The sequence below is a fragment of the Methylobacterium sp. Leaf465 genome, assembly GCF_001424705.1.
GTDB lineage: Bacteria > Pseudomonadota > Alphaproteobacteria > Rhizobiales > Beijerinckiaceae > Methylobacterium.
Genome location: NZ_LMRA01000023.1, coordinates 388568 through 443538 on the forward strand (window position 1 = coordinate 388568; position 54971 = coordinate 443538).

At 68.8% G+C, this 54971-nt stretch carries 53 protein-coding genes, 2 tRNA genes, 1 other RNA gene and 7 pseudogenes (2 of these 63 running past the window's edge); 35 read left to right on the forward strand and 28 right to left on the reverse strand.

Going from position 1 to position 54971, the window contains the following annotated elements:
- The 4 genes from ASG51_RS14045 to ASG51_RS14060 all read left to right on the forward strand — a co-directional run.
- Positions 1 to 673, forward strand: the 3' portion of a protein-coding gene (locus ASG51_RS14045; protein WP_056215174.1) for a hypothetical protein. It extends 329 nt beyond the left edge of the window; 673 of the gene's 1002 nt are visible here — the last part of the coding sequence; its start codon lies beyond the left edge, outside the window; its stop codon occupies positions 671 to 673.
- A gap of 5 nt (positions 674 to 678) precedes the next feature.
- The gene (locus ASG51_RS14050) at positions 679 to 966 is read left to right on the forward strand and encodes a hypothetical protein (RefSeq protein ID WP_056381406.1); all 288 of its coding nucleotides are present in this window, start codon (positions 679 to 681) and stop codon (positions 964 to 966) included.
- Positions 967 to 1033: 67 nt separating this feature from the next.
- The gene (locus tag ASG51_RS14055; protein ID WP_056381409.1) at positions 1034 to 1561 is read left to right on the forward strand and encodes a DUF2937 family protein; all 528 of its coding nucleotides are present in this window, start codon (positions 1034 to 1036) and stop codon (positions 1559 to 1561) included.
- Positions 1562 to 1672: 111 nt separating this feature from the next.
- A complete protein-coding gene (locus ASG51_RS14060) occupies positions 1673 to 2911 on the forward strand; it encodes a hypothetical protein (protein ID WP_056381412.1) in 1239 nt (412 codons plus the stop codon).
- A gap of 4 nt (positions 2912 to 2915) precedes the next feature.
- Here ASG51_RS14060 and ASG51_RS14065 read toward each other — a convergent pair whose 3' ends face one another.
- Positions 2916 to 3335 (reverse strand): metallopeptidase family protein, encoded by a 420-nt coding sequence (locus ASG51_RS14065; RefSeq protein WP_056381413.1) that lies wholly within the window; start codon positions 3333 to 3335, stop codon positions 2916 to 2918.
- Positions 3332 to 4060, reverse strand: a complete 729-nt coding sequence (locus tag ASG51_RS14070) for a pyrimidine 5'-nucleotidase (protein WP_056215191.1) — start codon at positions 4058 to 4060, stop codon at positions 3332 to 3334. The genes ASG51_RS14065 and ASG51_RS14070 overlap by 4 nt, the downstream gene beginning before the upstream one ends.
- 406 nt (positions 4061 to 4466) lie before the next feature.
- On the opposite strand from ASG51_RS14070, the gene ASG51_RS14075 reads away from it, so the two are divergent.
- From ASG51_RS14075 to ASG51_RS14090, 4 genes are read left to right on the forward strand one after another with little or no spacing between them, the layout of a single operon-like run.
- The gene (locus tag ASG51_RS14075) at positions 4467 to 5021 is read left to right on the forward strand and encodes a SiaB family protein kinase (RefSeq protein ID WP_056381416.1); all 555 of its coding nucleotides are present in this window, start codon (positions 4467 to 4469) and stop codon (positions 5019 to 5021) included.
- Between the two features lie 14 nt (positions 5022 to 5035).
- Entirely contained in the window at positions 5036 to 5422 is a 387-nt protein-coding gene (locus tag ASG51_RS14080) for a DUF1987 domain-containing protein (RefSeq protein ID WP_056215197.1), read from the forward strand.
- Positions 5419 to 6279 carry a diguanylate cyclase gene (locus ASG51_RS14085; protein WP_056381418.1) on the forward strand — a complete coding sequence of 287 codons (861 nt, stop codon included), beginning with the start codon at positions 5419 to 5421 and terminating at the stop codon, positions 6277 to 6279. The genes ASG51_RS14080 and ASG51_RS14085 overlap by 4 nt, the downstream gene beginning before the upstream one ends.
- Entirely contained in the window at positions 6276 to 7997 is a 1722-nt protein-coding gene (locus ASG51_RS14090) for a SpoIIE family protein phosphatase (protein WP_056275600.1), read from the forward strand. Before ASG51_RS14085 ends, ASG51_RS14090 begins: the two co-directional genes overlap by 4 nt.
- 21 nt (positions 7998 to 8018) lie before the next feature.
- On the opposite strand, the gene argB is transcribed toward ASG51_RS14090, so the two are convergent.
- Complete coding sequence (gene argB / locus ASG51_RS14095; RefSeq protein ID WP_055947887.1) at positions 8019 to 8915, reverse strand: acetylglutamate kinase; 897 nt, start codon at positions 8913 to 8915, stop codon at positions 8019 to 8021.
- A gap of 262 nt (positions 8916 to 9177) precedes the next feature.
- On the opposite strand from argB, the gene ASG51_RS14100 reads away from it, so the two are divergent.
- Both ASG51_RS14100 and ASG51_RS14105 read left to right on the forward strand, forming a co-directional pair.
- Positions 9178 to 9387, forward strand: coding sequence for a hypothetical protein (locus ASG51_RS14100; RefSeq protein ID WP_056215206.1), 210 nt, complete (start codon positions 9178 to 9180; stop codon positions 9385 to 9387).
- Positions 9388 to 9587: 200 nt separating this feature from the next.
- Entirely contained in the window at positions 9588 to 9863 is a 276-nt protein-coding gene (locus tag ASG51_RS14105; RefSeq protein WP_056215210.1) for a hypothetical protein, read from the forward strand.
- Here the strand turns inward: ASG51_RS14105 and ASG51_RS14110 are convergent.
- On the reverse strand, positions 9860 to 10636 hold the full coding sequence (locus ASG51_RS14110; RefSeq protein ID WP_056381420.1) for an MOSC domain-containing protein: 777 nt from the start codon (positions 10634 to 10636) through the stop codon (positions 9860 to 9862). The two genes, ASG51_RS14105 and ASG51_RS14110, sit on opposite strands and share 4 nt — an antisense overlap.
- Positions 10637 to 10865: 229 nt before the next feature.
- Here ASG51_RS14110 and clpB point away from each other — a divergent pair, with 229 nt between their 5' ends.
- Entirely contained in the window at positions 10866 to 13496 is a 2631-nt protein-coding gene (gene clpB / locus ASG51_RS14115; protein WP_056381422.1) for an ATP-dependent chaperone ClpB, read from the forward strand.
- A gap of 72 nt (positions 13497 to 13568) precedes the next feature.
- Here the strand turns inward: clpB and ASG51_RS14120 are convergent, their stop codons facing one another.
- Entirely contained in the window at positions 13569 to 13952 is a 384-nt protein-coding gene (locus ASG51_RS14120; protein ID WP_056381424.1) for a hypothetical protein, read from the reverse strand.
- Positions 13953 to 14114: 162 nt separating this feature from the next.
- Here ASG51_RS14120 and ASG51_RS14125 point away from each other — a divergent pair, with 162 nt between their 5' ends.
- Positions 14115 to 15560, forward strand: coding sequence for a TIGR00366 family protein (locus tag ASG51_RS14125; RefSeq protein ID WP_056381427.1), 1446 nt, complete (start codon positions 14115 to 14117; stop codon positions 15558 to 15560).
- A gap of 35 nt (positions 15561 to 15595) precedes the next feature.
- Entirely contained in the window at positions 15596 to 16219 is a 624-nt protein-coding gene (locus tag ASG51_RS14130; RefSeq protein WP_056381428.1) for a hypothetical protein, read from the forward strand.
- A gap of 129 nt (positions 16220 to 16348) precedes the next feature.
- Here ASG51_RS14130 and ASG51_RS14135 read toward each other — a convergent pair whose 3' ends face one another.
- The 5 genes from ASG51_RS14135 to rpmH form a co-directional block, all read right to left on the reverse strand.
- A complete protein-coding gene (locus tag ASG51_RS14135; protein WP_056381430.1) occupies positions 16349 to 16723 on the reverse strand; it encodes a DUF423 domain-containing protein in 375 nt (124 codons plus the stop codon).
- Entirely contained in the window at positions 16720 to 17370 is a 651-nt protein-coding gene (gene yihA, locus ASG51_RS14140) for a ribosome biogenesis GTP-binding protein YihA/YsxC (RefSeq protein ID WP_056215233.1), read from the reverse strand. The genes ASG51_RS14135 and yihA overlap by 4 nt, the downstream gene beginning before the upstream one ends.
- Positions 17371 to 17506: 136 nt before the next feature.
- Entirely contained in the window at positions 17507 to 19360 is a 1854-nt protein-coding gene (gene yidC / locus ASG51_RS14145) for a membrane protein insertase YidC (protein WP_056215236.1), read from the reverse strand.
- Positions 19353 to 19907 (reverse strand): ribonuclease P protein component, encoded by a 555-nt coding sequence (gene rnpA / locus ASG51_RS14150; protein ID WP_244480151.1) that lies wholly within the window; start codon positions 19905 to 19907, stop codon positions 19353 to 19355. The genes yidC and rnpA overlap by 8 nt, the downstream gene beginning before the upstream one ends.
- A 115-nt stretch (positions 19908 to 20022) precedes the next feature.
- Positions 20023 to 20157: a 50S ribosomal protein L34 gene (rpmH, locus tag ASG51_RS14155; protein WP_055947927.1), complete on the reverse strand. Its 135-nt coding sequence runs from the start codon at positions 20155 to 20157 to the stop codon at positions 20023 to 20025.
- 595 nt (positions 20158 to 20752) lie between these two features.
- Here rpmH and ASG51_RS14160 point away from each other — a divergent pair.
- Positions 20753 to 21283 (forward strand): DUF1465 family protein, encoded by a 531-nt coding sequence (locus tag ASG51_RS14160; protein WP_056381434.1) that lies wholly within the window; start codon positions 20753 to 20755, stop codon positions 21281 to 21283.
- A 132-nt stretch (positions 21284 to 21415) separates the two neighbouring features.
- On the opposite strand, the gene rpmE is transcribed toward ASG51_RS14160, so the two are convergent.
- Positions 21416 to 21670 carry a 50S ribosomal protein L31 gene (gene rpmE, locus ASG51_RS14165; protein WP_055948879.1) on the reverse strand — a complete coding sequence of 85 codons (255 nt, stop codon included), beginning with the start codon at positions 21668 to 21670 and terminating at the stop codon, positions 21416 to 21418.
- Positions 21671 to 21848: 178 nt separating this feature from the next.
- Here rpmE and ASG51_RS14170 point away from each other — a divergent pair, with 178 nt between their 5' ends.
- Positions 21849 to 23696, forward strand: a complete 1848-nt coding sequence (locus ASG51_RS14170) for an ABC transporter transmembrane domain-containing protein (RefSeq protein ID WP_056381436.1) — start codon at positions 21849 to 21851, stop codon at positions 23694 to 23696.
- Between the two features lie 35 nt (positions 23697 to 23731).
- Here ASG51_RS14170 and moeB read toward each other — a convergent pair whose 3' ends face one another.
- Positions 23732 to 24514 (reverse strand): molybdopterin-synthase adenylyltransferase MoeB, encoded by a 783-nt coding sequence (gene moeB, locus ASG51_RS14175; RefSeq protein ID WP_056275725.1) that lies wholly within the window; start codon positions 24512 to 24514, stop codon positions 23732 to 23734.
- Between the two features lie 112 nt (positions 24515 to 24626).
- Here moeB and dapE point away from each other — a divergent pair, with 112 nt between their 5' ends.
- Positions 24627 to 25838: a succinyl-diaminopimelate desuccinylase gene (gene dapE / locus ASG51_RS14180; RefSeq protein ID WP_056381438.1), complete on the forward strand. Its 1212-nt coding sequence runs from the start codon at positions 24627 to 24629 to the stop codon at positions 25836 to 25838.
- On the opposite strand, the gene truA is transcribed toward dapE, so the two are convergent.
- The 4 genes from truA to recR all read right to left on the reverse strand — a co-directional run bounded on the left by truA (position 25766) and on the right by recR (position 28816).
- Entirely contained in the window at positions 25766 to 26617 is an 852-nt protein-coding gene (gene truA, locus ASG51_RS14185; protein ID WP_082514006.1) for a tRNA pseudouridine(38-40) synthase TruA, read from the reverse strand. The two genes, dapE and truA, sit on opposite strands and share 73 nt — an antisense overlap.
- A 19-nt stretch (positions 26618 to 26636) precedes the next feature.
- Positions 26637 to 27566: a methionyl-tRNA formyltransferase gene (fmt, locus tag ASG51_RS14190; protein WP_056381440.1), complete on the reverse strand. Its 930-nt coding sequence runs from the start codon at positions 27564 to 27566 to the stop codon at positions 26637 to 26639.
- A gap of 22 nt (positions 27567 to 27588) precedes the next feature.
- Positions 27589 to 28104: a peptide deformylase gene (locus ASG51_RS14195; protein WP_056352718.1), complete on the reverse strand. Its 516-nt coding sequence runs from the start codon at positions 28102 to 28104 to the stop codon at positions 27589 to 27591.
- A 106-nt stretch (positions 28105 to 28210) separates the two neighbouring features.
- A complete protein-coding gene (recR, locus tag ASG51_RS14200; protein WP_056215269.1) occupies positions 28211 to 28816 on the reverse strand; it encodes a recombination mediator RecR in 606 nt (201 codons plus the stop codon).
- Between the two features lie 426 nt (positions 28817 to 29242).
- On the opposite strand from recR, the gene ASG51_RS14205 reads away from it, so the two are divergent.
- On the forward strand, positions 29243 to 30859 hold the full coding sequence (locus tag ASG51_RS14205) for a phosphoenolpyruvate carboxykinase (protein WP_056215433.1): 1617 nt from the start codon (positions 29243 to 29245) through the stop codon (positions 30857 to 30859).
- Between the two features lie 58 nt (positions 30860 to 30917).
- Here the strand turns inward: ASG51_RS14205 and ASG51_RS14210 are convergent, their stop codons facing one another.
- From ASG51_RS14210 to ffs, 5 genes are all read right to left on the reverse strand, one after another.
- A complete protein-coding gene (locus tag ASG51_RS14210; protein WP_056215272.1) occupies positions 30918 to 31250 on the reverse strand; it encodes a hypothetical protein in 333 nt (110 codons plus the stop codon).
- A 155-nt stretch (positions 31251 to 31405) separates the two neighbouring features.
- Entirely contained in the window at positions 31406 to 33313 is a 1908-nt protein-coding gene (locus ASG51_RS14215) for a CHASE3 domain-containing protein (protein ID WP_082514007.1), read from the reverse strand.
- A gap of 113 nt (positions 33314 to 33426) precedes the next feature.
- Positions 33427 to 33747 (reverse strand): YbaB/EbfC family nucleoid-associated protein, encoded by a 321-nt coding sequence (locus tag ASG51_RS14220; protein WP_056215279.1) that lies wholly within the window; start codon positions 33745 to 33747, stop codon positions 33427 to 33429.
- A gap of 67 nt (positions 33748 to 33814) precedes the next feature.
- The gene (locus tag ASG51_RS14225; protein ID WP_056381441.1) at positions 33815 to 35695 is read right to left on the reverse strand and encodes a DNA polymerase III subunit gamma/tau; all 1881 of its coding nucleotides are present in this window, start codon (positions 35693 to 35695) and stop codon (positions 33815 to 33817) included.
- A gap of 68 nt (positions 35696 to 35763) precedes the next feature.
- An RNA gene (gene ffs, locus ASG51_RS23490) (signal recognition particle sRNA small type) lies at positions 35764 to 35860 on the reverse strand.
- A 236-nt stretch (positions 35861 to 36096) separates the two neighbouring features.
- Here ffs and ASG51_RS14230 point away from each other — a divergent pair.
- The gene (locus ASG51_RS14230) at positions 36097 to 36564 is read left to right on the forward strand and encodes a DUF5991 domain-containing protein (protein ID WP_156389712.1); all 468 of its coding nucleotides are present in this window, start codon (positions 36097 to 36099) and stop codon (positions 36562 to 36564) included.
- Positions 36565 to 36611: 47 nt separating this feature from the next.
- Here the strand turns inward: ASG51_RS14230 and ASG51_RS14235 are convergent, their stop codons facing one another.
- Positions 36612 to 36875, reverse strand: coding sequence for a PepSY domain-containing protein (locus ASG51_RS14235; protein WP_156389713.1), 264 nt, complete (start codon positions 36873 to 36875; stop codon positions 36612 to 36614).
- Positions 36876 to 37038: 163 nt separating this feature from the next.
- On the opposite strand from ASG51_RS14235, the gene ASG51_RS14240 reads away from it, so the two are divergent.
- The gene (locus ASG51_RS14240) at positions 37039 to 38574 is read left to right on the forward strand and encodes a YifB family Mg chelatase-like AAA ATPase (protein WP_056275636.1); all 1536 of its coding nucleotides are present in this window, start codon (positions 37039 to 37041) and stop codon (positions 38572 to 38574) included.
- A gap of 94 nt (positions 38575 to 38668) precedes the next feature.
- On the opposite strand, the gene scpA is transcribed toward ASG51_RS14240, so the two are convergent.
- A complete protein-coding gene (gene scpA / locus ASG51_RS14245) occupies positions 38669 to 40834 on the reverse strand; it encodes a methylmalonyl-CoA mutase (RefSeq protein ID WP_056381443.1) in 2166 nt (721 codons plus the stop codon).
- Between the two features lie 167 nt (positions 40835 to 41001).
- Positions 41002 to 41910: an N-formylglutamate amidohydrolase gene (locus ASG51_RS14250; protein ID WP_056215295.1), complete on the reverse strand. Its 909-nt coding sequence runs from the start codon at positions 41908 to 41910 to the stop codon at positions 41002 to 41004.
- 208 nt (positions 41911 to 42118) lie between these two features.
- Between ASG51_RS14250 and ASG51_RS14255 the strand changes: the two genes are divergently transcribed.
- The 4 genes and pseudogenes from ASG51_RS14255 (at position 42119) to ASG51_RS14270 (ending at position 44200) form a co-directional block, all read left to right on the forward strand.
- Positions 42119 to 42475, forward strand: a complete 357-nt coding sequence (locus ASG51_RS14255; RefSeq protein ID WP_003603128.1) for a response regulator — start codon at positions 42119 to 42121, stop codon at positions 42473 to 42475.
- Between the two features lie 94 nt (positions 42476 to 42569).
- On the forward strand, positions 42570 to 42827 hold the full coding sequence (grxC, locus tag ASG51_RS14260) for a glutaredoxin 3 (protein ID WP_056215299.1): 258 nt from the start codon (positions 42570 to 42572) through the stop codon (positions 42825 to 42827).
- A complete protein-coding gene (locus tag ASG51_RS14265; protein ID WP_056381445.1) occupies positions 42824 to 43672 on the forward strand; it encodes a carbon-nitrogen hydrolase family protein in 849 nt (282 codons plus the stop codon). The genes grxC and ASG51_RS14265 overlap by 4 nt, the downstream gene beginning before the upstream one ends.
- Positions 43673 to 43708: 36 nt before the next feature.
- A pseudogene (locus tag ASG51_RS14270) lies at positions 43709 to 44200 on the forward strand (DUF1178 family protein).
- A 3-nt stretch (positions 44201 to 44203) separates the two neighbouring features.
- Here ASG51_RS14270 and ASG51_RS14275 read toward each other — a convergent pair.
- Entirely contained in the window at positions 44204 to 44692 is a 489-nt protein-coding gene (locus ASG51_RS14275; RefSeq protein ID WP_056352735.1) for a disulfide bond formation protein B, read from the reverse strand.
- A gap of 20 nt (positions 44693 to 44712) precedes the next feature.
- Positions 44713 to 45294: a YqaA family protein gene (locus ASG51_RS14280; RefSeq protein ID WP_056381447.1), complete on the reverse strand. Its 582-nt coding sequence runs from the start codon at positions 45292 to 45294 to the stop codon at positions 44713 to 44715.
- 334 nt (positions 45295 to 45628) lie between these two features.
- Between ASG51_RS14280 and ASG51_RS14285 the strand changes: the two genes are divergently transcribed.
- The 3 genes and pseudogenes from ASG51_RS14285 to ASG51_RS14295 all read left to right on the forward strand — a co-directional run bounded on the left by ASG51_RS14285 (position 45629) and on the right by ASG51_RS14295 (position 47699).
- Positions 45629 to 45713, forward strand: a tRNA-Leu gene (locus ASG51_RS14285).
- A 284-nt stretch (positions 45714 to 45997) separates the two neighbouring features.
- Positions 45998 to 46423, forward strand: a pseudogene (locus ASG51_RS14290) (LysE family translocator); the annotation flags it as partial.
- A gap of 86 nt (positions 46424 to 46509) precedes the next feature.
- Positions 46510 to 47699, forward strand: a pseudogene (locus ASG51_RS14295) (DUF932 domain-containing protein).
- Between the two features lie 64 nt (positions 47700 to 47763).
- On the opposite strand, the gene ASG51_RS14300 reads toward ASG51_RS14295, so the two are convergent.
- Complete coding sequence (locus tag ASG51_RS14300; protein WP_244480152.1) at positions 47764 to 48303, reverse strand: MucR family transcriptional regulator; 540 nt, start codon at positions 48301 to 48303, stop codon at positions 47764 to 47766.
- A gap of 254 nt (positions 48304 to 48557) precedes the next feature.
- Between ASG51_RS14300 and ASG51_RS14305 the strand changes: the two genes are divergently transcribed.
- From ASG51_RS14305 to ASG51_RS14335, 8 genes and pseudogenes are all read left to right on the forward strand, one after another.
- Positions 48558 to 49073: a hypothetical protein gene (locus ASG51_RS14305; protein WP_056381449.1), complete on the forward strand. Its 516-nt coding sequence runs from the start codon at positions 48558 to 48560 to the stop codon at positions 49071 to 49073.
- Positions 49074 to 49277: 204 nt separating this feature from the next.
- A pseudogene (locus ASG51_RS14310) lies at positions 49278 to 50067 on the forward strand (ParB N-terminal domain-containing protein); the annotation flags it as partial.
- Positions 50068 to 50337: 270 nt separating this feature from the next.
- Positions 50338 to 50463, forward strand: a pseudogene (locus tag ASG51_RS25085) (antitoxin of toxin-antitoxin stability system); the annotation flags it as partial.
- A 798-nt stretch (positions 50464 to 51261) separates the two neighbouring features.
- Positions 51262 to 51338, forward strand: a tRNA-Arg gene (locus tag ASG51_RS14315).
- A gap of 147 nt (positions 51339 to 51485) precedes the next feature.
- Positions 51486 to 51806 (forward strand): PsiF family protein, encoded by a 321-nt coding sequence (locus ASG51_RS14320; RefSeq protein ID WP_056381602.1) that lies wholly within the window; start codon positions 51486 to 51488, stop codon positions 51804 to 51806.
- Positions 51807 to 51918: 112 nt separating this feature from the next.
- A complete protein-coding gene (locus ASG51_RS14325; RefSeq protein WP_244480153.1) occupies positions 51919 to 53055 on the forward strand; it encodes an FAD-binding domain-containing protein in 1137 nt (378 codons plus the stop codon).
- Positions 53056 to 53242: 187 nt separating this feature from the next.
- Positions 53243 to 53458: a hypothetical protein gene (locus ASG51_RS14330; protein ID WP_056381453.1), complete on the forward strand. Its 216-nt coding sequence runs from the start codon at positions 53243 to 53245 to the stop codon at positions 53456 to 53458.
- A gap of 29 nt (positions 53459 to 53487) precedes the next feature.
- Complete coding sequence (locus tag ASG51_RS14335) at positions 53488 to 53880, forward strand: hypothetical protein (protein WP_056381455.1); 393 nt, start codon at positions 53488 to 53490, stop codon at positions 53878 to 53880.
- Between the two features lie 199 nt (positions 53881 to 54079).
- Here ASG51_RS14335 and ASG51_RS14340 read toward each other — a convergent pair.
- Positions 54080 to 54277 (reverse strand): annotated as a pseudogene (locus ASG51_RS14340) (DUF4113 domain-containing protein); the annotation flags it as partial.
- Positions 54278 to 54475: 198 nt separating this feature from the next.
- Here ASG51_RS14340 and ASG51_RS14350 point away from each other — a divergent pair.
- A pseudogene (locus ASG51_RS14350) lies at positions 54476 to 54971 on the forward strand (IS3 family transposase) (it continues 632 nt past the right edge of the window).

Here is a 54971-nt window from a genome sequence, read left to right on the forward strand (position 1 = left end):
TGCGGCCGGCCGCAATGTCGTCGCCCGCGACGCGAAGGGGCGGGAGAAAACCTTCGCGGCGCCCTCCACCGCCCGCGGCCTCGCCTTCGCGCCCAAGGGCTACCGTCTCGCGGTGGCGCACTACAACGGCGCCACCCTCTGGTACCCCAACCTCGACACCGCGCCCGACTTCATCGAGTGGAAGGGCTCGCATATCGACGTGACCTGGTCGCCGGACGGCCGGTTCGTCGTGACGACGATGCAGGAGAACTCCCTGCACGGCTGGCGTCTGCAACCCGACCGGGGCCACATGCGGATGTCGGGATACCCTGCGAAGGTGCGCTCGGTCTCCTGGTCGGGCGACGGACACTGGCTCGCGACCAGCGGCGCCGAGGCCGCCATCGTCTGGCCCTTTGATTCCAAGGAAGGCCCCACCGGCAAGGCACCCCGCGAGTGCGGCGTGCGGCCCGCCCGGGTCTCGCGGGTGGCGTTCCACCCCAAGGCCCTGGTCCTGGCCATCGGCTACGAGGACGGCTGCATCCTGCTCGTGCGCTTCGCCGACGCCTCGGAACTGCTGGTCCGGCCCGCGGTGAAGGGCAGCGCCATCTCGGCCCTGGCCTGGGATGGGCGCGGCAGCCGCCTCGCCTTCGGCTGCGCCGACGGGCAGGCCGGCCTCCTGACTCTCCCGGCCTGACCCCGATGGCTCTGTTCGGCTTCGGCAACCGCCGCCCGCCGGCGGATCAGGAGGCCCGCGCGGCGATCGTCGATTGGGTCCGCCGCTGCGGCGGTCTCGAAGAGGCCATCACCGTCAAGGCGAGCGAGATCGTCTGTGCCGACCCGGCCTGCCCGGGTATCGAGACCGTCATCCTGATCCTCGCCCCCGGGCTCCCGACCCGCGCCCTGAAGGTAGGCCGCCCCCTGCCCGACGTGACCGAAGCGGACATCGCCGCGGCGTTCGCCGGGGAGGGGACGGCGTCGCGGGGCTGAGCGGGGCGCCGGAACCCGCCGCGCCGTCGGGCCCTTGTCCCCCATTGCCACCCGCGCGGAGAGGCCCGTGTTTCGCGTCCTACGCACCCTGGGGCTTGCCCTCGGACTCCTCGGCGGCGCGCTGGCGGCGCAGGCGCCGGAATTCGCCCAGCAATATGCCCAACGGCTCGGCGGCACCCTGGACGAACTGCGCCGCGTGGTCTCCGGTTTCGAGGCTGATGCCGTTGCCACCGGCCGCAGTCGCGACGATGCGGTGGCACGCCTGCGCGGCGACGGCGACCCTCTCGTCGCCCGGCGCGGCGAGGCGGCGTGCCAGGATATCGTGCGCCTCGCCGCCCTTGAGCGGCAGCGCCGGGAGCTCGCGGAGGCCGGCGGCCCCCTCGGCCGCGTCGTGGCCCTGATGCGCGATCCCGACCTCGCCCTCGCGCGGGCCACCTACCAGGACTACACTCCGGCGATCCCCACCACCGTCGACGGCCTGACCGCCGGCCTGCTCGGCTTCCTGGCCACCTGGGCCGGCTGGCGCATCCTCGCCGATCTCGGTCGGTGGCTCCTGGCGGGTCGTGGCCGGCAGTCCATGACCCGACCGGCGTGAGGACGCGACTGTTGCCCGGCGTCTACAGCGCGGCTCCCGCGGCTGCACTAGGGTCTGACGGTTAGCGCGCGGGCCTCATCCTGGCGCCGTTTCACGGCCTCCTTCGAACCCATGGCGCGCGTTCCTTCCACCTCGGTCGACCCAGCCATCGATGCCGCCGCCCTGTTGCGTCGCATCGGCTTCATCGGCCTGTTCGTGATCATGCCGGTGGCGGCGCAGGTCGCCCGCCGCGCGGTGGTCATCCTCGCGCCGATCTCCATCGCACTCCTGCTCCTGGCGAGCGCCATCGACGGCCGCGCGCGACCGGTCCGCCCGGCCTCCTCGCGCCTGCTGCGCTCGCCCGCCTTCCTGGCCGGCTGCCTGGTGATCCTCTGGTCGGCCCTGTCGCTGGTCTGGACGCCGTTTCTGAGCCTCGCCACCGAACGGCTTCTCAACGTCATCGCCACGCTTCTCATGACGATGGCGGCCTACCTCGCTCTGCCGGACCGCATGCGCTCGGCAAACCTCTATCTCCTGCCGGTGGGCGTGGCGGCGGCGGCCATCTTCGCCATCGGGCTTGGGCTCACGGGGCAGGGGCCGTTCGGACAGGGGCTCCTCGGACCCGACGAGGACGCGATCCTCGACCGGGGCCTGATCCTGCTCATCCTGTTCGTCTGGCCGGCCGTCTCGTGGCTCCGCTCGCGCGGGCGCAACAGCGAGGCCCTCGGGCTCGCCCTGCTCGTCTCGGTCGCACTCCTGGTCTCGCCCGGTCCGACAACCCTGGTCGCCTTGGCGGTGGGGGCGGTCGCCTTCGCGCTCGCGGCCTTCCGGCCCATGCGCGCGCCGCGCCTCCTCGGCGTCACGGCGGCCACCCTGCTGGTGTTGGGACCGGTCCTGCCCTTCATCGCCCGGCCGATCGGTGCGACGGTGTTCGGCGGGCGTGCGCCCGGCGTCCTGAGCCTCAAGGCTTGGCAGACCATCGTGACCAGCGAACCGCTGCGGCTCGTCACCGGGCACGGCCTCGAGACGGCCCTGCGAGGTCGTTACGTCAACTTGTTGCCGATGAACGCGCCGCGGACCCTGCTGTTCGAGCTCTGGTACGAACTCGGCCTCGTCGGGGCCTTCGCGGCTGCCTTCGCCCTGCACGCCGCGATCCGCCGCGCGGGTCGAGAGGCATCGGTGCTGGTGCCCGGCGCCATGGCGGCCTTCGCCTCGGCCTTCCTCATCGCCTGCATCGGCGTCGGGATGACGGTGATGTGGTGGCTCACCACCCTGGCGCTCGCGGTCCTGGTTTTCGTCGCGGTGGAGCGCGGGCAGTTCCGCACCCGCCGGCCCAAGGCCAGCCTGTTGCCGTCCGCCCAGAAGGCCTGACGCCTCAGGCGTCCGCAGCCGCCTCGATCGCCTCCATATCGGCGTCGGAGAGGCCGAAATGGTGCCCGATCTCGTGGACGAGGACGTGCGTGACGAGGTGGCCGAGGGTCTCGTCATGCTCGGCCCAGTCGTCGAGCAGGGGGCGACGGTAGAGCCAGACCTGATTCGGCATCTGTCCGGTCGCCGCCTCGCCGCTTTGGGCGAGACCGATCCCACGGAACAGGCCGAGGAGATCGAAGGGGCTCTCGCAATCCATCTCCCGCAGGGTCTCCTCGTCGGGGAAGTCCTCCACGTGAATCACGAGGCCGGCGCAGAGATTCCGGAATGCCAGGGGCAGATTGGCGAAGGCCGCATACGCCAGATCCTCGATCGCACCGAGGTCCGGTGCCCGAGCCGACGTCCAGGCCGGTTCGCCGCCGCTCACGGGAGTTCCGGCAACACGCGCTCCGCCAGGAAGCCGGCGAGATCGCTGGTGATGTGGTCGATATGCGGTTCGCGCACGGCTTCCTGCTCGAAGGCTTCCCGGAAGGGGTCGATCGTCGGAGGCACCACCAGCACCGTGGACATGCCGATGTCGTGCGGCACGATCAGGTTGCGGGCGATGTCCTCGAACAGGGCCGCCCGGCGCGGCTCCACGCCGTGGCGCTTCAGGAACCGCTCGTAGGTGGAGCGCTCGGGCTTCGGAATGAAATCGGCATCGGCGATGTCGAACACGTCCTCGAAGTGGTCGAGGATGCCGAGCTTGGCCGCCACGTTCTCGGCGTGCCGGCGCGATCCGTTGGTGAGGATGAGCTTGCGGCCGGGCAGGCGCTCGATGGCAGCGCCCAGCGCCGGGTCGAGGCGGATCGACGAATGGTCGATATCGTGGGCGAAGTCGAGGAAGTCGTGCGGATCGATGGCCGACTCCACCATCAGCGCCTTCAGGGTCGTCCCGTAGCGATGGTAGAAATACTTCTGTAGCGCCCGAGCCGAGAGACCGTCGAGTCCGTAGAGGCGCATGACGTAGAGGGTGATGCGCTCGTCCACCTGCGGCCAGACGCGGGCGTCGCTCGGATAGAGCGTGTTGTCGAGATCGAACACCCAGGTGTCGACCTGACGAAAGCCGCGGGATTGGGCGGTGGTGAAGTGGGGTTCGCCGGGCAGAAACAAGGTCGGTCGATGTGGTTCTGGGTGGGCCGCGAAGCCCGGCCGTTCGAGATGGGGACCGGACACCGCGAAGGGAAGCGGGGCGCGTGCTTTTCAGAGCATGGCCGTCGGCATCCCGCAAGCATTCCCCCAACCGTACCCTGGGTCCACCTCGTCCGACCGGTTCGTTGACGACCGCCTCTCCACACGCACCCGAGATGGAGTGATCAGTGGTTAGGCAGAATTAGTCCTGTGTGGATTCGAAATAGGCAGCTTAGTCCTAGTCCTGGCGCTATTCTGCTTGCTGGCGGAAAGACGTGATGAAAAGGCCAGATTAACTCCACATATACGAATGACGAGCTATTCGATCAGAGCGGTATTGCGCGACGTCCAAGTCTGCTGCCGGCCCCGTGAGGCGGGAGAAATTGCATTGCTCGCACGCGATTTCATGAACTTCTTCGATGCGTCCCGGCGCCAGGGCGTGATCCTCTCCTTCGGCGGCGACATCTCGGAGAATGTCCTGTTCTCTCTCGGCGAAGTGCTCAAGTTGCGCATGAGCCAGGGCGAGACCGATGCGTCGGTGGCCAAGCGGGTCTTCGCGATCTTCGTCGAGCAGGCCCAGAACGTCATCCGCTACTCCGCCGACAAGGTCGTGAAGCCGTCCGGTCCGCAGGCGAGCCTGATCAGCAACGGAGTGATCGTCGTCGGCATGGAGGCGGGACGCTTCTACGTCGTCTGCGGAAACGAGTTGCCCGATCCCGACGTCCCGCCCCTGCGCGCCCGCCTCGACCACATCGCGAGCCTGAACAGCGACGAATTGAAGGCGTATTACCGCGAGAAGCTCCGCCAGCCACCGGACGAGGGAAGCCTCGGCGGCAGCATCGGCTTGATCGAGATCGCACGGCGTTCCAGCGCCCCAGTCGAGTACGACTTCCAGGCGCTCGGCTCCGGGCGCAGCTTCTTCTGCCTCAAAGCCTATATCTGACGGGCCGACCACCGATGGACCGAATCCAGCTTGCCGCCACGGACCGCTCGCCGCGGGTCGATTTCGACTTCGCGACCGGGCACCTGTCCCTGCACGGCGAATCCTACCCCGAGGATGCGGCCGCCTTCTTCGGCCCCCTGCTCCAGGCCCTGCGCGCCTACCTGGCGGACACCTCCGCGACCCCGATCGTGTTCGAGGTCGGGCTGGCCTACTTCAACTCGTCGAGCGCCAAAGCGCTGATGAACCTGTTCATGCCCCTCGAGGACGCCGCCGAGGAAGGGCGCGCGGTCACGGTGCGCTGGCGGTTCGCCGATGGTGACGAGACCATCGAGGAGGCGGGCGAGGACTTCGCCGCCGATTTCTCCTACGCGCGGTTCGAGATGGTGAGGGAGGCCGCATGACCCGCGCGATCAGGGCCGTCGGAGGCGCGGCCTCCGAACCAGCTGATTCCTTCAGCCTCTACGACGCCGAGGAAGCGGTGCTGACCCGCACCGAGGCGATGCTGTCGGGGCTCTCGGACGTCGCCGGCGGCGTCCAGGCGCTGGCCGACGCCTATCGCCGGGGCTTTCGCGAGCAGCAGAGGCTGGTCCGGATGAGCGACCGGATGCAGCTCGACCTGCAGAAGGCGAACCAGCGCCTCGCCGATCAGCGCCGGGATCTCCAGGCCCTGAATGCCGCCCTGTCCGGTGAGATCGAGCACCGCACCCGGCTCGAGGCCGAGCTGCGGCGTCTGGCCGATACCGACGACCTGACGGGTGCCCTGGCGCGTCGCCGCTTCATGGAGGTCGCGGCGCGCGAATGGCTGCGCCACGCCCGCAGCGGCGCCCCGGTCTCCATCCTCATCCTCGATCTCGACCGGTTCAAGCTCCTCAACGACAGCTTCGGCCACGCGGCCGGCGACGCCGCGCTGGTCTCCTTCGTCGCGATCTGTCGAGCGCACCTGCGCACCCTCGACTTCATCGGCCGCACGGGCGGCGAAGAGTTCGCCATCGTCCTGTCCGATACCGGCCTGGAGGGCGCCGCGGCCTTCGCGGAACGCCTGCGCGAGGCCGTTGCCGCCACGCCGGTGCCCATGATGGATGCCGCCATGCGGATCACCGTGAGCATCGGCGTCGCCCAGTCCGAGCCGGGCGAAACCCTGGAGAGCGCCATGCAGCGGGCCGACGCGGCCCTCTACGCGGCCAAGGATTGCGGTCGCAATCGTATCGCGCTGAGGCCCGGCGCGCCGGACGCCTCCAGCGCCGCGATTCGGCCATGACCGCCGAGACCCCGGCCCTCGGAGCCGCCCCCGGCGCGTCCGCCGGCAGCAGGCCTGCCTCCGGTGAGGGACGCGGCGGGTCCCTGCGCGGCGCCGGCCCGCGGCGCAGCAGCGATTTCCTCAGCGCGGCTGGCTTCGTCGATGTCCCGACCGGCGAGCCGGGCGCGATGCGTCCGGGCGCCCTGCGCGGCGCGGCCCAGGGGCGTGACCTCGACAGCCTCGCCCACACCCTCTTCCTGCGGATCTATCCCGTGATCGCGGTGGTCGTCCTGGTGACGCAGATCGGCATCGCCTGGGTCAATTATCGCGACCAGCTCCACCTCTACACCGAGCGCGCAGGCCTGATGGCGTCCCTGACCGCCAAGGCCATCGCCGGCCCCGGCTGGAGCGGCAGCCCGGAGGTCTATCGCCGCCCGATGGAGGCCCTGACCCTCGACCCGGCCTTCCGCGCGGCGACCCTGCGCGACGCCGCCGGCACCGTGGTGATGACGCTGGGCGAGCCGAAGCGCGGGCGGTCCTTCGAGCAGATCACCACGCAGGCGGATCTCTTTGCCGGCCCGGTCGCCCCCCCGGTGGGGCACCTGACCCTGTCGATCTCGGCCGAGGCCCTCCGCGGCAACGCCGAGAAGCAGGCGATCCTCGCCGTCGTCACCAGCCTGATCCTGATGCTCGCCTTCGTGCTGACCCTGCACGCCAACGTGCGGCGGCACGTGCTGGCCCCCCTGAAGCGCCTGCTGCTGGCCATGCGAGAGGTCGAGCACAAGCGCTGGGTGCCAGTGGAGCTCGATGGCGCCTTCCGCGCCAGCAACGAGATCGACGTCATCTCCCAAGCCTTCAACCGCATGGTCGACGGACTCCGCGCCGGCGACGAGGCCAAGCAGCTCCTGCAGCAGCTGGAGCAGGCGCACCACAAGCTGGCCCAGGCCAACCACCTGGTGATGGAGAGCATCGGCTACGCCCGCCGCATCCAAAGTTCGGTGCTGCCCGACCGGTCGGCCCTCGACGGCACGGGCCTCGAGGTGGCGGTGCTCTGGGAGCCGCTGCACCTGGTCGGGGGCGATTACTTCTGGCTCGAGGAGATCGACGGCCTCGGCATCCTGCTGGTGGCCGACTGCACCGGGCACGGTGTTCCGGGCGCCTTCCTGACCCTCATCGTCGCCACCGCCCTCGACCGTCTGATTCACGAGCGCGGCCTGCGCGATCCGGCCGCCATCCTGGAGGCCCTCGACGGCATGGTGCGGACCCAGCTGCGCCAGGACGGACGGGGATCGGAATCCGACGACGGCCTCGATTGCGGCCTCTGCGTCTGGGACCCGGCCGCGGCCGAGATCCGCTTCGCCGGCGCCGGCTCGGCCCTGACCACCCTCGAAGGCGCGGCGGTGACCCGCATCCGCGGCGCCAAGCGCGGCCTCGGCTATCCGCAGCGGCCGGGCGAACGCTTCGCCGTCGAGGAGACGCGCCTGCGCGTTGCCCCCGGGACGACCTTCTACCTGATGACGGACGGCATCACCGACCAGATGGGCGGTGCCGGATCGGCCCGACGCCTCCTCGGCCATCGCGGCGTGACCGAGATCCTGGGCAACCATCAGGCGGCGCCCCTGGCGGAGCAGGTGACGATCCTCGATGCGGCGCTCACCGCCTATCGCGGCGAGGAGACGCGTCGGGACGACATGACCCTGGTGGCCTTCCGGCCGCGGACGCTGCCCCGCGCGACCTGAGCGCGAGGCAGGGGAGGGAGTTCAGCCCCGACGGATCAGGGTGCCGGCACCGTAATCGGTGAACAGCTCCAGCAGCACCGCGTGGCTGACCTTGCCGTCGAGGATGACCACCGCCTCGACGCCCTGCTCCAGGGCGTAGATGCAGGTCTCCACCTTCGGGATCATGCCGCCCGTGATGGTGCCGTCGGCGATGAGCCGGCGGCAATCGTCGATCGACAGCTCGGGGATGAGCTTCTTGTCCTTGTCGAGCACCCCAGGAACATCGGTGAGCAGCAGCAGGCGCTTGGCCCGCAGCGCCCCCGCGATCGCGCCCGCGAAGGTGTCGGCATTGACGTTGTAGGTCTGGCCGTCCGCCCCGAAGGCCACGGGAGCCAGGACCGGGATCAGCTCGGCCTTCAGCACCGCGTCGAGAACGCCGCGCTCGACGTGCTCGGGCTCGCCCACGAGGCCGAGATCGACCTCCTGCTCGGTCTGGCTCTCGGGATCGATGATGGTCCGGGTGGCCTTGCGGGCCCGCACCATGTTGCCGTCCTTGCCGCAGAGGCCGATGGCGCGACCGCCCTCGGCCGAGATCCAGCCGACGATCTGCTTGTTGATCGAGCCGGCCAGGACCATCTCGACCACCTCGACGGTGGCCTCGTCGGTGACGCGCAGCCCGCCGCGGAATTCCGATTCGATGCCGAGCCGGCCGAGCATCCGCCCGATCTGCGGGCCGCCGCCATGGACCACGATCGGCTTCAGGCCGGACTGCTCCAGGAGCACGATATCCTCGGCGAAATCCTCCGCCGCCGCCCGGTCTCCCATGGCGTGGCCGCCATACTTGATGACCACGATCTCCTGGTCGTAGCGCTGCATGTGCGGCAGGGCCTGGACCAGGACCTCGGCGCGCACATGGACGTTGGGCAGCGGTTCTTTCATCGTGGGGCTCGTCCTCGATGGCGCGTCGGGCACCGCGCGCGACGCCGGGCTTCTAGCGCAGCATCGCGACGGTGCGAAGCAGCGGGGAAATGAATTTCACGCGGCGATGCCGGGTATTGTCGGCCCCCATCGCGTGACGGCGCTGCCGGAGCGCGTGGAACCATTTCGCGGAGGCATCGAGAACGGGGTTGCAACCGCTCACCGGTAAGGGTTCCTTAAGGTTGACGAACCATGATCGGAAAGTCGCCGGGGATCCTGCACCATGCTGAATGCCGATCCGTACCATCCGCGTCCCACCCTGTTGAGCCCGCACCACATCGCCAGCGCGGTCGACCAGCTCAACCCGCAGGCGGCCTCCCCATCCGAGGTCTGGCGCCTCCTGACCGAACAATTCACCGTCGATCTCGACGCCGTCGCGGCCGTCCTGCCGCGATCCGAGCCCGAGCCGCATTGGTTGCAGATTCGCCGCTGACCGAGGTCGCGCCAATGGCGGCCCCATCCTCGTAGGACGGTGATCCGCGCCTCCTGGGACACGACGCTGGCACACGCCGTGCTTCGCCCTCTCCAACGACAACAACGATACGGGGAACACCAAGGCAACGATCACGCGGCCGCTCACACGCCGGAGCCACACCGCGGACCTTATTCGCCATCTCGAACAAGGGGTCCGTCATGTCTGAACTGCTCTCCGTCGCCCTCGTCTGTGCCGCGACGCTCCTCGCCAAGGATTGCTCCCGCGACACCGCCCTCGACGTCATGGTCGCCCCTGCCCGCACCCCCATGGAGTGCCTGATGCACGGGCAGACCGCCGCGGCCGCCACGGGCCTGACCGCAGGCGAGAGCCGCTACCTCAAGGTCACCTGCGAGCGCCGTCACGCGGACCTGCGCCATCTGCGCCGGGCCGGGTACGCCGCCGCCATCGTCCTCGTGCACCGCGACGCGATCTAGGCCAGGGTGAGAGCCTCGCCCACCGTCAGCACGCCGCCCTCCAGCACCTCCGCGTAGACACCGCAATCCGTGTGGCCGAGATGCTGCGCGAGCGTGCGGGGGATTGCGAGATCGCGCTGACCCGTGACCGGGTCGACATTGGTCGCCGCGCAGCGCTGAGTGCGCTTGTGGATGCGCAGGCGCACGCCGCCCTCCGTCGTCAGCGTGCGGTCGACGAGATCGAGCTCGGCCCAGGGGGTGAGGCCCGTGACGTGGAGGTTCGCCCGGAAGCGAAGGGGGTCCACCGCCGCGCCGGTCATGGTCTCGAGTGCCGCGACGCTGGCGAGGTTGAGAAGCGAGACGAACCCGCGCGGGGAATCCGTGAAGCGATAACCGGCCGGTGCCGACAATATGCGGGCTGGGCCTCGCAGGGATCCGGGCATGGTGCGGGTGAGGAAGTCTTCGATGGCGGCCCGTCCCTCCGGCTGGGCGAGGTCGCCACGGGCCGCGATCGCGCCACCCTGGCGGATCGTCAGCGTCCCGTCCTCGGGATCGTAGCGCGTGTCGAGCTGCGCCAGCGCCTCGTCGCGCATCAGCATCAGGAACTTGATCTTGGGCTGGTGCACCGGGGCAGCCGGGTCGAAGCCCGATGGGCCGTTCTCCACCGCGAACAGGCGGTCGCCCGGAAAGTAGTCACCCGCCGTCAAGGTCGCATGGTCCATCGGCTCGGGCGAGAGCCCCTTGACGGGGTAGCGATGCAGGGCGTCGAGGCGCAGGCTGGGCGTGTCCGTCATGCGCCGAGCGTGCCCCTGAAAGGCATCCGGGCGCAAGCCCGCGGCCGGCCGCCTGCCATCGCGCTCCACACCCTTGTGGTGCCGATTTGCAACACTACATCTCGAAGACCGGCGGCCAGGTGGCGCCGGGGTCTCCAGCGGCATCGGCCGTGGGGGCGACGTCTCGGCGATCGGTCGTGCCGCGAGGAGCGGGCGGCGGGTCGTGCCGACACGGGGAGGTGGGACACAGATGAATTTCGAGATCTATACCGAGCGCGCCCGCGGTTTCGTCCAGGCCGCGCAGAACCTCGCGATGCGCGAGGGCCATCCGCAATTCCAGCCGGGCCACATCCTTAAGGTCCTGCTCGACGATCCCGAGGGCCTCTGCGCCGGTCTGATCGATCGGGCGGGTGGTCAGTCGCGGGTCGCCCTCGCGCAGACCGAGGCCTGGCTCGCCAAGCAGCCGAAGGTGTCCGGCAACGCGTCCCAGCCGCAGGCGACGCGCGAGCTCGTGCGCCTGTTCGACACCGCCGAGAAGGCGGCCGAGAAGGCGGGCGACAGCTACGTCACGGTCGAGCGCCTGCTGCTCGCCCTCGCGGTCGAGAAGGACACCGAGGCCGGTCGCGCGCTGGCGGCGGCCGGCGTCACGCCGGCCTCGCTCAACGGCGCGATCAACGCCCTGCGCAAGGGCCGGACCGCCGACAACGCCACGGCCGAGAACGCCTACGATGCGCTGAAGAAATACGCCCGCGACCTCACGGAAGCGGCGCGCGAGGGCAAGCTCGACCCGGTGATCGGCCGTGACGAGGAGATCCGTCGCACGATCCAGGTCCTGTCGCGGCGCACCAAGAACAACCCCGTCCTCATCGGCGAGCCCGGCGTCGGCAAGACCGCCATCGTCGAGGGTCTCGCCCTGCGCATCGTCGACGGCGACGTGCCGGAATCCCTGCGCGACAAGAGCCTGCTCGCCCTCGACATGGGATCGCTGATCGCCGGTGCCAAATACCGCGGAGAATTCGAGGAGCGGCTGAAGGGCGTGCTCTCCGAGGTCACGGCGGCCGAAGGCGGGATCATCCTGTTCATCGACGAGATGCATACCCTCGTCGGGGCCGGCAAGGCGGATGGGGCGATGGACGCCTCCAACCTGCTGAAACCCGCGCTGGCCCGCGGCGAGCTGCACTGCGTCGGGGCCACCACCCTCGACGAGTACCGCAAGCACGTGGAGAAGGACGCGGCCCTGGCACGGCGCTTCCAGCCCGTCTTCGTGTCCGAGCCCACCGTCGAGGACACGGTCTCGATCCTGCGCGGGATCAAGGAGAAGTACGAGCAGCACCACGGCGTGCGCATCCAGGATGCGGCGCTGGTGGCGGCCGCGACCCTGTCGAACCGGTACATCACCGATCGCTTCCTGCCGGACAAGGCCATCGACCTGATGGACGAGGCCGGGTCGCGCCTGCGCATGCAGGTCGATTCGAAGCCCGAGGAGCTCGACAACCTCGACCGCGAGATCGTGCGCCTGAAGATCGAGGGCGAGGCCCTCAAGAAGGAGACCGATTCCGCCTCCCGCGACCGCCTCGTGCGGTTGGAGAAGGAGTTGGCCGACCTCGAGGAGCAGTCCGCCGCGATCACCTCGCGCTGGAAGGCCGAGAAGGACAAGCTCGGTGCTGCCGCCGAACTCAAGCGCAAGCTCGACGAGGCGCGCAACGAATTGGCCTCGGCCCAGCGCCAGGGGCAGTACCAGCGCGCGGGCGAGCTCGCCTACGGCGTGATCCCGGGGCTGGAGCGCCAGCTCGCCGAGATCGAGGCCCAGGCCGAGAGCGCCGTGGTCCGCGACGGCATGGTCGAGGAGGCGGTGACGCCGGTCCACATCGCGGGTGTCGTCTCGCGCTGGACCGGGGTTCCCGTCGACAAGATGCTGGAGGGCGAGCGCGACAAGCTCTTGGCCATGGAGACGGTGCTGGGCGAGCGCGTCGTCGGGCAGCGCGAGGCGGTGGAGGCGGTGGCGACCGCCGTCCGCCGGGCCCGCGCCGGTCTCCAGGATCCGAACCGGCCGATCGGCTCGTTCATCTTCCTCGGGCCCACCGGCGTCGGCAAGACCGAGCTAACCAAGGCCCTGGCCGGCTTCCTCTTCGACGACGACACGGCACTCGTGCGTCTCGACATGTCGGAATACATGGAGAAGCACTCCGTGGCCCGGCTGATCGGCGCGCCTCCGGGCTATGTCGGCTACGAGGAGGGTGGAGCACTCACGGAGGCGGTTCGGCGCCGGCCCTACCAGGTCGTGCTGTTCGATGAGGTCGAGAAGGCGCATCCGGACGTGTTCAACGTCCTGCTCCAGGTGCTCGACGACGGCCGGCTGACCGATGGACAGGGTCGGACGGTGGACTTCCGCAACACGCTCCTGATCATGACCTCGAACCTCGGTTCGGAATACCTCGTCAACCAGAGTGAGGGCGACGACACCGATGTCGTGCGCGAGGAGGTGATGGGTGTGGTGCGCAGCCACTTCCGGCCGGAATTCCTCAACCGGATCGACGAGATCATCCTGTTCCACCGTCTCAAGCGGTCGGAGATGGGTGCGATCGTCGGGATCCAGCTGAAGCGCCTGCAGAAGCTCCTCGACGAGCGCAAGATCACCCTCGACGTCGATCCGAAGGCCCGCGACTGGCTCGCGGACAAGGGCTACGACCCGGCCTACGGGGCGCGTCCCCTGAAGCGGGTGATCCAGAAGGCAGTGCAGGATCGGCTGGCGGAGCAACTCCTGTCCGGGCTGATCCACGATGGGGAAGTGGTGCCGGTGGAGGTCGGTCCCCTCGGGCTGAAGGTCGGCAAATCCGGCCTCAGCACCGAGCGCCGGCCGGAGAGCGTCACCCTCAACTGAGACCGGGCGTCATCCCGACATCCCGGGGCCCGCGACGGCAGCCGCCGTTGCGGGCCTCGTCAGGCCGGCCGTTCACTGTCCCGAACGCAGGACGAGGCGGCGGATGCGACGGTCGAAGTCCTGGAAGCTGGCCGAGATGCCCCGGCCGGCGCAGGCCTGGAAGGAGTCGCCGGCGAAGAAACCGCGCGCACTCTGCTCGCGGCAGGCCATCAGGGGCGGGACCAGCACGGTGCCGAGGCCCACGACCAGCACCAGGGCGAAGTTCAGGATGACCGCGATCATCCACCCAAGGGGCGACAGGAAGGGCTTCTCGAAGTCCGTCCTGTCCCGCTCCTGACGGGCCAGATCCCGCACCATGGTGCTGGCCTGACGCCGTTCGGCCATTCTCGCATCGAGGTCTCGGAGCTTCGAGATTTCGGCCACGAACAGGATCTCCCACGCGAGAACAGGGCGCATCGTAGAGGCGAACCCTCAAGGAAGCCTGAAGCGGCGACCCTGACAGTCTCACCCGATCATCACAGCCAAGCCTGTGTACCGGCGGGATTCCGTCTTGAGCCGGATCGGCAATTGCGGACAATGCGCCTCCCAAGGCCATTCCCTCGTTCCCAGGACTTTCCGATGTCGACACCCACGCCGGAGCGTCGCGCCGACTCCGCCGCGCTGGACAGCGCCCTGTCGCGGGCCGGCATCCGCTTCACCGCCTGGGCCGAGAAGTGGTTTCCCGATGCCTTCATCTTCGTCGCCATCGCGGTGGTCATCGTTGCCCTCGGCGCGCTGGCCAACGGTGCCCCGACGCCCGCCATCGCCAAGAGCTTCGGCGACGGCTTCTGGAGCCTGATCCCCTTCACCATGCAGATGGCCTTCGTGACGATCGGTGGCTACGTGGTGGCGACGGCACCCCCGGTCCAGGCGCTGATCGATCGCCTCGCCGCAATCCCGAAAACCGGCCGCGGCGCCGTCGGGTTCGTGGCCGCGGCGACCATGCTGTCCTCGTTCCTGAGCTGGGGCCTGAGCCTGATCTTCGGTGGCCTTCTCGCCCGCGCGCTCGCCCGTCGCACGGAACTCCGCATGGATTACCGCGCCGCCGGGGCCGCCGCCTATCTCGGGCTCGGCGCCACCTGGGCCATGGGCCTCAGCTCCTCTGCGGCCCAACTCCAGGCGAACCCGGCGAGCCTGCCGAAGGCGCTCCTGCCGATCACCGGCGTGATTCCCTTCAGCGAAACCATCTTCCTCTGGCAGTCGATGCTGATCGCCGTGATCCTGTTCGTGATGTCGGTGATCATCGCCTATGCCTCCGCGCCGCGCCCGAGCACTGCGGTGACGGCCGAGGATCTCGGCGTGAGCGTCGCGCGCGAAGAAGCCGATCTCGGCCGGCCCGAGCAACCCGGTGAATGGCTGGAGCACTCCCCGATCCTCACGATCCTCCTCGTGGTGATCGCCGGCGCCTGGATCTACCAGGAGTTCGCGCGGCAATCCTGGATCACCGCGATCTCGAACCTGAACACCTACAACCTCCTGTTCATCACCCTCGGGCTGCTGCTGCATTGGCGCCCGAAGCGTTTCCTCGTGGCGGTGGCCAAGGCCGTCCCGGCGACTGCCGGCATCCTCATCCAGTTCCCGCTCTACGCCGCCATCAGCGCGATGCTGACCGGGCCGAAGAACGCCGCCGGGATCTCGGTCTCCGAGGTGATCACCCACGCCTTCGTCAGCCTGAACACCACGGGCAGCTTCCCGATCTCGATGGGGGTCTATTCGGCGGTGCTCGGCTTCTTCGTGCCGTCGGGCGGCGGCAAATGGCTGCTCGAGGCGCCCTACGTGATGCAGGCGGCCAACGAGCTGCAGGTCCATCTCGGCTGGGCGGTGATGGTCTACAATGCGGCCGAGGCGCTGCCGAACTTGATCAACCCGTTCTGGATGCTGCCACTCCTCGGCATCCTCGGCCTGAAGGCGCGCGACATCGTCGGGTTCAGTTTCCTACAGCTCCTCATCCACCTGCCGGTGGTGCTGTTCCTGCTCTGGGCCCTGGCCTTCACGTTGACCTACCACCCACCGGTGATGCCGTAGGTTGCGGCCGGAATCCGGACCGGAGGAGTAAACCCATGCGTGTCGCCGTCCTGCCGGTCCTGTCGATCCTTCTCTTCGGGAGCCTGTCCGCCTTGGCCCAAGACCGCCTGCCGCCGATTCCGGCCGACGCCCTCAGCCCGGAGCAGAAAGCGGCCTCCGAGGCTTTTCTCGCGGCGCGCAAGACCCCGGTCTTCGGTCCGTTCGTGCCGCTCCTGCGCAGTCCCGAGCTGATGACCAACGCGAGCAATATGGGGCTGCACCTGCGCTACCGCAGCGTACTGCCCCTGCGGCTGAGCGAGTTCATCATCCTGATCACCGCCCGGGAATGGACGCAGCAGCTGGAGTGGCACATCCATGCGCCGATCGCCCTGAAGGCCGGCCTCGATCCGGCGATCGTCGCCGCGATCCGGGAAGGCCGGCGGCCGGACGCGATGGGGCCGGAGGAGACGCTGGTCTACGCGTTCTCGACGGAGCTGCATCACAACAAGGCGGTGAGCGACACCACCTACGCCCGGGCGGTCCAAACCTTCGGCGAGCAGGGCGCCATCGAGATGGCGGGCATCAACGGCTATTACACGCTGCTCGCCATGAGCATGAATATGGCCCAGACCGCGTTGCCGGACGACGCCGCGCCGCAACTGCCGCCGCTGATCCGTTAAGCGACGGGCTTCAGCAGCTCTGCGGGGCCGTCGAGGGCGTACGAGGGCGCACGGCTTCAGGGCCGAGGACGCGGCGTCGCCCGCGCGGTGACGCGATGCTCATCCGACGCCCAGCCGCCGGCTCATACCTCAGGACCGACGTGCCGGAACGAAGGCTGCCGCGGCCACGAGTAGCCAGCCGGCCATCAGGACAAAGCCACCGGTCGGGGCCGCCATGGGAAAGAGCGGTGTGCCATGGAGCGCCCGAAGCGCAAGGTCGCCCGAGAACAGTGCGAGGCCGACCACCAGGGCGGCTGCTGCGAGGCGGGTGACCAGCCGGTGCGTCGTGCCAGTGGCGGCCAACGCCACGAGCCCGAGGATCGCTGGGGCGTGGAACAGCAGGAACTGGGCGGCAGTCCTCAGGCTGTCAGCCCCGCTGAGATGGGCCGCCGCGGCGCTTGCGGCGACGCCGAGGAGACCCGCGAGGGCGCCAAGCGCCAGGAGAACGCGATCGAGGCCGTTCACGCGCCGCGCTCCTGCAGCAGGCGGGCGACGCTGGCCCGAAGTTCGGGTACGCCCCGGTCGTCGCGGCTCGAGGTAAGCAGGATCTCCGGGTAGGCGGCCGGCCGCCGGGCGATGGCGGCCTGCACCCCGGCGATGCGGGCGTCCATCTCGGACTTCTTCAGGGCATCGCCCTTGGTCAGCACGATCTGGTAGCTCACGGCGGCCTTGTCGAGGCCGTCGAGGACGTCGGTGTCGATGCTCTTCAGGCCGTGACGCGAGTCGATCAGCATGAACACCCGGGCCAGGTTCGAGCGGCCCTTCAGGTAGTCGTGGATCAGGTCGGTCCAGGCCTCGACCTTGGTCTTCTCCACCGCCGCGTAGCCGTAGCCCGGCATGTCGACCAGGGTCAGGCGGCCGCCGATATCAAAGAAGTTCAGCTGCTGCGTGCGCCCCGGGGTGTGCGAGGTCCGCGCCAGGGTGTTGCGCCCGGTAAGTGCGTTGACGAGGCTCGATTTGCCCACGTTGGAACGGCCCGCGAAGGCGATCTCCACGCCCTTCATCGGCGGAAGGGCGGGCACGTTGGGGGCCGAGGCGATGAAGTCGGCCGCGCCCGCGAACAGCAGGCGGCCGGCCTCCAGCAGGGCGGCATCGTCTTCGGCTTGGGACATCGAGCGGCTCCGGGCGGAGGAGAGGGCGTGCCCATCACTCTCGCGAGCCGACACGCCGGAAACAGGAAGTCCTCCCCGTCGTGAAACGGAGAGGACCGGGTTGGGACAAGCGTCGCGAGCCTTGTGGACGGAGCGATCAGCTCTTGGCGACGGCGTTCTTGTCGGCAGTCTTGCGTCGGAACATCCCCCGCAGGTTGTCCCAAAGCTCCACCTTCACCCCGTTGCGGCGCATGATGACGTATTGCTGGATCACCGACAGGGTGTTGTTCCAGGCCCAGTAGATCACCAGGCCGGCCGGGAACGAGCCGAGCATGAAGGTGAACACGATCGGCATGAAGGTGAAGATCTGCGCCTGGACCGGGTCCGGCGGCGCGGGGTTCATCTTCATCTGGATGAACATCGTGATGCCCATGATGATGGGCCAGATGCCGAGGTGGATGAAGTCGGGCGCCGCGAAGGGCAGCAGGCCGAACAGGTTGAGGATGTTCGTCGGATCCGGCGCGGCCAGATCCTGAATCCAGCCGAAGAACGGCGCATGCCGCATCTCGATGGTGATGAACAGGACCTTGTACAGCGCGAAGAAGACCGGAATCTGGATCAGCACCGGCCAGCAGCCGGCGACCGGATTGATCTTCTCCTTTTTGTACAGCTCCATCATCGCCTGCTGCTGCTTCATCTTGTCGTCAGCATAGCGCTCGCGGATCGACGTCATCTCCGGCTGCACGGCCTTCATCTTGGCCATGGACTGGTAGGACTTGTTGGCGATCGGCAGGAAGAGCAGTTTCAGGCAGAAAGTCACCACGAGGATCGACACGCCAAAGTTGCCGAACAGGTGGAAGAAGAAGTCCAGCGCCCGAAACATCGGCTTGGTGATGAAGTGGAACCAACCCCAGTCGATCAGCAGGTCGAACTGCTTGATGTTCTGGTTCGCCTGGTAGGCGTTGACGGTGTTCACTTCCTTGGCGCCGGCGAAGAGCTGCTGGGTCGCGGCGGCCGAGGCACCGGGCTGGATCACCTGCACGTTGCCGAGCACGTTGGCCTGATAGACCTTGGTGGCGCCGTCGGTCCGCTCGGTGAAGCTGCCCGTGTAGGGGGTCGCCTGATCCGGGATGGCGGCGGCGGCCCAGTACTTGTCGGTGATCCCGACGAAGCCGCCGGTCACGCCCGGCCAGGTCTTGCCCTTGGTGCTGGCATTGCCGAGCGCCGGCTCCTTGGCGAGGTGGTCATAGGTGTATTCCTGCAGCCCGTCGGCGCCGAGGACGCCGATCAGGCCCTCGTGCAACACGTAGTAACCCTGGGTGTGTGGCTTACCCCAGCGCGAGACGAGGCTGTAGGGATAGAGGGAAACCGCGTTGCCGCCCTTGTTCTCGACCTCGTCGCGAACGGTGAACAGGAACTTGTCGTCCACCGCAATGGTCCGCTTGAACAGCAGGCCCGCGCCGTTGTCGTAGCTCAGCGTCACGGGCTTGCCCGGCGCCAGGGAGGTGGCATCGGCGGTCCAGACGGTGTCGCCGTTGGGCAGGGGACCAGCGTTCTGGCCGACCCAGCCGAACTCGGCGTAGTAGGGGTTCTCGGTGCCGGTGGGCGAGAGCAGGACGATGTTCGGGCTCTTGTCGTCGACGGTCTCGTGGTAATTCTTGAGAGAGACGTCATCGATGCGGCCGCCCTTCAGGGCGATGGAGCCGGCGAGCGCCGGGGTGTCGATGGTGACGCGCGGGGAGCGCGCGATCGCCGTCTCGCGGGGCACCACACCGCCGCCGGCACCCGAGGCGCCCGGCAGGGTTCCGGGGACGGGATTGGCCGGACCGCCTTCCTTCGGGCTGGCGCTGGGCACTCCGTCGGGACCGGCTGGCTGGGTGGCCGCCTTGTTCTGAAGGGCGGCCTGACGCTGCTGCTCCACGCGGGGAGCGGCGATGAAATAGTTCCAGCCGAGCAGGACCGCCAGCGACAAGGCGATCGCGACGATCATGTTCGTCTTGTCATTACCCATCGGTCGGTCCGTCGCATGCTTTGGGAGGAGGGGAGGGCGCGTTCGCGCGCGCCGGACCGGGACCGGCCGGCACGGCGGAGCCCGTCGCGCCCGAGGCCAATAGCGGAGCCGCCGCCGATGCGCCAGACGCGGGCGCGCCTTTGCCGCGTCCGCGCCGAGCGGGCCGCGGATCGGACGTCGCAGATTTCTGATCCTGCGGCTTCGTCACCACGGCGACGGCACGGCGCAGGTCGTCGATGAGAGTCTCGAAAGGAGCGTGCAGGGCTGGGCGCCGGGCCACCAGCACCACGTCGGCCGGACGCACCGGCAGATCGCCGGCCGCCTGGGCCACGGCCGCGCGCAACCGTCGCCGGATGCGATTGCGCTCCGTGGCGTGGCCGACCCGCTTGGTGATGGTAAATCCGATTCGGAGTCCGCCACCCACCGGATCGCCGGGGACGCCGTCCGTGGACGCTTCAACGGCGCGGACGAGGCCCTGCGCCGACAAGCGTTCGTTGTGGAAGCGACGTCCGCCGGCCGCGGCCAGGAACTCGGAGCGTCGCGTCATCCGCCCAATCGCGGATGGGGCCGATGACATGCCCGGTCCGATCTCGCAGCGGGTCCTGTGGCCCCTGGCCAGGCTCATGATGAGGCGCGCCGCCCGTGACGGCGCCGCGGATCTCTCAGGCGGAGAGCTTCTTGCGGCCGTGCGCGCGACGGGCCGCGATGACCTTGCGGCCGCCGGCAGTGGCCATGCGGGCGCGGAAGCCGTGACGACGCTTACGCACGAGCTTGCTGGGCTGATAGGTTCTCTTCATGGCGCGATCTCCGAATGGCCGAGGATCGATCCGGGCCGCACCGAAGGCCGCACCGGATATTCACTCGCCCTGAAATGTGTCTGCAAGCGCGAACAGCGCCCCTCAAGGGCGCCGCGTCGCGATGGCGCGGCTTATGGGGCAAGGTCCCGCGCGAGTCAATTCCGGAGCGTGCCGAAACGGCGAAATCCGGGGTTCGCGATCGGGCGGCCCGACGCCATCCCGTGAACCGTCCGTTAACCGATCCGCGCCATCCTGTGATCCTGTTCGGTTCCTCCGGACATCGCGCGGATCTTCCGATTCGCTCGCTTGGACTGCTCCCGAAACTCGCTAGTCAGGCCGCCCGCGACGGGCGGCCTTTTTTTCGTCCCGGGTCCTTCCCGCCTGGGGTCCTTCCCACGTCCGGATGTTCTGCCCGGTGTCTTCGCAGCGGCAGCGGCAGCGGGAAGCCCGGCACCGATCGCCTCCGTTAACGTTAACATCGGGTAAAGGCCGCGGGCCGGGACGTTCGGCGCTAGAGTTGCGCAGACAGGTGCAAACGCGCCGCCTTCGTCCCATCTCGGGACGCAATCGGTCCGGCCGCGGCACAGGAGGCACCATGAGCGGGTTCGACGTCATGTTCCGGGACGAGCGCGACTGGGTGAATTTCGGTGACACCTACGTCACCTCGGAGGCATTCAAGGTGCTCTTCCGCGAGGGCATGACCCTGGTCGAGGAAGCGGCGGCCTATCTCGACGGGACCGGCCGAGAGGAATCTCGGTTGATGTCCCGCGACGGGACGCTGAGCTATGCCAGCGAGAGCATGCGCCTCACCACGCGGTTGATGCAGATCGCCTCCTGGCTCCTGGTGCAGCGCGCCGTATCCGAGGGCGAGCTGACGCCGGTCGAGGCGATGCAGGAGAAGACCCGGGTGCGCTTGACCACACCCGAGACCTTCCGCAGCGAGGTGTTCGGCGTTCTGCCTCCGACCCTGCAGGACCTCATCGTGCGGTCGCGCCGCCTGCACAGCCGGATCCTGCACCTCGATGGCCTGATCGCCGACGAGCGTCCCAGCCCGCTGCCCCAGGAGAGCCCCGTCGTTGCCCAACTGAGCCTGCTGCGCTCGGCCTTCGGAGCCGCCTCCGCCTGACGCGGACGTCGCCCCGGATTCGGGCCGGGGAGGGGATTGGAAACGCAGAACGGGCGGCTCCGGGGGGAGCCGCCCGTTCTGCGTTGTCACGGGTCCGCCGCCGCGTCGGCGCGGCGGCGGACCAAGATGGCCTTACTTCTTGCCGAAGGAGAGGGCGCCGAAGCGCGAGTTGAAGCGCGAGACGCGGCCACCGCGATCGAGCATCTTCTGCTCGCCGCCGGTCCAGGCCGGATGGGTGTTCGGGTCGATGTCGAGGTTGAGGGTGTCGCCCTCCTTGCCGTAGGTCGACCGGGTCATGTACTCGGACCCGTCGGTCATCACGACCTTGATGAAGTGGTAGTCGGGATGCTCGGTACCCTTGGCCTTGTCGGCCGCGCTCTTTGCCATGACGAAATCCTTGAATAGCCAAGCCGACCGGCCCGTCTGGCGGCCCGCGGCCATAGATCACGCGCAATCGGATGAAGGCGCGCCTATACCTCACGCACCTTCGCCCGACAAGCGTGCGCCGCTCGAAGAGACCGCCGGACGGTCGCTTTTCCTGGAAGACCAACGATGACGAGGCACCATGGCTCGCGGCCGTGACAAGAAAATTACCGGGGAGGCCCGGCCGAAGGCACCGCTCGGTTCGCTCCGCCCGCTAATTCCGTTCGCGATGGTCTATCGCGGCCGGATGCTCGCGGCGTTCCTGGCCCTCCTGGCCGCTTCGGGCGCGACCCTCGTGGTCCCGATCGCCCTGCGCCGGGTCATCGACCACGGCTTCTCGCCCGAGGGCCAGGGGGTGATCGACACCTACTTCGCCGCTCTGATCGGCGTCGTGGCGGTGCTCGCCCTCTCCAGCGGGGCGCGCTACTACACGGTCGCGACGCTGGGCGAGCGCGTGGTGGCGGATCTGCGCACCGCCGTGTTCCGGCGCCTGACCCAGCTCGATCCCGCCTTCTTCGACCGCTCGCTCTCGGGCGAGATCATCTCGCGCCTCACCGCGGATGCCACGCAGGTGAAGGCCGTCTTCGGCGTCTCGATCTCGATCCTGCTGCGCAACGCCTTTCTCTTCACGGGCGCGGTGGTGATGATGGTCATCACGAGCCCGAAGCTGTCGGTCCTCGTCCTGGCGGCGATTCCCCTCATCGTCTTCCCGCTGATCCTCTCCGGGCGCGGCGTGCGGCGCCGGTCCCGGGCGGCGCAGGACCGCCTCGCCGACGCCTCGGCCTATGCCGCCGAGGCCGTGAACGCGATCCGCACCATGCAGGCCTTCGGCATGGGCCGGACCACCGCGAGCCGCTTCGCCGCGGCCGCCGAGAACGCCTATGCGGCCGCGCGGGATTCGATCCAGGCGCGGGCGCTCCTCACCGGCGTCGCCATCTTCCTCATCTCCGCCAGCGTCGTCGGCGTCATGTGGTACGGCGCGCAAGGGGTCCTGGCCGGGACCATGACGGCGGGTCAGCTCTCGCAGTTCGTTCTCTACGCGGTGTTCGGCGCGAGCGCCCTCGGGCAGCTCTCGGAAGTCTACGGCGAACTCGCCCAGGCGGCCGGCGCCGCCGAGCGCCTCGGCGAGATCCTGGCGGCCGAATCGACGATCCGCACACCGGCCGAGCCGCTGGCCCTGCCGGTGCCCGCCAAGGGCGCCGTGGCCTTCGAAGCCGTGCGCTTCCTGTACCCGGCCCGGCCCGACCATCCCGCGCTCGACGGCATCCGCTTCACGATCGCGCCGGGCGAGCGGGTGGCCCTCGTCGGTCCGTCGGGCGCCGGCAAGACCACGGTGCTGCAATTGCTGCTGCGCTTCTACGACCCGCAATCCGGCCTCATCCGGGTCGATGGCGTCGACATTGCCCAGGTCGACCCGGAGCAGCTGCGCGAGCGCCTCGCCCTGGTACCGCAGGACCCGACGGTGTTTTCCGGCTCGGTGCTCGAGAACATCCGGTACGGCCGGCCCGAGGCCACCGAGGCCCAGGTCCAGCGCGCGGCCGAACTCGCCCATGCGGACGGCTTCATCCAGGCCCTGCCGCAGGGCTACGCCACGACGGTGGGCGAGCGCGGCGTCACCCTTTCCGGCGGCCAGCGCCAGCGGGTGGCGATCGCCCGCGCCATCCTCAAGGACGCACCGATCCTCCTTCTCGACGAGGCGACCTCGGCCCTCGACGCCGAGAGCGAGCGCGCGGTGCAGACCGCCCTCGATACCCTGATGCGCGGTCGCACCACCCTGGTCATCGCGCACCGCCTGGCGACGATCCGCAAGGCGGACCGCATCCTGGTCCTCGACGGCGGCCGGATCGTCGAGAGCGGCACCCATGAGAGCCTGCTGGCGCAGGGCGCGCTGTACGCGCAGCTCGCGGCGCTGCAGTTCACCGATGCCCATGACGACGGCCTGCGTGCCCGGGAAGCCCGACCCCTCCTCGACGCGCTGCCGGCGGAGTAGGGCCGGACGAGCGACCGCGCCCGGTCGCGGGGGGATCAGCCCTCCGTGCCGGTTCCGTTGAGCGGGTTGGCCTCGTCCCAGGCGTAGCCGAGGGTCTCGAAGCGCATCGCGCGGGTGTCGACCATGAGGAGGCGGCCCACGAGGGGCTCGCCGAAATCCGTCACCGTGCGGATCACCTCCAGGGCCATCAGCGAGCCCATGATGCCGGCAAGCGCGCCGAGCACGCCGGCCTCGGCACAGGGGGCGACGCTGCCGGGCGGCGGCGGGTTCGGGAACAGGCAGCGATAGGTCGGGTTCGGGCGCCCGCGTGCATCGGTCTCGTAGGGTCGCAGCGTGGTCAGCGAACCGTCGAAGCGCCCGAGCGCCGCCGTCACCAGCGGGCGCCGCGCGTGGAAGCAGGCATCCGAGACCGCGTAGCGCGTGGCGAAGTTGTCGGACCCATCGGCCACCACGTCGTAGGCGCCGATGAGGTCCGGGGCGTTCTCCGGGGTCAGCCGCAGCGCGTGCGCCTCCACGGCGACGTGCGGGTTCAGACGCGACACCGCCTGGGCCGCACTCTCGACCTTGCGCCGGCCGATGTCGGGAGTCGCGTGGATGACCTGCCGCTGCAGGTTCGACAGGGAAACGGTGTCGTCGTCGACGATGCCGATGGCCCCGATCCCGGCGGCGGCGAGGTACTGGATCAGCGGGGCGCCGAGACCGCCGGCCCCGACGACGAGGACGCGGGCGGCCTTCAGCCGGGCCTGGCCCGGGCCGCCGACCTCCGGCAGGACGAGGTGGCGGGCATAGCGTTCGACTTCGTCGGGGGAGAGGGCCATGCCCCGCAGATAAGCCCCCCCGCCGCGCGGCGAAAGGCCGGCCGCGAATTGCACCCCCGCGCGCTCGCGCTTATGGCCCTCCGCACCCGGACATCACGCGAGAGTCCCGCCCGTGCCGAACGCGTCCCTCGATCGCTCCCCCCTCGCCCTCGCCCAGAGCCTGATCCGCTGTCCCTCGGTGACCCCGGAGGAGGGGGGGGCGCTCGCCTGGCTCGCCGGCATTCTCGAAGGGGCGGGGTTCAGCGTGGAGCGCCCGCGCTTCTCGGAACCCGGAACGCCCGACATCGACAATCTCTACGCCCGCATCGGCACGCGCGCGCCCTTCCTGCTGTTCGCCGGCCACACCGACGTGGTGCCCCCCGGCGACGTCGCCCGCTGGCGCCACGGCCCCTTCGCCGGGACCGTGGAGAACGGGGTGCTGTACGGGCGCGGGGCCGTCGACATGAAGGGCGGCATCGCCTGCATGCTGGCCGCCGCTCTCGACTACCTCGACGTGGCCGGGCCGGACGTTCCGGGCTCGATCGGCTTCCTCATCACCGGCGACGAGGAGGGGCCGGCGATCAACGGCACGGTGAAGCTCCTCGAATGGGCCCGGGCCCGGGGGGAGCGCTTCGACCACTGCCTCCTGGGCGAGCCGACCAACCCGGACGTTCTCGGCGACATGATCAAGATCGGCCGACGCGGCTCGCTCACCGGGCGGCTGACGGTGCACGGGCGCCAGGGCCACGTCGCCTATCCGGACCTCGCCGAGAATCCGATTCCCGGCCTGCTGCGCCTCGCCTCCGCGCTGCTGGCCGCGCCGCTCGACGCCGGAACCCAGCATTTCGGCGCCTCGAATCTCGAATTCACCACCCTCGACGTCGGCAACACGGCCGCCAACGTCATCCCGGGCGAGGCGCACGGCACCTTCAACGTCCGGTTCAACGACCGCTGGACCGCCGAGACCCTGGGTGCCGAGATCCGGAGCCGCCTCGACGCCGCCGCGGGCCGGAGCGTGCGCTACAGTCTCGACCTCCTGCCTTCGAACTCACCGGCCTTCCTCACCGAGCCCGACGCCTTCACCGAACTGGTCGCCGGCGCCATCGCCACCGAGACCGGCCGCCGCCCGGTGCTCTCGACCACGGGCGGCACTTCCGATGCGCGCTTCATCAAGGACGCCTGCCCGGTCCTCGAGTTCGGCCTCGTCGGCCAGACCATGCACCAGACCGACGAGTGCGTGCCGGTCGCCGACCTGAACCGGCTGACGGCGATCTACACCCGGGTGCTGGCGGCGTATTTCGCTGGGCAGCAGGCCGACCGCTCGACGTCACCCTCCAGCCCATAGCTCTCGCGCGAACCCGGGTGTGCGCGATCGCCGTAGTCGACGCCGACCAGGGTCAGCCCGCAGGCCGGCGCCAACGGTCCGCAACGGCTGCGGTCCCGGCTCGACAGGATGTCGCTCACGTCGTCGGCGCTGATGCGACCGCTGCCGGCCAGCATCAGGGTGCCGACCATCGAGCGGACCTGATGATGCAGGAACGCGCGGGCGGAGGTCGCCACCACGATCTCGTCGTGCAGGCCCATCGGCAGGACGGCGACATCGAGTTGATCGAGAGTTCGGATCGGGCTTTTCGCCTGGCACTCGGCGGCCCGGAAGGCGGTGAAGTCGTGCAGCCCGAGCAGGCGCGGGGCTGCGGCCTGCATCAGTCCGACATCGAGGGCCCAGGGCACCTGCCAGACATGGGCGCGGTTGAGCACGGGAGGGCTGCGCCGGTTGAGGATGCGGTAGCGGTAGTGCCGGCGGGTGGCGGAGTGGCGCGCGTTGAAGTCGGCGCCGACGATCTCGGCGCTGAGGATCGCCACCGGGTTCGGGCGTAGGTGCGCGTTGAGCGCGTCGCGTACCACGTCGGTGCGCCAGTCCCGCTCGAGGTCGAGATGGGCCACCTGGTGCGTGGCGTGGACGCCGGTATCGGTGCGGCCGGCGCAGGTCAGGCCCGCGACCTCGCCGGAGAAGCGCTTGACCGCCGACTCGATCGCCCCCTGGACGGAGGGCTGCGCGGTCTGGCGCTGCCAGCCGCAGAACGGGCTGCCGTCGTACTCGATCACGAGCTTGTAGCGCGGCATCAGGTGCGGTCCGGTTCCGTCATGCCAGCCGCGTGCCCGGCGTCCGGTGGGTGCCGCGCACGAACTCGGCTCCGCTGCTGACGCCCCCCTTTCCGGCGCGGCGCAGCGCGCACAGGTGCACGGCGCCCTCGCCGCAGGCAACCGTGCCGTCCGTGTCGAGGAGCGTGCCCGGAGCGCCGGAGCCCGGCACGGCCTCGGCCGAGAGCACCTTCACCCGCTCCGGGCCCTTGCCGAAATCCGCCTCGAAGAAGGCGCCGGGAAAGGGCGACAGGCCGTTGACGTGGTCGGCGACCGCGTGGGCCGGGCGGGTCCAGTCGATGCGGGCCTCCTCGTTGGTGATCTTGTGGGCGTAGACCACGCCGTCCTGGGCCTGGGGCGTGAAGGCGAGCGTGCCCTGCTCCAGATCCCGGAGCGCGCGGGCCATGAGGTCGGCGCCGAGCGGCATCAGCGCGTCGTGGAGTTGCCCCGCCGTCATGCCGGGGGTGATGGGAATCCGCGCCTCCAGCGCCACGGGGCCGGTATCGAGGCCGGCCTCCATCCGCATGATGCCGACGCCGCTCTCCGCATCGCCGGCCATCACGGCACGCTGGATCGGGGCGGCGCCGCGCCAGCGGGGCAGGAGCGAGCCGTGCAGGTTGAGGCAGCCGTGGCGTGGCAGGTCGAGGATCGCCTGGGGGAGAAGCAGGCCGTAGGCGACCACCACGGCGACATCGGCCCCGTGGCCGGCGAAGGTCGCGGCAGCCTCAGGTCCCTTCAGGCTCGCGGGCGTCGACACCGGCGCGCCGAGGCTCTCGGCCATCGCCTTCACTGGGGAGGGCTTGAGCGCCATGCCGCGTCCGGCCTTGGCCGGCGCACGGGTGTAGACCGCCGCGATGGCGTGGCCGTCGGCGGCGAGGCGCGCCAGGGTCGGCACGGCGAAATCCGGCGTGCCCATGAATACGACGCGCATGGCTCCTACTCCCGAAGCCGGCTCAGACGTCGCCGCGCTTGGCCGCCTTGGCGAATTTCTTCACCACCCGGTCACGCTTCAGCTTCGACAGGTGGTCGATGAACAGCACCCCGTCGAGGTGGTCGATCTCGTGCTGGATGCAGGTGGCCAGCAGGCCGTCGGCCTCGATCTCCTGTTCCGTGCCGTCGAGGTCGCGGAAGCGGACGCGCACGCGGTCGGGCCGCTCGACCTCCCCGTAGAATTCGGGGATCGACAGGCATCCCTCGTCGTAGATCCGCTTCTCCTCCGAGGCCCAGACGATCTCGGGATTGAGGAAGACCTGCGGCTGGCGGTCGTTCTCGTCCTTCGAGGTGTCGATGGTGACGATGCGCTTCGGTACGCCGATCTGGATCGCCGCGAGGCCCACGCCGGGAGCATCGTACATGGTCTCCAGCATGTCGGCGGCGAGCGTGCGGATCTCGTCGGTCACCGGGCCGACCGGCTCGGAGGCAAGGCGCAGGCGCGCGTCGGGCAGGATCACGAGGGGGCGGATGGTCATGGGGCGATCGGACTTGCAACGGGTGCGGGGCGGGCGGCGGCCCTGAGCCCCCGCAGATACGGGCGCGCCGGAGTCCGGTCAAATACCGGATCGGCGCGGTCCGGAGTCAGAACGGGGTTCGGCTGCGGATCGCGGCGGTGAGGGTGCCCTCGTCGAGGTAGTCGAGTTCGCCCCCGACCGGGACGCCATGGGCGAGGCGGGTCACCTTGAGCCCGTGCGCCTTCAGGGATTCCGTGACGTAATGGGCGGTCGTCTGCCCGTCGACGGTGGCGTTGAGGGCCAGGATGATCTCCCGCATGGCCGGGTCGGCGGCGCGGGCCACGAGGCTGTCGAGGTTGAGATGCTCGGGCCGTACGCCGTCGAGGGCCGAGAGCACGCCGCCGAGGACGTGGTAGCGGGCCGTCACCGCCCCCGAGCGCTCCAGGGCCCAGAGGTCCGAAACGTCCTCCACCACCACCAGAGTGGCCGGGTCGCGGCTCTCGTCGCAGCAGATCGTGCAGGGGTCGCGCGTATCGACGTTGCCACACGCTTGGCACACGACGATCCGCTCCGAGGCCACCCGCATCGCGTCCGCCAGCGGCGCGAGGAGCGTCTCGCGCTTCTTGATGAGCTGCAGGGCGGCGCGGCGGGCGGAGCGAGGCCCCAGACCCGGCATACGGGCCAGAAGCTGGATCAGGCGCTCGATCTCGGGACCGGCGACGGCTTGTGCCATGGACGCAAATTCTCGTGACGGTTGGGACACCCACGCGGCAGATTACGGAGCAGGCGGGCGGATGGGACGGTACGGCGGTGCCGAACGGGTGCGACCGGCTCTCCAGCCTCGTCCGAAATAGGGTTTCCGGCCCGAAATTTCGCCCCCCGGCGTCGCGAAAACGCGGCGAAAGAACCTGCCGCACCGGCCTGCTTCCAAGGAGACTTCGTCGTTCATCCGGTTCATGTAAGTCTTTTTGTTGGCTGACAAGCGGATTGACGGCAAATCGTCCGTCTCTATGCAGGAAGGGCGCGGCTTTCGAGCGGTGAACCTGCGCGCGGTGGACCTGACCAACCACGCGGACGCTCGAAAGCCGAACGACGTCGGAGAGCCGACGGCTCCCGGTGATGGGTGGCGACGCGATCAGGTGCCCGAGGAGAGATGAGCGTGACCAATATCGGCGAATTCAATGCAGCGCACGGTTCCGAAGCCATCGGGCTGCGCAACCTGAAGGCGGTCCACTGGAACCTCGAGGTTCCCCGCCTCTACGAGGAAGCCCTGGCCCGCGGCGAGGGACAGCTCGCCCGCGGCGGCGCCTTCGTGGCCACCACCGGGTCCCACACCGGCCGCTCGCCCAAGGACAAGTTCGTGGTGCGCGACGCCGCCACGGAGAACGAGATCTGGTGGGACAACAACGGCGCGATCACGCCCGAGCAGTTCGAGACCCTGTACGCCGATTTCCTCGCCCATGCGGAGGGCCGTGAGCTGTTCGCGCAGGACCTGCGCGGCGGGGCCGACCCGTCGCATGGCGTCAATGCGCGGGTGTACACGGAGCTCGCCTGGCACTCCCTCTTCATCCGCAACCTGCTGATCCGGCCGGATCGCGCGTCCCTTGCGGACTACGTCCCCGAGTTGACGATCATCGACCTGCCGAGCTTTCAGGCCGAGCCGCACCGGCACGGCTGCCGCTCGAAGACGGTGATCGCCATCGACTTCGCGCGCAAGCTCGTCCTCATCGGCGGCTCGGCCTATGCCGGCGAGATGAAGAAATCGGTCTTCACGTATCTCAATTATGTGCTCCCCGGCGCTGGCGTGATGCCGATGCACTGCTCGGCCAACGCGGCCCTCGACGAAGCCGGCGACTCGGCCCTGTTCTTCGGCCTGTCGGGCACCGGCAAGACCACCCTCTCGAACGATTCCTCCCGCCAGCTCCTGGGCGACGACGAGCACGGCTGGAGCCAGGACGGCATCTTCAACTTCGAAGGCGGCTGCTACGCCAAGACCATCCGTCTCTCGCGCAACGCCGAGCCGGAGATCTACGCCACCACCGAGCGCTTCGGCACGGTGATGGAGAACGTGGTGATCGACCCGGAGACCCGGGTCCCGGATTTCGACGACGCCTCGCTCACCGAGAACACCCGCTGCGCCTACCCGCTCGACTTCATCGCCAATGCGAGCGCGACGGGACGCGCCGCGCACCCCAAGAACATCGTCATGCTCACCTGCGATGCCTTCGGCGTGATGCCGCCGATCGCTCGGCTGACCGGCGCCGAGGCGATGTACCACTTCCTCTCCGGCTACACCGCCAAGGTCGCCGGCACGGAGCGCGGGCTGACCGCACCGGAGGCGACGTTCTCGACCTGCTTCGGCGCGCCGTTCATGCCCCGCCACCCCAGCGTCTACGGCAACCTGCTGCGGGACCTCATCGCCCATCACGAGGTCGATTGCTGGCTCGTGAACACCGGCTGGACCGGGGGCGGCGTCGGCACCGGGCGCCGCATGCCGATCCGGGTCACCCGCCGCCTGCTCACGGCCGCCCTGGACGGCTCCCTGGCGCATGTCGAGTTCCGGCGCGATCCCTATTTCGGCTTCCGGGTGCCCGTCGCGGTGCCGGGCGTCGAGACGGAGGTGCTGTCTCCGATCGAGACCTGGACCAACAAGGCGGCCTTCCACGAGACCGCGACGCGCCTCGTCACGATGTTCCAGGAGAACTTCAAGCGCTTCGCCGCCCACGTGGACGCGGAGGTCCGCGCCGCCGAGCCGGTGCTCTCCGCGGCCGCCTGAGCGCCGGCCATCCGGGGCGCGGCGCGTCCGCGTCCCGGCACGGGGTCCGATGGGGGCGCTACGGTTTCGGGGTCGCTCCGCGCGCGGGATCCTCGTCGCACAGGACATCGTCGCACAGGACCTCGGGGGCATTCTCCCGCGCTTCGCGAAAGAGGACGCCGACTTCGTTCCCGCTGGACCAGATCGTCTGCGCCCGGTAGGCGGTGTCGCCCGGGTCGAGGAAGAGGTCGAAGCTGTCCGGAACCTCGACCTCCGTGCAGAAGGCGACGCGGGCCCCGATGGGCGACAGGTTTCGCACGAGGCAGGGCGTCGTCTCGGCCGATGCCCCGTCGAGGGCAACACGACCGGACAAATGCGTCAGGGCCCGAACGGCGTTGCGATGCTCATCCATGCCTGCAACAGACACGGGCATCCGTTAAGACAGCCCGACTCCGATCGGTGAAAAGCGGGGCTATCGGCCGTAGACCGGTTGATGGCGGAGCAGATCGTGTCTCGAACCACGGATTCGGCGCGCCGAAGTGCCGGACGGGGCCCGCGCGGGATGGCTCAGGCCGCCTCGCGCACCATCGCCTGGCGCACCTTGAGGGCCAGCTGCTCCAGGGTATAGGGCTTGGCCAGCAACTGTACGTCGGCATCGACCAGCCCGTTATGCACGATGGCGTTGCGGGTATAGCCGGTCGTGAAGAGCACCGGCAGGTCGGGCCGGCGCTCGTGGACGGCCTGGGCGAGCTCGCGGCCGTTGACCTCCGGCATGACCACGTCGGTGAAGAGCAGCGCGATCTCGGGATGCGTGTCGAGCTTCTGCAGGGCGTCCTTGGCACCCTCCGCGTGGATCACGGTGTAACGCAGGTCGCGCAGGGCCGCGACGGCGAGGTCGCGCACCCCGTCCTCGTCCTCGACGACCAGGATCACCTCCCGGGCCGAGCCCTCCGGGAGCATCGTCGGCGTGACCCGCGCCATCTCGGCGGCGTCGCCGAGATGGCGCGGCAGGTAGAGCCGGACCGTCGTTCCCCGCCCGGGTTCGGAATAGATCGCCACGTGGCCGCCGGACTGGCGGACGAAGCCGTAGACCTGGCTGAGACCGAGCCCGGTGCCCTGTCCGACGGGTTTCGTCGTGAAGAACGGATCGAACGCCTTGGCGGCGACGTCGGGCGGCATGCCGCCGCCGCTGTCGGTGAGGGCGACAAGGACGTATGGGCCGGCCGGAACGCCGGGATTCCGGGCGGCATAGGTCTCGTCGAGATGGACGTTGTCGGTCTCGATGACGAGTCGGCCACCCTTCGGCATCGCGTCGCAGGCGTTCACCGCGAGGTTGAGAATCGCGTTCTCCAGCTGGTTGGCATCGGCCTTCGTGGTCCAGAGGTCGGGGGCCGCCACGGTCTCGATCCGGATGGATTCGCCCAGGCTGCGGCGCAGCAGGTCGGACATCGCGGCAATGAGGCGGTTGCAGGCGATGGCCTCCGGGGCCAGGGGCTGCTTGCGGGCGAAGGCGAGCAGCCGATGCGTGAGGGTCGCTGCCCGGTCTGCGGCCTTGAGGGCCTGCTCGGCGTAGCGCTCCACCGCCCGCTCTCCGCGTTCCAGGCGTCGCTTGAGGAGGCTGAGATTGCCGATGACGATCGCCAGCATGTTGTTGAAGTCGTGCGCGAGGCCGCCGGTGAGCTGCCCGAGGGCTTCCATCTTCTGGGATTGGCGCAGCCGATTCTCCAGCATGTCGCGGGTGGCGGCGGCCTCGATCAGGGACGCGTTCGCCTCCTGCAGGGCCGCGTGGGCGCGAAGGGTCCGCTGATGGCGCCGGCTCGCGTCGATCACCACGTACGCGCCGAGGAGGACGATGAGGACCACGGCCGCCGCGACGGCGAGCTGCACCTGGCGGGCAGCCTCGCCCGCCTGTTCCTGTCGACTGATCAGGCGGCGATAATTGTCGGCCTGCGCCTCACCGAAGAGCGAGCGGATCTCGTCCATGAGGTGCTTGCCCTCGCCGGAGCGCATGCGCGCCAGGGCCGCTTCCACCTGGCCGGTGCGGCGCAGGGCGACGGTCTCGCGCATCTCCCCGAGCTTGGCCTCGGCGGCGCGGCTGAGCCGGGCGATGATCGCCGACATGCCCGGATTGCGCGCAACGGCTTCCGCGATGGTGGACAGGCGGCCGGGCGTCCTCGCGCCGGCTTCCTCGTAGAGCTTGAGGTAGGTCTCGTCGCCCGAGAGGAGAAACCCGCGCTGTCCCGATTCCGCATCCTGGAGGCCGGAATACAGGGTGAAGATGGCGTCCCGGATGCGGACGCTGCGGCGCAGTTCGGCTCGGTTCGCATCCTGCTCCGCAACCAGATTGGCTGTCGCAGCAGCTGTCGCGATCAGAAGTAAAAATCCGATGATGAGAGGCGCAATGTCCCTGAAGCGTCCAGGTACAGCCTTGGGCTGTATCGGCGTAGCCCGAGGAAGATGCGCATCAAAGTTCATGATCCAGCCGGCGGGAGAACGTTGGAGCCCCAACGTTCCACTCCGACCAGCCCATGGCAACGCTTCGGCGACCAAATTGTGATCGATGTTGCCGAATTGCCGGGTTGACGGTCTCAGAACAACTTCATGCCCGGGGGGATCGGCAGGCCCTTGGTGAGTTCGGCCATCCGCTCGGCTGCAACCTGTTCGGCCTTGCCGCGGGCATCGTTGACCGCCGCTACGATGAGGTCCTCCAGGATCTCGCGCTCGTCGGCCACGAGCATGGCGGGGTCGATCTGTACACCCTTCACGAGGCCTTTGGCCGTCATCGTCACGCGGACGGCGCCCCCGCCCGACGCACCCGACACCTCGACGGTGTCGAGTTCGTCCTGCAGGGAGGCCATTTTCTCCTGCATCGCCTGGGCCTGCTTCATGATGCCCATGAGGTCGCGCATCGGGTCTGCCCTCTCTGTCGTTCCGGAACCGGGATGGATCACATCTGGGGCGCCACGGCCCCGGAGGCTATGTCTCGTCGTCGGGCTCGTCGGTCTCGGCCTCGCCGGTAGGCGCGGCCTCGATCGCCGGCGATCCCTCGGGCGCCTTGTCGCGCACGTCGACGATCTGCGCTCCGGGAAACCGGGCCAGGACCTCGCGAACCAGGGGATGGGCGGCGGCGTTCTGGTGGCGGGTCTCGGTGGCGGCGCGCGCGGTGGCGTCGAGGGTCGGCTCGCCGGCCTCCTTCGACAGGGCGACGATCCAGCGCCGGCCGGTCCAGGCGTCCAGGGCGCGGGCGAGGTCGTTGGCGATGCTCTGGCGCCCCCCGTCGGCGAGGCGGAACTCGATGCGCCCTTCCTCGAAGCGCACGAGGTGGACCTCGCGCTCCAGGGCCATCTTCAGGCCGATGTCGCGCTTGGCATCGGCCAGGGCGACGACGTCGGTGAACCGGAGCAGGCGCGGCCCTTCGGGCTGCGGCGCGGGAGCCGGGCTCGCGAGGGCGGGGCGCGGCCCGCCGCCATTGGCCGCCATGGTCAGGGCGGGGCGCGGCGGCGGCGCCTCCCCGGAAAAGGTCGGGATCGGTGGCAGGGCCGGGCGGCTCTCGGCCATCGCGGGGACCGGCGACGGGGATTGGGCGAGGGGCTGGGCCGCGGCACCGGAGGCTGCCGCGGGGCCCGTCAGCGCCTGGGCCTTCATCTGGCGCAGGGCCTCGTCCGGGGTCGGCAGGTCGGCCGCGTAGGCGAGACGCACCAGGGCCATCTCGGCCGCCGCCAGCGGGCGGGTCGCCGTCTGCACCTCGGGGATCGCCTTCAGGAGGATCTGCCAGGCCCGCGACAGCACGCGGACCGAAAGTGTCTTCGCGAACGCGCTCCCACGCGACCGCTCCGCTTCGCTCAGGGTCGGATCGGCGGCAGCCTCGTCCGGCACCAGCTTCAGGCGGGTGACGAGGTGGGTGAAGCTCGCGAGGTCGGACAGGATCACGGCCGGGTCTGCGCCGGCCTCGTACTGCCCGCGCACCTCCGCGAAGGAGGCCGGAATGTCGCCGCGCATCACCGCCTCGAACAGGTCGACGATGCGGCCGCGATCGGCCAGCCCCAGCATGTCGCGCACGCTCTGGGCGCTGACGAGGCCGGCCCCGTGGGCGATCGCCTGGTCGAGGAGCGAGAGCGCGTCGCGCACGGAGCCCTCGGCCGCCCGGGTGATCGCCGCCAGCGCCTCCGCGTCGGCCTCGACGGATTCGGCGGCGCAGATCCGGGCGAGGTGCCCGACCAGGGTTTCGGCCTCGACGCGGCGCAGGTCGAAGCGCTGGCACCGGGACAGGATGGTCACCGGCACCTTGCGGATCTCGGTGGTGGCGAAGACGAACTTGGCGTGCGGCGGTGGCTCCTCCAGGGTCTTCAGGAAGGCGTTGAACGCCTTCTCCGAAAGCATGTGGACCTCGTCGACGATGTAGACCTTGTAGCGGGCCGAGACCGGCGAATAGCGGATGCCGTCGATGATGCCGCGCACGTCGTCGATGCCGGTATGCGAGGCGGCATCCATCTCCAGCACGTCCATGTGCCGGGATTCCATGATGGCCTGGCAGTGCCGGCCGAGCTCCGGCATCGCGATGGTGGGGCCGGTATCGGGATGGCCGTCGCGGACGTAGTTCAGGCCGCGGGCGAGGATTCGGGCGGTGGTGGTCTTGCCGACGCCGCGCACGCCGGTGAGCATCCAGGCCTGTGGGATGCGGTTGGCCGCGAAGGCATTGGCCAGAGTCCGCACCATGGCGCCCTGGCCGATCAGGTCGTCGAAGTTCTGGGGCCGGTACTTGCGCGCCAGCACCCGATAGGGCGTGGCGGCCGGGGTCGGCTCGGGAAGGCCGGGCAGGAGCCCGGCATCGCTCAGAGGACCGGAGGTCGCGTCCATGCCGCCTTGCTGGGTTGGTGCGGCTCCGGTCGGAGGGTGCCGCCACGCGAGCCCGAGGCATCGATCGAGGTGGGAGGCTGGACGAAGACCCGCTCGGTCTCGTTAGGGCTGCTTCCTTCCGGACCTGACCCGGTTGGCGAGTGAAACGTCCCTCGCCAACCTCCCGAGGGCTATATGGCCGCCGCGCGCGACGGATGCAAGCGGACTCCGGGTATTCCAAGCGGCCTCTGGGTATTCCAAGCGGCCTCCGGGTATTCCAACCGGACTTCGCGCCTCGGAGGGCGACTCCCGACAGGCCGGTGCGGGCAGGGCGGGGAAGGCGGCCGCGGTGTGCCCGCAAATCGCCCGATCCCTGCGCCAACTTCCGCGTCCTGTCCTGATCGATGACGAGGGAGATGCCGATGACGCGGCGGTTCGGCTTGAGACTGATGGTGTCCACCGGCCTCGTGGCGGGCCTGATGGCGGCATCCGCCGCGCCCCAGGTGCCGGGAGCTTGGGCCGGGCGTTACCTCTACGAGCACGATGGCGGGCGCACCGTTGGCGGGTCGCCGATCGTCGTCACCTACGACCTCGACATCGCTCCGGGACGCGGCAACCGGGACTGTCTGCTGCGGATCGAGGGCTTCCAGACCGACGAGACCATCGTCTGCAAGGCGAGCGGTACGGACGAGCGCTTGTCCGTCGCCTTCCACACCTTCGGCGATGGACGGACGGTCAACGCCTACGGCACGCGGCTCTACGATGTCGGGACGAACCTGTTCGAGATGCGTCGGGGCGGCGATACCGTTCTGACGCAGTGGCGGGCGCTCAATCCGAGCGGTGCCGGCTCGGCCGCGCCGGCCGGCACCTATTTCACCCGCAAGGGCTGACCGCCGGAGCAATGCTCCGGCGAAAGGTCACTGCGGAGTGCGCAGGACTATTCGGCCTTGCGCTTCACGATGGCGAAGGTCTTGGGGTCGAGCTCTAGGTCGAACTGCTTTCCGTTGGCGTCGATGGCGTCGTCGACCTCGATCTCGTCGTCCTCGACCTCGATCTTCTTCCACTTGGTGAAGCCTTCCTGCTTCAGGACGGCCTCGATCTTGGTCTGCTCCTCCGGGGTCGGCTTCCGGTCGGCGAAGGCGGAGCCGGTGAAGGCGAGGCCGAGGGCGAGGGCGGCGAGGCCCGTGAGCTTGATCGACATGGTGTCTCCCTGCTGTGTCGAGGAATGTTTCTGACCTCCATCGAACCATTCAGCCCGGATGAGGTTCCTCTCGACGTCGCGCGATGGCTGCGCCCAGAGGTTGTATCCGGGGACGCCGCCCCCTAGGGTCGCCGGATCTTTCCGCCCCGAAGGTCGATCCAGCATGGTCACGCGCGTCGCCACCGTGGCGTTCGAGGGCATCGAGGCGCGGGCCGTCGATGTCCAGGTTCAGATCGCCCCCGGCATCGTCGCCTTCACGGTGGTGGGCCTCGCCGACAAGGCGGTGGCGGAATCCCGGGAACGCGTGCGGTCGGCCCTGATCGCCTCCGGCCTCGCCCTGCCGGCCAAGCGCATCACCGTCAATCTCGCCCCGGCCGACCTGCCGAAGGAGGGCTCGCACTACGACCTGCCGATTGCCCTGGCGGTGATGGGCGCCATCGGCGCCCTGCCGGCGGATGCGCTCGCGGGCTACTGCGTTCTCGGCGAACTCGCCCTCGACGGCACGATCACGGCGGTGTCCGGTGTGCTGCCCGCCGCCATGGCCGCCAGCGCCCTCGGCCTCGGCCTGATCTGCCCGGCCGCGACGGGGCCGGAGGCCGCTTGGGCCGGCGGCGACCTCGACGTGCTGGCGCCGCGCTCGCTCATCCAGCTCGCCAACCACTTCAAGGGTACCCAGGTCATGGCCCGGCCCGAGCCGGCGGTGGCCGCGCCGGGCGCCGCCCTGCCGGATCTGCGTGACATCAAGGGTCAGGAGGGCGCCAAGCGCGCCTTGGAGATCGCGGCGGCCGGCGGCCACAACCTCCTGATGAACGGGCCCCCGGGGGCGGGCAAGTCGATGCTCGCCGCGCGGCTGCCCTCGATCCTGCCGCCACTGGCACCGCGGGAGCTCCTCGAAGTCTCGATGATCCAGTCGGTGGCGGGCGAACTGAAGGGCGGAGCCCTTTCGAACCGGCGCCCGTTCCGGCAGCCGCACCATTCCGCCTCCATGGCGGCCCTGGTCGGCGGTGGCATCAACGCCCGTCCGGGCGAGGCCTCGCTGGCCCATGGCGGCGTGCTGTTCCTTGACGAATTGCCTGAGTTCACGCCCCAGGTCCTCGATTCCCTGCGCCAGCCGATGGAAACTGGGACGATCATGATCGCGCGGGCCAACCACCGGGTGACCTACCCGGCCCGCTTCCAGCTCGTCGCCGCGATGAATCCCTGTCGGTGCGGTCAGGCGCTGGAGCCGGGCTATGCCTGCCGCCGGGGGCCGAACGAGCGCTGCGTCGCCCAGTACGGCGCCCGCATCTCCGGGCCGCTCCTCGATCGGATCGACCTGCGCATCGAGGTCGGGGCGGTCACGGCCGCCGACCTGATCCTGCCGCCGCCCCTGGAGGGCTCGGCCGAGATGGCGGCGCGTGTGGCGGCCGCCCGCGCTCTGCAGTCCGCGCGCTACGCCGCCTACGATCCGGACGCCACGTTCACCAACGCCACCTGCCCGCCGCCGGTGATCGAGGCCGTGGCGGCGCTGGACCAGGAGGGGGCCGCTCTGATCCGTTCGGCCGCCGAGACCATGCGGCTCTCAGCGCGCGGCTTCCATAGGACCCTGCGCGTGGCCCGCACCCTGGCCGACCTCGACGGTGAGGCCCGGGTCCGCCGTATCCACCTCGCCGAGGCCCTGTCCTATCGCGGGCGATCGGACCAGCCAGCAGCGGCATGACGGCGCCCGGAGCCCCTGTCCGGTCGCGGTCAAGCCCCCGGAGGCCTGGGCGCAGGCGCCGGGGGGGGGGCGGCGGTGCGCTCGACCCGATGCCTTATTCGGCGGCTTGGCGCGCGGCGTAGCCGAGGCGCCCGTTCAATTCCTCGATCAACTTCACGGCGGCCTCCGCGATGACGGTGCCGGGCGGAAAGATCGCCGAGGCGCCGGCGGCGTAGAGGGCGTCGTAGTCGCCGGGCGGGATGACGCCGCCGATGACGATCATCACGTCGCCGCGGCCTTGCTCGGTGAGCGCGGCCTTAAGTTCCGGCACCAGAGTCAGGTGACCGGCGGCCAGCGACGACACGCCGACGATGTGGACGTCGTTCTCCACCGCCTGCCGGGCGGCCTCCGCGGGTGTCGCGAAGAGTGGCCCTATATCCACGTCGAAACCGAGATCGGCGAAGGCGGAGGCGATGACCTTCTGGCCGCGGTCGTGTCCGTCCTGGCCCATCTTGGCGACGAGGATGCGCGGGCGGCGCCCGTCGTTTTCCTCGAAGGTCTCCACGAGCTTGCGAACGGTCTCGACCACCGGCGACATGCCACCCACCTCCCGCTTGTAGACGCCCGAGATCGAGCGGATCTCAGCCCGGTGACGGCCCCAGGCCGTCTCCAAGGCGTCCGAGATCTCGCCCACCGTCGCCTTGGCCCGCGCCGCGTTCACGGCGAGTTCGAGGAGGTTGCCCGTCCCCCGCGCCGCTGCCGTCAGGGCCGCCAGGGCCGCGTCGACCTCCGCCTGGTTGCGCTCGGCCCGGAGCCGTTTCAGCTTGTCGATCTGAAGGGTTCGGACGTTGCCGTTGTCGACGCGCATCAACTCGATGGCGCGGTCGTCGTCGGGCTTGAACTTGTTCACGCCCACGATGGTCTGGCGGCCGGAATCGATCCGGGCCTGGGCCCGGGCGGCCGCCTCCTCGATGCGCAGCTTCGGGATGCCGGCCTCGATGGCCTTGGCCATGCCGCCCAGTTCGTCGACCTCGCGCAGGTGCTCCCAGGCGCGGGCGACGATGTCCTGGGTCAGCTTCTCGACGTAGTAGGAGCCGCCCCACGGATCGACGATGCGCGTCGTGCCACTCTCCTGCTGCAGGAAGAGCTGGGTGTTGCGGGCGATGCGGGCCGAGAAGTCGGTGGGCAGGGCCAGCGCCTCGTCGAGGGCGTTGGTGTGCAGGGACTGGGTGCCGCCCTGCGTCGCCGCCATCGCCTCGATGCAGGTTCGGGTGACGTTGTTGAAGACGTCCTGCGCGGTCAGCGACCAGCCCGAGGTCTGGCTGTGGGTGCGCAGGGGCAGCGACTTGTCGCTCTGCGGCTCGAACTCCTTGACGAGCTTGGCCCAGATCAGGCGCGCGGCCCGCATCTTGGCGATCTCCATGAAGAAGTTCGTCGAGATCGCCCAGAAGAACGACAGACGCGGAGCGAACTGGTCGATGGTCAGCCCGGCGGCGAGGCCCGCCTTGATGTACTCGACACCATCGGCCAGCGTGTAGGCGAGCTCGAGGTCGTTCGTCGCCCCGGCCTCCTGCATGTGATAGCCGGAAATCGAGATGGAGTTGAACTTCGGCATATTCTTCGAGGTGTAGGCGAAGATGTCGCCGATGATCCGCATCGAACCCGCCGGCGGGTAGATGTAGGTGTTGCGGACCATGAACTCCTTGAGGATGTCGTTCTGGATCGTGCCGGCGAGCTTTTGCGGCGGGACGCCCTGCTCCTCGGCCGCGACGATGTAGAGGGCCAGGATCGGCAACACCGCGCCGTTCATCGTCATCGAGACGGTCATCTCGTCGAGCGGGATGCCTGAGAACAGCGTCCGCATGTCGTAGATCGAATCGATCGCCACACCGGCCATGCCCACATCGCCCGAGACGCGCGGATGGTCGGAATCGTAGCCCCGGTGGGTTGCGAGGTCGAAGGCCACCGACAGGCCCTTCTGCCCGGCGGCAAGGTTGCGCCGGTAGAACGCGTTCGAATCCTCGGCCGTGGAGAAGCCGGCATATTGCCGGATCGTCCAGGGCTGGGTCACGTACATCGTCGGGTAGGGGCCGCGGAGGTAGGGCGCCACGCCCGGATAGGTGTCGAGGAACTCGATGCCTTCGCGATCCTCGGGGCCGTAGACGCCCTTCACCGGAATGCCCTCGGGCGTCATCCAGGGCTCGCCCGTGGGCGGCACCGGAGCCGGCACGGCATCGGCCGCGTAGGGAACGGTCGCGAAGTCTGGGATGCGAGACGTCATGGGCTCTGGCTCGTGCGGCGGCGGCGTCCCGGCATTATAGGTACGCGCGCAATCTGGGCTACTCCTAACCGGACTTCGCCCGGATGGGGGCGGCAAAACCGTCACTTTCGCGCAAGCGGCCGGCAAATCTTTTCGGGCCGCTGCCAAAACTTTCTTGTCGGACGGCCCTACTCGGCGGCCATCCGTGAGGGGGCAAGACCCTGAACCTCGGCGGCGACGGCCGCCACGACGCTGCGCAGGTGCCAGACCAATTCCGAGAAGCCCGGCGTGATCGCGAGGCTCGCCTCGTTCATGTAGAGGCCCCGATTGATCTCGATCTGCAGCGCGTGGCGCTCGACGTTCGGCTCGCCGTAGTGCTCGGTGATGAAGCCGCCCGCGTAGGGCTTGTTGCGCAGAACGCGGTAGCCGCGGGCGCGCAGGTGGTGCTCGAAGGCGTCGATCAGGATCGGCGCGCAGGCGGTGCCGAAACGGTCGCCGAGGATGATGTCGGCCCGCGCCGCTTCGTCGCGCCCGAGGCTCGACGACGGCATCGAGTGGCAGTCGATCAGGATGGCGTGCCCGAACTGGCGCGCCGTGCGCTGGATCAGGCTGCGGAGCGCGCGATGATAAGGCTTGTACAGGGCCTCGATCCGCTCGACCGCGGCCGCCACCGGCAGACGTCCGCGATAGATCTCCTGACCGTCGGCCACGAGGCGCGGGATGGTGCCGAGGCCGCCCGCCACCCGCATGGAGCGGGTGTTGGCGAAGGCCGGCAGGCGTCCGTCGAACATGCGCGGGTCGAGTTCGTAGGGCTCGCGGTTCACGTCGAGGAAGGCCCGCGGGAAATGCGCTCGCATGAGGGGCGCCCCGAGATCGACCACCGGGGCGAACAGCCGGTCCACGTGCGCGTCTTCCGAGCGCCGCAGCGCGAGCCCGTCGAGGCGCGAGGCGGCCAGGAAGGCCGGCGGGTAGACCGTGCCGGAATGCGGCGTGTTGAAGACGAAGGGGAGGGTATGCGCCGTCGGCTCGTCCACCGTGAAGGGCGGATCGAAGGCTGCCGCCCCGGACGCTTCGGGGGTCTGGAACGGCTCTGTCATCGCGGCGCGGGCGCCTCGGTGCGGACGGGACAACGCATCGCCCCACTTTGCGGGTTGCCGACTCGCCTGTCCAGCAGGACGGGCGTGCCGCAAGGCCGCCGCTCGTGCCGTTGGACACCCCCGCCCCGACGGGTCGGCAACGTTCTGTTTACCAAGCCGGTGCTTTGTGGAAAGAACACGTCGAATCAAAGGTACGGGACGCTGCTCGATGAAGATCCTCCTGGCGGAAGACGACAACGACATGCGCCGCTTCCTGGCCAAGGCGCTGCAGAACGCCGGCTACGACGTGCTGTCGTTCGACAATGGGCTGTCGGCCTACAATCGCCTGCGCGAGGAGCCCTTCGAGCTGCTCCTCACCGACATCGTGATGCCCGAGATGGATGGGATCGAGCTGGCGCGCCGCGCCACCGAACTGGACCCGGATATCAAGGTGATGTTCATCACGGGCTTCGCCGCCGTGGCTCTGAACCCGGATTCGAAGGCCCCCAAGGACGCCAAGGTCCTGTCGAAGCCCTTCCACCTGCGCGATCTCGTCAACGAGGTCGAGAAGCTGCTGGCCGCCTGAGCATAACCGCCGACACCCCCACCGAATCGAGGCAGTAGGAAGAGCCTGCCTGCTCGCCTATATGCTGTACGGATTGGGATGGGGCGTTTCGACGATGAAGCCGGTCACGATCTATACAACCGCGTGGTGCCCGTACTGCTCGGCGGCCAAGAGCCTGCTGCGCGACAAGGGCATCGCGTTCACCGAGATCGACGTCGAGCGGACATCCGGCTCGCGCACCACCATGGTTCAGCGCGCCGGGGGCCGCACGAGCGTGCCGCAGATCTTCGTCGGCGACACCCATGTGGGTGGCTGCGACGACCTCTATGCCCTGAATGGCGCCGGCAAGCTCGACGCCCTGGTGGCCGCATGAGCGACGCGCCGAAATTCACGGCCGCCTGCGTGCAGATGCGCTCGGGCCGCGAGCCCCTCGCCAACCGCGACGCCGCGGTGGCCCTGGTCCGTGAGGCCGCGGATGCCGGTGCGCACTACGTCCAGACCCCCGAGATGACCTCCCTGGTGGAGCGCAGCAAGGCGAGCCTGTTCGAGAAGGTCACGGCCCAGGACGACGACCCGACGCTGGCGGCCCTGCGCGACGTCGCCCGCGCGCGCGGCATCGTGATCCAGATCGGGTCACTCGCCGTGCGCAACGGCGACAAGGTCGCCAACCGCGCCTTCCTGATCGATGCGGAGGGGGCGATCACCGCCTCCTACGACAAGCTCCATCTCTACGACGTCGACCTGCCCAACGGTGAGCGCTGGCGTGAATCCGCCACCTATACGGGGGGCGCCTGCGCCGTCGTCGCGTACACGCCGTGGGCGGCCATCGGCCTCGCCATCTGCTACGACATCCGCTTCCCGGCCCTGTACCGGGCCCTGGCGGAGGCGGGCGCCACCGTCCTGACGGCGCCGGCCTGCTTCACCAAGCAGACGGGGGAGGCGCATTGGCACGTGCTGCATCGGGCCCGCGCCATCGAGACCGGTTCGTTCATGATCTCGGCGGCCCAGGGGGGGCACCACGAGGACGGGCGCGACACCTACGGCCATTCCCTCATCGTCGATCCCTGGGGCCGGATCCTGGCCGACGCCGACGGGGCCGAGCCGGGGGTGATCCTCGCCGAGATCGACCTCGCCCGCGTGGCCGATGCCCGCGCCCGCATTCCGACCCTGCAGCATGCCCGCCCCTTCACGATCCAGCGGGTGGGGCGCCCTTCCTGACGCCGCTCGCACACGTCTTCCGAAAACCGTGACCCGATGATCCGCTATACCCTCGTCTGCGAGGCCCAGCACGGCTTCGAGAGCTGGTTTCCCTCGAGCGATTCCTTCGATGCGTAGGCGGCGCGCGGACTCGTCTCCTGCCCGGTCTGCGGCTCGGTCCGGGTCGGCAAGAGCATGATGGCGCCCTCGGTCGCCCGAACGGATCGCGGTTCCCGCGCCCCGCCGGCCCCGGCGGGTCTCTCCTCGGAGGCGGGCTCGATCCCCGCGGCACCGCACACGACACCGCAACTGGCGCTCACCGAACCCGAGCAGCGCCTGCGCGCCCTGATGTGGGCCATGCGCGAGGCGGTGACGCGGAACGCCGACGATGTCGGAACGCGCTTCCCGGAGGAGGCCCGGCGGATCCACTACGGGGAGACCGAGACCCGAGCGATCTACGGCGAGGCCAGTTTGGACGAGGCGCGCGCCCTCGTGGACGAGGGCATCGCAGTGGCGCCCCTGCCGCCGGCCTCCGACGACCGGCATTGAGTCTCAGCGCTTCAGCGCGGCGGTTCCGGCTACCGACGCCAGGGCGAAGGCGATGAGCGCGTTCCAGCCCGCGAGAGAGATCCCGGCCAGGCGCCAGGCCGCCGTGGAACAGTCGGCCACGCGCGTGCTCTGGAGTGCGTTCAGGAAATCGCCGACGTCGGACGGATTGGCGCCCGCGCCGCCCCCGCAATCGGTGGGTCCGGCCCAGAGGCTCCACTCCGCCCCGGCGTGATAGACGCTGAGTCCGGCCCCGTAGAGAAGGCCCAGGGCGGCGAGGCCGAGGACGAGGCGGGTGGCCCGGGCGGGCAGGACAAGGCCCAGGAGCGCCAACGGAATCGCCGCGTAGTAGGGAATCCGCTCCTGCAGGCAGAGTTTGCACGGCACGTAGCCGAGCCCCCACTGAAAGTACCAGGCGCCCGCGAGCGTCAGCACGGATCCGACGAGCAGGAGGAGGGCGGCGCGGCGCAGGCGCAGGAGCGAGGCGTAATCCATCTCTCTAAGATCACCTTGGTCTAGAGCAACACCTTGAACAGCACGAAGCCGAGGATGATCACGGCGACGGAGATCGCCGCCACCACGTTGAGGTGGCGGTCGAGCACCCCCCGGATCTGAACGCCGTAGCGGCCCAGAAGTCCCGCCAGGATGAAGAACCGGGCGCCCCGCGTCAGCAGCGACAGCACCACGAACCAGAACAGGTCGTAATGGGCGAAGCCCGAGGTGATGGTCACGAGCTTGAAGGGGATCGGCGTCAGGCCCTTCAGCAGGATCACCCAGTGTCCGTACTCTCCGTAGGAGGCCTGGAAGGTGGCGGCCTTGTCGGACAGGCCGTAGACCCGAAACACCCACTGGCCGATGGAATCGAACAGCAGGGCGCCGATTGCGTACCCGACGAGGCCGCCCGCCACCGAAGCCAGGGTGGTGATGAGGGCGTAGAACCAGACCCGATCCGGCCGGCTCACCGCCATCGGCACCAGCATCACGTCCGGCGGCACCGGGAAAAACGAGCTCTCGGCAAAGGCCACCGCGCCGAGGGCGTAGGGTGCGGAGGGCTTGCCCGCGAGCGCAAGGATCCACTCGTAGAGGCGACGGATCATAAAGGGGTCCGAGAGGGCTGGAGGGGATGGGCGGCGCCCTTTGACCATACGGCGCCGTCCATGGCGAGCGCTCGCAGACCGCACTGCGAAGAAAACACCACTGGCCGAAACCGGGAAGGTGTGCGATGACGCGACCGCTGCGGGCGTGGTGGAACTGGTAGACGCGCCGGACTCAAAAAGTGGTTTGTCTACTATTTTACAGAAAAATGCGACGAGCCGAAAACGGTGTGTTTTCAATGGGTTGTGAGGGAAGAAAAACAGGCTGACGATATTTGGATTTCGCTCTAGGTGCAGTATAGGTGCGAAGAGCGCTTGCTAGAATCGGCGGCAAAATGCGGGTGTGGTGGAACTGGTAGACGCGCCGGATTCAAAATCCGGTTCCGAAAGGAGTGTCGGTTCGATTCCGACCACCCGCACCATTCTTCGAGACCAAGTCAACAATTAAGAGCGTGAAAGTGACGAACCGGCGGCCGTCCATCGTCCGCTCGGGACTGGGACTTAATGTCCGACGTGCCGCAGGCAAGCGGGTGTTCGAGGCACCTGGTCGATCGCGAATGCAGCCGCCATGCGTTGACACCCGTCAGATGGTTCGCACCAGCAGGTCGATGAAGCGCCGCACCTTCGGTGCGAGATGTCGGCGGCTTGAATAGATGAGGCTCATCGCCACCGGCGACGCGGCATGGTCCGTCAACAGCACGACGAGCCGCATGCCTTTGACGCGCTGCGTCTCGGCGGCGCGGCCTATATCCTCTACCTCGCCTGGCAGGCAGTGAGGCCGGGTGGATGGTCACCGTTCCAGATGCGTGATCTGCCCGATGACAGTCCGCGCAAGCTGTTCATGATGGGGCTTCTGACGAACCTCCTGAACCCGAAAATCGCTGTGATCCACCTGTTGCTGCTGCCACAGTTCATCAGTCCCGAGCGTGGCAACATCATGGGGCAGTCGCTGGCGCTCACAGCGACGCAGATCGGCATCAGCGTGACCGTCAACGCGCTGATCACGATCGCAGCCGGTTCGATCGCAATGTTTCTGGCCAACCGGCCGACCTGGCTTGTCGTCCAGCGCTGGCTGATGGGAACGGTGCTGGCCGGTCTCGCCGTGCGAATGGCGGCTGACGCGCGTCGGTAATCCGGTAGAGGTAAAGGGCTTCGCCCGGTTCCATGATGGGTCGGGTTCGAGAGAGAGGCTCTCGGCGCCCGTCATGGAGATCTCCCATGACCCAGGTTCTCGATGCGCGCTGCGACAAGAGCGGCGGCTACACGGTGGACGTGACACGCGTCCAGCGGATCGGCCGCGTGTCGTCGGAATGGTTCTCGCGGCCGGCGGACCAGCGCTTCCTGTCGCTGTCGGACCTCGCGCGCTCGGTGCGGGACCGGGCCGACCGCAGCCGCACCCGCATCGTCGAAAGCGCGCTCATCCATGTGGAGGCGAGCCGCAACGATCCCGAACGGCTGTCGCTGATCCTGCCCGGTGCCGACGCCCCGGTCGCGCCGACGCACTGGAGCTTCGGCCAGCTCGCCGCCCAGGTCGGTGCGCCCACCGCCTATCTGCGCCAGCTTCCCGCACCGCTTGCCGCGATCAACCTGCAATACGGGCTGACGTCCAACCGGGCAGAGCAGATCAAGACCTTCGAGACCGAAGAAAGCCGTACCGAGCTGCGTGCCGTCACCGGACCGGACTATGGCCGCATCTACGATCACGAACTGGTCAAGGCCGTGCAGCGCATCGCCGGCAACGGCACGGGCGATACCCGGTGGAAGGTGCCGGGGGTGCTCGACTGGTCGACCGGCATCTACAATCCGCGCGTCGACGTCACCACCGACACGACGACGCTCTACGCCTCGGATCGCGATGTCTTCCTGTTTTTGGTCGACGATCTGAACCCGATCGAGGCGGGGCGACTGCCGGACGGCTCGCCCGACCTGTTCTTCCGCGGCTTCTATGCCTGGAACTCCGAGGTCGGGGCGAAGACGCTCGGCATGGCGAGCTTCTATCTGCGCCCTGTGTGCCAGAATCAAAACCTATGGGGCGTCGAGGACTTCAAGGAAATCTCGATCCGGCATTCAAAATAGGCCGCCAACCGGTTCGCGCAAGAGGCCGCGCCAGCGCTCATGAACTTCGCCAACTCGTCGCCCACGCCCTTCGTCAACGCATCAAGGCGGCGCGCGAGCGGACCGTCGCGCGCACCGACGAGGATCGCACCGACTTCCTGCTTCGGCGCAACTTCTCCAGGGCCGATACAGCCAGCATCATCGAAACGGTACGGGCCGAGGAAGGCCGCCCGCCCGAAAGCATCTTCGACTTCGTGCAGGGCATCACCGCCGTTGCACGGGACAAGCCGCACCAGGATGCCCGCCTCGACATGGAGTCAACGGCGAAGAAGGTGCTCGACCACGCCACCTGAAAGCCGCTAAGCCGGAGATGTGAGTTTACGGATCTCCGGTTTTTCCTCCAGCCTCGAAACACCTTCAGGCCTTCACGGTCAGCTTCGGACGTCCTCTGCGCTTCGCCTCTGCTGCTGCGGCGACCGGCCCTTCCGGCGGGATCGACGCTTCCGGTATGGCCGAGGCCTGCCGCGTCTCGCCGGGCGTTTCGCCGGGCTTTCGGCCGAGCCCGATCGCCTTTGCCGTCGCCCGCCGACTGGCCGAATAGTCCGGCGCGACCATCGAATAGTCGGCCTTCAAGCCGTAGCGCGCGCGGTACTCGTCCGGCGTCAGGCCGTGCGTCGAAAGATGCCGACGCAGCGTCTTGTAGGGCTTGCCGTCGATCATCGAGAGGATGTGCGCCGGATTGGCCAGCGACTTGCGGGCGGAGACGGCGGGGACATGCTCCGGCGCGGTCGCGAGTGCCACCGGCTCTTCGACGGACGCGGACAGGCCCAGCACCGCGCCGTGCACCGACGACAGGAATGCCGGTACGCCCTCGGCGTCGATCCGCATGTTGGGGTTGGACAGCCACGCGATCGTCAATTCCGTTGCCAGTTCGACCGCATTCATTTTGTCGGACACTCCGCTTTCCCCGATTTTTGTCGATGATCCTTCGACTATAGACGCACCGCCAAAGATTCCGGGGGCGTTTGAATTCATCACGAATCGTTTCGCCGGTCGGTGGAATGTCGTGTCAGCATACATCTCTGCCGAAGATCTGCCGACGATCCAGGAAGGTGGGGGAGAGGAAGAGTTCTGCGCTTCGTAGGGAGATCGTCGCGAGCCGGGAAAGAGGTTCGCGGTCCCGGTCTTTCCTCGCGCGTCTGGAGCCAGCCATGCCCACGATCTTCATCGGCGGATCGCGCCGCGTCTCGCATTTTCCGCCCGCGCTCGCCCGACGTCTCGACGCCATCGTCGCGGGCGGCCACCGCATCGTCGTCGGGGATGCCGATGGGGCCGACACCGCCGTCCAGAGCCACTTTCGCGGGCACGGCTACGATCGGCTGACGGTGTTCTGCTCCGGCGATCTCCCCCAGAACAATCTCGGGCGCTGGCCGGCCCGTCGCGTGGCGGTGCCGAAGGGCGTTCGCGGCTTCGCCTTCCACGCGGCCAAGGACCGGGAAATGGCTGAGGTCGGCGACTTCGGGTTGATGATCTGGGATGGCCGAAGCCCCGGCATGATTCTCAATTTGCTGCGCCTCGTCGCCGGCGGGCGTCCCTGCGTGCTCTGCAATCTCGGCCGGCAGGACACCGCGACGATTCGATCAGTCGAGCGATGGCGCGCCGTGTTCGAGCACTGCACTCCCGCCGTCAGGACCGCCATCCGCGCGCGGGCAGCAGCGGACGAGTGATCGAGCGCCACTGCGGGATCTGTCGCCGTACATCCGTAGACCCGCAAACGTGCCTTTGCGTGTTCCCGGCTTTGCGCCTTCGTGTCCTTCCGCATCCGTGTTCGCGCGGCGCTGCCCTTCTGAGAGGAGGAGGGCGGCGCTTCGCTTCGTGACGGGTTTCGGGTCGGGAGAGTGGCTCTCGGCACCCGTCGCGGAGTACGGAACATGGCGACAGCCGTTCAGAAGATCACGCTCGCGTCCGCGCGCGGCATTCCCTTCAACAAGCCAGTGCTTCCCCAGTCGAACGTCCGGCGGGTGAAGGCCGGCGTCTCGATCGAAGAGATGGCCGAGTCCGTCGTCCGGCGCGGCCTGATCCAGAGTCTGCATGTCCGGGCCGTCCTCGATGCGGAGGGCGGCGAGACAGGCATGTACGAGGTGCCGGCCGGCGGGCGGCGGTTCCACGCGCTGGCGCTGCTGGTCAAGCAGAAGCCTGAACAAGACCGCGCCGGTGCCGTGCGTCGTCTCGGATGCGGCGAATGGCATCCTGATCGACGAGGTGTCGCTGGCCGAGAAGATCGAGCGCGCGCCGCTCCATCCGCTCGACCAGTATCGTGCCTTCCAGGCAATGCGCGACAAGGGCATGACCGAGGAGACCATCGCCGCCGCCTTCTTCGTCGGCGTCAACGTGGTGAAGCAGCGGCTGCGACTGGCGGCGGTGTCGCCGGTGCTGCTCGCCATCTATGCCAAGGACGGCATGACGCTGGAGCAGCTCATGGCCTTCACCGTGTCGCCGGACCATGCGCGACGGGAACAGGTCTGGGACGCCATCCAGAAGTCCTACAACCGCGAGGCCTGGCAGATCCGGCGGATGCTGACCGAAGCCGCCGTGCGGGCGTCCGACAAGCGGGCGCGGTTCGTCGGGATCGAGGCCTATGAGACGGAAGGCGGCGTGGTGCTGCGCGACCTCTTCGAATCCGACGACTTCGGCTGGCTGCCCGAGCCGCTGCGTCTCGATCCGGCCGAGGACGCAGCCACCGTCACCGGCTTCGATCCCGACTCCGATGCGGACGAGGGCAGAAATCTGCCTGCGTTCCTCTCCGACGATCCCGACGACGAGGATCGGGCCGATGGCGCCGGAGAGGCCGAACTGCTCGCCGCCGAGTGACGCCGGGTGGCGGGGCGGCCCCGGTCGCCCCGTTCGCCATCATCCCCCATTGATGCCCGGCCGATCGTGTCCTGGATCGCCGGGGTTCTTCGCTCGGGAGCCTGACCGAGGCGCTGCGCGCTCTGGCGCTGGCTCTACCGGCAGCTCGAGGGCGAACACAACCATCGGACCTCCGACGCCATCGTAGACGAGGCCATCGCCGACAACGACTTTACGTTCGCGCTCATCAGCCGGCGGTTCGACTGATGGCCCCGAGTGCCCGCCTCGCGACAGGCAGCTTTTCCCATGCTTGCTGTCCCAGCGTCTTCAGCGTCTTCAGGGAGAGCTGAAGGCCGGAATACGATCCGACAGGCCAAGCCTCACCGGAGATTGGTATTGCTGATCTTACCTTCAGGTATCGGTGGGAGCGTGGAAGCGGGCGCAGTCGCTGTGATAAATGCGGATCCGGGAGGCACCTCGGGACCGGTCAATGCGTCATTGAAGATCTGATTGGCGATTGCCAGACCCAGCGGGACGCCACCGGTCATCTCGCCCTCAACTCCATGGCCATTGGGGCCGTGGCCGGCGTATATCATGTTGGCCGCGTCGATGCCGCCAGGATCTGGAAAAGGAAGCGGGATCTGAGACTGGTCGATCGCAGGCGAGGTTTCGCCGAATGCGTCGAGGGCTGGATCGATCGTGACGCGATCCGGCCGTTCGGTTCGGGCGTTACGGTGACGAGGATTGCCCTTCGTTGGCGGACACGGAGACCGGCCTCACACCGGGCGTTTGTCCACGACCCAAGTCCCGTTCCGCAGTCCCACCCTGGTTCCGTCGGCAGATCAACGAACGGGTCCGAGTTGGCCGCCGTCGGGCCGGACCCGGCTGCGTCTGCTGGGCTATTGTCACGAACAACCGATTGTCACCTTTCGTGCGGGGCACAGCCGTCCCGCTTCGGACGTGTGAGCGTCGCCCTCCACGCGCTGCCGCCCTTCACGTGGCCGAAACGCTTTCACGAACCCGTTGCGTGGCGCCCTCGCATGGGCTACCAGAGCGGCACGGTCAGCACCCGTAGCTCAGCTGGATAGAGCGTTGCCCTCCGAAGGCAAAGGTCACACGTTCGAATCGTGTCGGGTGCGCCAACAAAATCAAGCACTTAGCTATTGCCAGGCGGCTCATCTCACACAGTGAGCCCACATAGCCGTGCTTGTGGCCCGTCATGTGACCTAGCTCACTGACCTGAAGAGGCCCTGCTACCGTAGGACAAGTTGTCCCGGAGCACCCTCCTGGTGCGCGCTCTCACCTTCGCCCTGCCCATCATCCTCGGCCTCGCGGTTCCGTCCCTCGCCCAGGCGCCAACCCCCTCGGCAGCGCAAAGCGCTCAGCGTGAGCGGATGAAGAGTTGCAACGTCGATGCGGGCTCGCAGAAGCTCTCCGGCAGCGCGCGGAAAGGCTTCATGGCTGACTGCCTCGCCGGCAAAGCCGCGACGCCAACCAAGGAGCTGACGCCGCAGCAGGCCAAGATGAAGAGCTGCAGCACCGATGCCTCGGCCAAAAGCCTGGACGGCACGAAGCGCAAAACCTTCATGAGCACCTGCGTGAAGGGGTGAGGCCGAGCGGCGGCGGGTCGAGGCAACAAGTTTGAGGCCGGGATCGAACAGCTTTCAGCGGGCGGGAAATGGGTCGCATCGGCTGGCCCGGCGGCGCCCCTAGGTAAGCGGCATGGATCGCAGCTTCCCCATGACCCGGGCCGCCGGGCTCGACGGCCTCTCCGAATTCCTCGCCGGCGCCGGTGCGGCCTACGCCGCCGACCGCAACACCGATCGGGGGCGTGAGCACACACCGACGACGTCGGCGCTTTCGCCCTATCTGCGCCGTCGTCTGATTACCGAGGCGGAGGTCGTGGCAGCCGCCGACCGTGCCTTCGGTGACGGAGGCGCGGAGAAGTTCGTGTCGGAGGTGTTCTGGCGGACCTACTTCAAGGGGCACCTGGAGACCCACCCCTCGGCCTGGACGGAAGCCCTTGCGCTCGCCGCCGCGGACCATGAACGCCTCGCCGCCGAGCCGGGCCTGCGCCGCACCTACGAGGCGGCCACCGAAGGGCGGACCGGCATCGACGGCTTCGACGACTGGGCCCGCGACCTCGTCGGGACCGGCTGGCTCCACAACCATGCGCGGATGTGGTTCGCCTCGATCTGGATCTTCACCCTGCGGCTGCCATGGGCGCTCGGTGCGGACTTCTTCATGCGCCATCTTCTCGACGGCGACCCGGCGAGCAACACGCTGTCGTGGCGCTGGGTGGCGGGCCTGCATACCCGCGGCAAGCACTACGTCGCCCGGGCGGAGAACATCCGCCGGTATACGGAGGGCCGCTACGATCCCGCCGGTCTCGACGAATACCCCGATGCGCTGGACGAGCCGATGCCGCCGCGCGAGGTCGCGCTGCCTCCGGCCGATACCCCGCCGTCGGGCGACGTCGCGCTGCTCCTGCACCTCGACGATCTTCATCCGGAGAGCCTGCCGCTGGGCGGCGCGACGGTCGTGCGCATCGGCGGCCTGATCGTCCATGCGGATGGGGCGTCCGACCGGGTTCGGTCCGCGGACGAGGCGGCGATGGCAGATGCCCTGGCCCGGGCCGAAGCGCATTTCGGATGCCCGGCGGCGGAGGTCGAAGCCGGGTGGGCGGACGACCTGCCGGTGATAACGGCCTGGGCGCCGGTCGGACAGTCGGCGGCGGCGTTGCCGCTTGGCTGCCTGCGCGTCCGCCGGGGCTGGGACGAGACAGCTTGGCCGCGATCCGCGCGCGGGTATTCCCGCCTGCGCTCCGCAATTCCGTCCGTACTGGCGGCCCAGGCCTGATCCTACCTCCTTGCGGCGGCTAATGGTTCGTTAACCATGCGGTCGGCAATCCTTACCGACGCCATTGAAGAGCCCGAGGCGCGCGCTGACAAAAGGATCCAATCATGATCGAGGCGGCCCTCCTTATCGCGCTAACCGCTGCCCTCAGCGCTGCCGCGGCTGGAGCCATTAGCGAGCCGGAAGATTGATGAGCCAGAAGCGACGGGCTCGCCCCGATTTCGATCCCCTGACTGAAGCGCAGCTCATCGCCGGGCGCACAACCGCCCGACGTGTCCTGCTTCAGCCCTCGACCGACCAAAATCTCGGTGAGTTGTTGAACGCGATCGACCACGTCGCTGAAGCGGCCACGGGAGAGCGGAGCTTCCTGCATCTGAAGCCGAGCCGGGCGCCGGTGAAGTACTGAACGGTCGGCTAGGCTGAGAGAACACCAGCATGCCGACACAACTTCGGGCAGACGTCGTTCGGGCGCTTGACGCCGCCACCGAGCAGGTGCGAGCTCATCGCGTGTGCGCCACCACGTTTGTCGACGATGTTATGCGGCTGGTGGATGGGACGCTCCGCTTCCTCGAAGCAGACCAAAGCATATGGCAAGCGCACCGTACGATCCTCGAAAGGCTCGAAACCATCACGCTTCTGATGGAGTCGGAGAAAGCCGCGACCGTCGCGGGGCCTGCAGCCGGACTCTCTCCGCGGGCCCTGTCGACGGCCCGTGCGCATGCAATCGAAGCTATCGATCACCCGCGGACGAAGGTATTAGGTCAAGGTCGCGTGAACGCCGCCGGCGATCGGGTAGGCCTCGGGCAAGCAGGCGCGCTTATCGGCTGACAGCCTGCCCACACCCAAAGGCCGACGCCACCAAAGCGCCCAAGCGTGCTAACCGGTAGTATGCCTCGCTGGTTCTTTCTCCTCTTCTCTATCGCGCTCGGCCTGTCCGTTGTCGGTGGCGTGCTAATCTTCCTGCGGTCACCGACGCCGGTCGAGCAGCCTCAAAACTGAGCCCTCGTGCGCGCGCTTGCCACTTTGATCAGGCGTCCGCCGTCGGCAACTGCGCGACCTGCCTGGTATAGCGCGGGCTGCGCATCTCGAATTTCGTCGACCAGGTACGCTTCTCGGTCAGGCCGGCGCGGGCTGGCACGACGGCGCCCCGGCGGAAGCGCGCGTTACAGGCGTCCATCGCTCCCATCAGCGGCGCCCTGTGCTCGCGGTCGAGGTGCCCGATCAAGCGAGCCTTCGAGAAAGTCGTCGGCCGGCGACGGGAAGCCGGCGCAGAACGCAGCGCCCTGGATCAGGATGCGGACCGTACCGGCGCTATGGGGCGGAAGCTCCGCGATCTGAAGGAGCTTCATCGGCCGCCGTCCGGGGTGATCGCACCGTCGCGGATGTAGCCGCGCGAGATGAGCCCTGAAGGAGGGTGGATGCCATGCCTCGCAAACGCTTCACGAATGAACAGATCGCCTTCGCCCTGCGACAGGCGGAGAACGGCACGACGGTGGACGAGGTCTGCGCGGCGAGATGGGCGTATCCGAGCCGACCTTTTATCGCTGGAAGAAGCAGTTCGTCGGCATGGGCGTACCGGAGATCCGACGGCTGAAGCAGTTGGAGGACGAGAACGGCAAGCTCAAGCGGTTGGTCGCAGACCTGACGCTGGACCGCTCCATGCTGCAGGACGTCCTCAAACGAAAGTGGTGAGGCCCGCCGCTCGCCGTGAGGTCGGTGGTCACCTGCAGGTGGCTTACGACATCAGCGAGCGTCGGGCCTGTCTGGCTACGGGCTTCGGCCGCTCGTCTCAGCGCTACAGGAAGCGCTCGGACCCTCAGGTCGCGCTGCGGATGCGGTTGAAGGAGTTGGCTGCCTCACGGGTGCGCTACGGCTACCGGCGGCTGCACATCCTGTTGCGACGGAAGGGATGGGAGGTG

Bases quoted from the DNA above. Each gene is read 5' to 3' on its own strand.
- ASG51_RS14050 (WP_056381406.1), top strand. From the start codon at position 679: ATGGCTCTGTTCGGCTTCGGCAACCGCCGCCCGCCGGCGGATCAGGAG.
- ASG51_RS14060 (WP_056381412.1), top strand. From the start codon at position 1,673: ATGGCGCGCGTTCCTTCCACCTCGGTCGACCCAGCCATCGATGCCGCC.
- ASG51_RS14080 (WP_056215197.1), top strand. From the start codon at position 5,036: ATGGACCGAATCCAGCTTGCCGCCACGGACCGCTCGCCGCGGGTCGAT.
- ASG51_RS14085 (WP_056381418.1), top strand. From the start codon at position 5,419: ATGACCCGCGCGATCAGGGCCGTCGGAGGCGCGGCCTCCGAACCAGCT.
- ASG51_RS14090 (WP_056275600.1), top strand. From the start codon at position 6,276: ATGACCGCCGAGACCCCGGCCCTCGGAGCCGCCCCCGGCGCGTCCGCC.
- argB (WP_055947887.1), bottom strand. From the start codon at position 8,915: ATGAAAGAACCGCTGCCCAACGTCCATGTGCGCGCCGAGGTCCTGGTC.
- ASG51_RS14100 (WP_056215206.1), top strand. From the start codon at position 9,178: ATGCTGAATGCCGATCCGTACCATCCGCGTCCCACCCTGTTGAGCCCG.
- ASG51_RS14105 (WP_056215210.1), top strand. From the start codon at position 9,588: ATGTCTGAACTGCTCTCCGTCGCCCTCGTCTGTGCCGCGACGCTCCTC.
- ASG51_RS14110 (WP_056381420.1), bottom strand. From the start codon at position 10,636: ATGACGGACACGCCCAGCCTGCGCCTCGACGCCCTGCATCGCTACCCC.
- clpB (WP_056381422.1), top strand. From the start codon at position 10,866: ATGAATTTCGAGATCTATACCGAGCGCGCCCGCGGTTTCGTCCAGGCC.
- ASG51_RS14120 (WP_056381424.1), bottom strand. From the start codon at position 13,952: ATGCGCCCTGTTCTCGCGTGGGAGATCCTGTTCGTGGCCGAAATCTCG.
- ASG51_RS14125 (WP_056381427.1), top strand. From the start codon at position 14,115: ATGTCGACACCCACGCCGGAGCGTCGCGCCGACTCCGCCGCGCTGGAC.
- ASG51_RS14130 (WP_056381428.1), top strand. From the start codon at position 15,596: ATGCGTGTCGCCGTCCTGCCGGTCCTGTCGATCCTTCTCTTCGGGAGC.
- yihA (WP_056215233.1), bottom strand. From the start codon at position 17,370: ATGTCCCAAGCCGAAGACGATGCCGCCCTGCTGGAGGCCGGCCGCCTG.
- yidC (WP_056215236.1), bottom strand. From the start codon at position 19,360: ATGGGTAATGACAAGACGAACATGATCGTCGCGATCGCCTTGTCGCTG.
- rnpA (WP_244480151.1), bottom strand. From the start codon at position 19,907: ATGACGCGACGCTCCGAGTTCCTGGCCGCGGCCGGCGGACGTCGCTTC.
- rpmH (WP_055947927.1), bottom strand. From the start codon at position 20,157: ATGAAGAGAACCTATCAGCCCAGCAAGCTCGTGCGTAAGCGTCGTCAC.
- ASG51_RS14160 (WP_056381434.1), top strand. From the start codon at position 20,753: ATGAGCGGGTTCGACGTCATGTTCCGGGACGAGCGCGACTGGGTGAAT.
- rpmE (WP_055948879.1), bottom strand. From the start codon at position 21,670: ATGGCAAAGAGCGCGGCCGACAAGGCCAAGGGTACCGAGCATCCCGAC.
- ASG51_RS14170 (WP_056381436.1), top strand. From the start codon at position 21,849: ATGGCTCGCGGCCGTGACAAGAAAATTACCGGGGAGGCCCGGCCGAAG.
- moeB (WP_056275725.1), bottom strand. From the start codon at position 24,514: ATGGCCCTCTCCCCCGACGAAGTCGAACGCTATGCCCGCCACCTCGTC.
- truA (WP_082514006.1), bottom strand. From the start codon at position 26,617: ATGCCGCGCTACAAGCTCGTGATCGAGTACGACGGCAGCCCGTTCTGC.
- fmt (WP_056381440.1), bottom strand. From the start codon at position 27,566: ATGCGCGTCGTATTCATGGGCACGCCGGATTTCGCCGTGCCGACCCTG.
- ASG51_RS14195 (WP_056352718.1), bottom strand. From the start codon at position 28,104: ATGACCATCCGCCCCCTCGTGATCCTGCCCGACGCGCGCCTGCGCCTT.
- recR (WP_056215269.1), bottom strand. From the start codon at position 28,816: ATGGCACAAGCCGTCGCCGGTCCCGAGATCGAGCGCCTGATCCAGCTT.
- ASG51_RS14210 (WP_056215272.1), bottom strand. From the start codon at position 31,250: ATGGATGAGCATCGCAACGCCGTTCGGGCCCTGACGCATTTGTCCGGT.
- ASG51_RS14215 (WP_082514007.1), bottom strand. From the start codon at position 33,313: ATGAACTTTGATGCGCATCTTCCTCGGGCTACGCCGATACAGCCCAAG.
- ASG51_RS14220 (WP_056215279.1), bottom strand. From the start codon at position 33,747: ATGCGCGACCTCATGGGCATCATGAAGCAGGCCCAGGCGATGCAGGAG.
- ASG51_RS14225 (WP_056381441.1), bottom strand. From the start codon at position 35,695: ATGGACGCGACCTCCGGTCCTCTGAGCGATGCCGGGCTCCTGCCCGGC.
- ASG51_RS14230 (WP_156389712.1), top strand. From the start codon at position 36,097: ATGACGCGGCGGTTCGGCTTGAGACTGATGGTGTCCACCGGCCTCGTG.
- ASG51_RS14235 (WP_156389713.1), bottom strand. From the start codon at position 36,875: ATGTCGATCAAGCTCACGGGCCTCGCCGCCCTCGCCCTCGGCCTCGCC.
- ASG51_RS14240 (WP_056275636.1), top strand. From the start codon at position 37,039: ATGGTCACGCGCGTCGCCACCGTGGCGTTCGAGGGCATCGAGGCGCGG.
- scpA (WP_056381443.1), bottom strand. From the start codon at position 40,834: ATGACGTCTCGCATCCCAGACTTCGCGACCGTTCCCTACGCGGCCGAT.
- ASG51_RS14250 (WP_056215295.1), bottom strand. From the start codon at position 41,910: ATGACAGAGCCGTTCCAGACCCCCGAAGCGTCCGGGGCGGCAGCCTTC.
- ASG51_RS14255 (WP_003603128.1), top strand. From the start codon at position 42,119: ATGAAGATCCTCCTGGCGGAAGACGACAACGACATGCGCCGCTTCCTG.
- grxC (WP_056215299.1), top strand. From the start codon at position 42,570: ATGAAGCCGGTCACGATCTATACAACCGCGTGGTGCCCGTACTGCTCG.
- ASG51_RS14265 (WP_056381445.1), top strand. From the start codon at position 42,824: ATGAGCGACGCGCCGAAATTCACGGCCGCCTGCGTGCAGATGCGCTCG.
- ASG51_RS14275 (WP_056352735.1), bottom strand. From the start codon at position 44,692: ATGGATTACGCCTCGCTCCTGCGCCTGCGCCGCGCCGCCCTCCTCCTG.
- ASG51_RS14280 (WP_056381447.1), bottom strand. From the start codon at position 45,294: ATGATCCGTCGCCTCTACGAGTGGATCCTTGCGCTCGCGGGCAAGCCC.
- ASG51_RS14305 (WP_056381449.1), top strand. From the start codon at position 48,558: ATGCCCACGATCTTCATCGGCGGATCGCGCCGCGTCTCGCATTTTCCG.
- ASG51_RS14325 (WP_244480153.1), top strand. From the start codon at position 51,919: ATGGATCGCAGCTTCCCCATGACCCGGGCCGCCGGGCTCGACGGCCTC.
- ASG51_RS14330 (WP_056381453.1), top strand. From the start codon at position 53,243: ATGAGCCAGAAGCGACGGGCTCGCCCCGATTTCGATCCCCTGACTGAA.
- ASG51_RS14335 (WP_056381455.1), top strand. From the start codon at position 53,488: ATGCCGACACAACTTCGGGCAGACGTCGTTCGGGCGCTTGACGCCGCC.